Genomic DNA, 56729 nt, shown 5'->3' with positions numbered 1-56729 from the left:
ACCCCACGCCGTTTGCGGGAAGATCACCTGCGGCGCATTAATCCACACCAAACCCACCTGCAAAGCATTGGCCACTCGCTCAGCCGCTTCCACGTTGCTGCTCAGCACGCTCGCGACCAGGCCAAACTCACTGTCATTGGCCAGCGCCACCGCCTCGGCCTCATTGGCAAAACTGCGCACGCACAGCACCGGGCCGAAGATCTCCTCGTTCCACAACGCGCTGTCCAACGGCACTTCAGTGAAGACCGTCGGGCGAATGAAATACCCATGAGGCAAATCCGCCGGGCGCCCGCCGCCACACAGCAGCTTCGCGCCGGCTTGCAGGCCACGTTCGATATGCCCCAGCACCCGCTGGTACTGCGCACGGTTGACCAATGCGCCCATTTCCACGTCTTCGGCAAACGGGTCCGCCACGCGAATGCTCTCGGCCCTGGCCTGCAAGCGGGTGAGAAACTCGTCCGCCAGTTCGTCGGCCACCAACACCCGGCTGGTGGCGGAACACATCTGCCCGGCGTTGAAGAAACCACCGCCGCAGGCCAGTTCCACGGCCAGGTCGAGGTCGGCGTTCGCCAGCACCAGCAACGCGGATTTGCCGCCCAGTTCCAGGCTCACACCCTTGACCGTTTCGGCGGCGCGCTGCATCACCTGCACGCCCACGGCATTGCTGCCGGTGAAGGAAATTTTCGCGATCCGTGGGTCAGCCGCCATCGGCGCGCCCACCGCCAGGCCAGTGCCGCAGACCAGGTTGAACACACCGGCAGGCAAGCCCACCGAGGCGATGATCCGGGCCAGTTCCAGCTCTGCCAGCGGCGTCACTTCCGAAGGCTTGAGCACCACGCAGCAACCGGCCGCCAGCGCGGGGGCGAGTTTCCAGGCGGTGGTCACCATCGGGAAATTCCACGGCACGATCAGGCCGACCACGCCGCAGGGTTCACGGCGTACACGGGCGCTGAAAACCTCAGTGGGCAGTACCACCGGACGATCCTGGGTGGCGTCCATTTCGTCGGCCAGGTTCGCGTAATAGGCAAAGGTGGCGATCACGTCATCCACATCGATGCCGGCTTCAAACAGCGGCTTGCCGTTGTTGCTCGATTGCAGTTGCATCAGGTGTTCACGCTCTGCGCTCACACCCTCGGCGATCTTGCGCAACAGCGCGGCGCGGTCGCGGCCGGTGCTTTTCGACCAGTCCGGGAAGGCCGCGCTGGCGGCGCCGATGGCCTCAGTCACCGCGCCTGCATCACCCACGCTCACTTGGGCCAGGGTGGCCTCGGTGGCCGGGTTGATCACGTCCAGCACGTCATGGCCGGCACGCCACGCGCCATTGATAAACAGCCCATTCAATACCGCGCTCATACCGCCACCTCCTTCATCCAAAGGCCCTGGTCGATTTCAATCAGCGTCGGGCCCTGGCGATCAGTCGCGGCACGCAAGGCGCTGCGTAATTCCTCAACACCCTGGACGCGCTGGGCAGCAGCGCCGAGGGCCTTGGCCACGCCGATAAAGTCCGGGGTGTAGATGTCCACGCCCACCGGTTCGATGGCGCGGTTGACCATGTATTTCTTGATCTCCTCATAGCCCTGGTTATTCCACAGCAGCACGATCACCGGCGTGCGCGCTTCCACGGCGCTGGCCAGTTCCGGCAGGGTGAATTGCAGGCCGCCGTCGCCGATCAGGCACACCACCGGCGCACCGTTGCCGCGCCCCAGCCACGCACCGATGGCCGCCGGCAAGGCGTAGCCGAGGGTGCCGTAGCCGGTGGAGGAGTTGAACCAGCGGCGCGGCTGGTCGAGGTTCAGGGTCAGGTTGCCGGTGTACACCGGTTGGGTGGAGTCGCCCACCAGTACGGCGTCGGGCAGTTCGTCCAGGACGGTGTTGAGGAACAGGGTTTGCGCGCGGGTGGCGGCGTCCCAGGTGGGTTCCAGTTCGCTCCACAGGCGGGCGACGCGGCGGGCGCCCCAGTTGCTGTCCCGGGCGGCCAGGGGTTTGTTGCCCAGCTCGGCAAGCAGTGCCTGCGCAGCGATTTGCGCGTCGGCTACCAGCGCGACTTGCGGCGGGTAATTGCGCACGGTCTGGTCGGAATCGATGTCGATGCGCAGCAGGGCGCCGGGAATGTCGAAGCCGCCGGCGAAGGTCACGTCGTAGTCGGTTTCCGCCAGCTCGGTGCCGATCGCCAGCACCACGTCTGCCTCGGCCACCAGCGCGCGGGTGGCGACCAGGGTTTGGGTCGAGCCGATCAGCAGCGGGTGGTTGGCGGCCAGCATGCCCTTGGCATTGATGGTCAGCGCCACCGGCGCGCCGAGGGTTTCGGCCAGTTGCGTCAACTCGGGTGCTGCGTCGATGGCGCCACCACCGGCGAGAATCAGCGGGCGTTTTGCCGCCGCCAGCAACTGGCTCATCTGCTTTACCGCCGACGGCGCAGCGCCAGCGCGGGAAACGCTGACCGGTTCACTGCCGAGCAACGCGTCGGCGTTTTCCACCAGCACGTCCAGCGGGATTTCGATGTGCACCGGGCGCGGTCGTCCGGCCTGGAACAGCGCAAATGCCCGGGCCAGTACACCGGGCAATTCGGCTGCCGACATCAAGGTATGGGAGAACGCCGCCACGCCCGCGATCATCGCGTTCTGGTTCGGCAGTTCGTGCAGCTTGCCGCGCCCGCCGCCCAGCTGGCTGCGGGACTGCACGCTGGAGATCACCAGCATCGGGATCGAGTCGGCGTAGGCCTGGCCCATGGCGGTGGTGATGTTGGTCATGCCGGGGCCGGTGATGATGAAGCACACGCCGGGCTTGCCGCTGGTGCGCGCATAGCCGTCGGCCATGAAACCGGCGCCCTGTTCGTGGCGCGGGGTGACGTGGCGGATGCTCGAGCGCGCCAGGCCCCGGTAGAGTTCCACGGTGTGCACGCCGGGGATGCCAAACACCTGGTCCACGCCGTAGCCTTCCAGCAGGTTGACCAATACTTCGCCGCAGGTCGCCATTGTCGTCGCTCTTATTGTTGATAAAGGCCCGTATTGGAACGGCTGGCCCGTAGCGGCAACAATCGATAAAAAGTCATACTAGCCATGTCCTCACGTCATGGCTGCGCCCTTATGAAACGTCTTCCGCCGCTGCCGGCCCTGCACACCTTTTGGGTCACGGCCCAGTGCTGCAACTTCACCCGAGCCGCCGAGCAATTGCACATCACCCAGGGCGCGGTGAGCCGGCAGATCGCCGGGCTGGAAAGTCATCTGGGCTATGCGCTGTTCCAGCGCCAGGCTCGTGGCTTGAGCCTCACCGAAGAGGGCCGCGAATGGTCACTGCGGGCGCAGCAGGTGTTCGGCCTGATCGGCGAGGCGGTGGAGCAGATCGGCACCCGCCGCGAGACCTTGCAGCTCAAGGCCTCCACCTGCGTGATGCGCTGGCTTCTTCCACGGCTGATGCAGTGGCAGCAGGAACGCCCGGATGTGCCGGTGGAGTTGACCACCACCGTGGCCTACACCGTCGACTTTCGCCGCGAGCAGTTCGATGCCGCGGTGATCTACGCGCCGATTGCCGAGCAGTCGGCCCAGGCCCGGCATCTGTTCGATGAGCGCCTGACACCGGTGTGCGCGCCGGCCTTGCTCGGTGGCTTGCACACGCCCGCCGATTTGCAGCAACAGGTGTTGTTGCACCCTACGCGGGATGAGCGCGATTGGGCGTTGTGGTTGAAAGCGGCGAATACACGCTTGAGCAATCTGGCCCAGGGGCATCATTTTGAAACCCTGGACCTGGCGATGACGGTGGCGTCCCAAGGCTCGGGCGTGGCAATTGGCGACAGCGCGCTGATTGGCGAGGACCTGAAGGCGGGGCGGTTGGCCACGCCGTTTGAACTACGGGTGCCGACGGGGATGGGGTATTACCTGGTGTACCCGCCGGGCCCTGAGCCCTCGGCGGGGTTGGAGCAGCTTATGGACTGGCTGGTGAGCCAGGCACAGTCGCCGTCACAATGAAGATCAAAATGTGGGAGCGGGCTTGCTCGCGAAGGCGCCGGGTCAGCCAATACATCTGTTGACTGACACACCGCATTCGCGAGCAAGCCCGCTCCCACATTTTTAGTGCGCGTCAGCCTTAGTAGCCGACGGTGAACCGCTGGCGCGAATGCTTCGGTGTTTCCACTTCATCAATCAGCGCAATCGCAAAGTCGGCAAAGCTGATCCAGCTGCGGCCTTCACTGCTCACCAGCAATTCATCCTGGCCCAGGCGGAATGTGCCGGTGCGTGCGGTCTCGACGAACTCCGCCGAAGGCGACAGGAAGGTCCAGTCCAGGTCTTTTTCCTGGCGCAGGGTATCGAGGAAAACACTGCCGGCGCTGGCTTCGGCTTTGTATTCCTCGGGGAAGCCCGGGCTGTCGATCACTCGGCTGCCGCCCGGCAACAACAGCGAACCGGCACCGCCGACCACCAGCAGGCGCTTCACGCCGGCTTTTTTCACCGGGTTGATCACCGCTTCCGGCGGCAGGGTGGCGAAGTGCGCCGCGCTGATCACCACGTCGTTGCCGCGGATGGCCTGTTCCAGCGCCTGGGCATCCAGCGCATCGACTTGCTTGGCGGTGACGCCAGGGCGCGCGCCGATCTTGTCGGTATTACGTGCGATGGCCGTGACGGTGTGCCCGCGACGCAACGCTTCTTCCAGCAGTTGGCTACCGGCACGACCGGTGGCACCAATGATTGCGATCTTGCTCATGACGTTCTCCAGTACGGTTAAGGGTTGAATCAACTCACCACTGCATTTCGCCCTTGGCGACTTTGGCGCCCAGTTCCAGGGTGCTCTCGTCACCCAGGTTCGGGTAACGCTTTTGCATCGCCGCAATCAGGGCGGCGGAGTCCTTGGCCTTGGCGGTTTCTTCGTCAAAGGCCTTGATGTAGTCGGCGGTGAACGCCACGGATTTGAGCGACGGCGTGCCCAGGTAGTGACCCGGAATCACCGTGCGCGGTTTCAAGTCCTGGATACGTTGCAGGGTTGCCAGCCAATCGGTGTGGGACTTCGCGGTCTGCGTATCGGCCATCCACACATGAATGTTTTCCGCGACGACTACACCACCGACCACCGCCTTGATCGACGGGATCCACACAAAGGTGCGGTCCGGTTGTGCGCCGTCGAGGCCGATCACCTCCAACTGCTTGCCTTCGAGGGTCAGGCTGTGGCCCTCAAGCACCTGGGGAATGACGGCTTTGCCAGGCTTGTCCGCGCCCAGTTTCGGGCCCCAGAACGCCAGTTTGTGTTCAACGGTGGCCTTGATATGGTCCACCACCGGCTGCGGTGCCAGGACTTTGGCCTGGGGGAAGGCGGCGGTCAGGGTATCGAGGCCGAAGTAGTAGTCCGGGTCGCCGTGGCTGATGTAGATGGTCGTCAGGCGCTTGCCGCTGGCGCGGATTTTTTGCACCAGTTGCTCGGCCTGGGTCTTGCCGAATTGGGCGTCCACCAGGATCGCATCTTTGTCGCCGCTGACCAGTACCGAGGTGACCGGCATCATCGCGGTTTCGCCCGGGTTGTAGGCGTCCAGAGTCAAGTCGGCCGCCATGGCGTGCGCGGCGAAGGCCAGGGAGGCGGCGGCCAGGGCCACGCGCTTGAGCGGGGAGAATCCAAACATGTGCAGCTCCAGTCATCGGTAAGGTGTGGACAGAGCTTAGTTGCACCAAACGCTACAAAAAATGCGATGCTTGGACATAGTTTGTTTCTAAAAGCGGGCAAATCATGGATCGTCTTCAAGCAATGCGGGTGTTTGTCGCGGTGGTGGACTTGGGCAGCCAGTCGGCGGCAGCCGACCATCTGGACCTGTCGCGCCCGGTGGTGTCGCGCTACCTGGCGGAGCTGGAAGACTGGGTCGGCGCGCGCCTGATGCACCGCACCACCCGCAAGCTCAGCCTGACCGCCGCCGGCAGCGAAACCCTGCCCCGTTGCCGACAGATGCTGGAGTTGTGCAGCGACATGCAGGCCGCCGTCAGCGAACCCGACGAAGCGCCTCGAGGCCTGCTGCGCCTGAGTGTCAGCACCTCGTTCGGCCAGGCACAGCTGGCCGATGCCATGGCCGAATACGTCAAGCGCTATCCGCTGGTCAACATCGATATGCAGATGCTTGATCGCACGGTGAACCTGGTGGATGAGCGCATCGACCTGGCGATCCGCACCAGCTTCGAACTGGACCCCAACCTGATCGCCCGCCGACTCACGCTGTGCCGCTCGGTGATCTGCGCATCGCCCGCTTACCTGCTGGAGCATCCGCAACCGCGGCAGGTACAGGACCTGGCCCGGCACAATTGCCTGACCCACTCCTACTTCGGCAAAAGCCTGTGGCACTTCATGGAGAACGGCGAGCCGGTGTCGGTGCCGGTGCAGGGCAATATCAGCGCCAACGAGGCCAGTACCTTATTGCGGGTGACGCTGGCGGGGGCAGGGGTGTCGCGGCTGCCGAGTTATCAGGCGGGCGACTACATCCGCAGCGGCGAGTTGATCCGCTTGTTGCCCGAGGCCGAGCCGCAGCAGATGAACATCTACGCGGTGTACGCCTCGCGCAAGCATATGCCGGCGGCGCTGCGCAGCCTGCTGGATTTCCTGGTATTGAGGTTTCCGGAAGAGCCGGTGTGGGACGTCGGTCTCTAAGTCGACATAAACAGGTTGAATGTCGCCCGATAATGGCGACTTGCCCCAGCTGACCTATGCTTATCAAAGCACCTTCTTGATCGGATCAGAGGTCAGCATCATGTCGATCAAAACAAGAAAGTACCTGATGATTTTCACCCTGTGCGCCGCCGCCACCGCGCTCTATGGCACTGCCGCCTACCGCGTCGAACAGACCCGCATGCAGCCGGGGTTCGCCTCCAGCTGCAATCACGGTCAATGCGTTGGCCACATGGCTGCCTTCAGTTCGCTTCGCTAGCGTCCTGGTCGGCTTTCAACTGCTCCCGAAACGCCTTCGGGGAGAACCCGACGCGTCGGCGAAACAGCCGTGAGAAGTTGGTCGGGTCGGAAAAGCCCAACACCTCCGACATTTCATTGATGGTCATGCTGGTGTAGGTCAGCAGGCGCTTGGCTTCCAGCAACTGGCGGTCGTGCATGATCTGCAACGCAGGCTGCCCGCCCAACTCCCGACACGTACCGTTCAGGTGTGAGACCGAGATCCCGAGCTTGTGGGCCAGGTCTTCGATTTTTGGGTGCTCGCGATAATGTTGCTCTACCAGCTGGGTGAACCGGCGGAAGTATTCGCGGCCCCGCGGTGCCCGTGGATGCCGGCGCTGGATGGCCTGGCGGCTGATCCACACCAGCAGTACGCTGACCAGGGCGTGCATCATCATGTCCCGCGCCGGTTGGTCGCTGGCGTACTCCTCCTGCAGGCGCGCAAACAGGCTGTTGAGGTAGTCACTGTCGTTACCGGCAGGGTAGCTGCCCAAGGCGTTCAGGCCATCCAGCGCCGCGCCCAGCTGCCCCTGCAAATGCGCCATCAGCGGCGCGGCCAGGGTGACCACAAACCCCTCGACGTCTTCGGAAAAGCGAAAGCCATGCACGCATAACGGCGGCAGCACCTGCAGCGTCGATTCATTCAGGGTGCTGCGCTGCCCCTCGATCTCCAGTTGTGCCTGGCCTTTGTGCACGTAAAGCAACTGGCACAGGTCCGCATGCCGGTGGGGCTGGATTTCCCACTGGTACTCACGGCTGCGCCGGGAGATGGTTTCACAGTGCAACAAATCCGGGGTCGGCCATTGCTGGCTCTCACCGTAGAGTTTGAACACTGGAATCGCGGCACTGGCAGTTTTGGTCATGGCTTCATCCGATACTTCGGGATAGTTGTGCGGTAATCGCCCCAATTGGCGAAAAGCGCAGCTTTGGGCTCAGTTTTCACCTTCTTATGCCGGGCACTCAAGTGAAAAATGCCAGCAACACCTTCAATGACAACTCTTTCACCGGATACGTTCGGATGAAGCTTGCGGGCCATAAAAATAATGAAAACGCTGAAAACCCAAGTCGCCATCATCGGCGCCGGTCCCTCGGGGCTGCTGCTCGGTCAACTGTTGCACAACGCCGGCATCGAAACCCTGATTCTTGAGCGCCAGACGCCGGATTACGTGCAAGGGCGCATCCGTGCCGGGGTGCTGGAACAAGGCATGGTCGACCTGCTGCGCCAGGCCGGCGTGAGTGCGCGGATGGATGCCGAAGGCTTGGTGCATGAGGGCTTTGAGCTGGCGCTGAATGGGCAACTGACCCATATCGACCTCAAGACGCTGACCGGCGGCAAGACGGTGATGATCTACGGGCAAACCGAAGTCACCCGCGACCTGATGGCCGCGCGCCAGGCCAGCGGCGCGACAACGTTGTATGAAGCCGGCAACGTGCAGCCCCATGATCTGAAGAGCCGGGAGCCGTGGCTGAGCTTCGAACATAAAGGCGAGCAGTACCGGCTGGACTGCGACTACATCGCTGGCTGCGATGGATTTCACGGTGTGGCGCGCCAGTCGATTCCCACCGAGGCATTGAAAGTCTTTGAACGGGTCTATCCGTTTGGCTGGCTGGGCATCCTCGCCGACACCCCACCGATCCACGATGAACTGGTGTACGCCAAGCACGAACGCGGTTTTGCCCTGTGCAGCATGCGTTCACCGACCCGCAGCCGTTATTACTTGCAGGTGCCGGCCGATGAGTCGGTGGACGACTGGTCCGATGCACGCTTTTGGGATGAACTGAAAACCCGCTTGCCCAGCTCACTCACCGAGCAACTGGTGACCGGCCCGTCCATCGAAAAGAGCATCGCGCCACTGCGCAGTTTTGTGGTGGAGCCGATGCAATACGGTCGCCTGTTCCTGCTCGGCGACGCCGCCCACATTGTGCCGCCCACCGGCGCCAAGGGTTTGAACCTGGCGGCCAGCGATGTCAGTACCTTGTTCAATATCCTGCTCAAGGTGTACCGCGAGGGCCGAGTGGAATTGCTGGAGAAGTACTCGCAGATTTGCCTGCGGCGGATCTGGAAGGCCGAACGGTTTTCCTGGTGGATGACCTCGATGTTGCATCAGTTTCCTGAGGCAGACGGCTTCAGCCAGCGCATTGCACAGAGCGAATTGGAGTATTTCGTGGACTCAGAGGCGGGGCGTAAAACCATTGCAGAAAATTACGTCGGACTTCCTTACGAGGCTATCGAATAGTCAGCTATCTAGTACACTGACGAGCATTCCCGTGGGCCTCCTTTTCCCGCGGGCCCTTGCTCGCAGGTTCTGCCGTGACCAACCTCAATCAGCCCGCCACACCCGCCGTGCGCAGTGTCCTTGTCGCCTTGATGATGGCGATCTTTCTCGGGGCCCTGGACCAGACCATCGTCGCCGTCTCCATGCCGGCGATTTCCGCCCAGTTCCATGACGTCAACCTGCTGGCCTGGGTGATCTCCGGCTACATGGTGGCGATGACTGTGGCGGTGCCGATCTACGGCAAGCTCGGCGACCTGTACGGGCGCCGGCCGATGATGCTGATCGGCATGGGCCTGTTCACCCTTGCTTCGCTGTTCTGCGGCATGGCCCAGAGCATGGAGCAGTTGGTGCTGGCGCGGATCCTCCAGGGCATCGGTGCCGGCGGGATGATTTCGGTCAGCCAGGCGATTATCGGCGACATTATTCCGCCCCGTGAGCGCGGGCGCTACCAGGGGTACTTCAGCAGCATGTACGCGGTGGCGAGCGTGGCCGGCCCGGTGTTGGGCGGCTACATGACCGAGTACCTGTCGTGGCGCTGGGTGTTCCTGATCAACCTGCCGCTGGGCGCGGGCGCCTGGTGGGTGGCCCATCGCACGCTGGTGGGGCTGCCGGTGCCGCAACGCAAGCCGGTGATCGACTACCTCGGCACTGTGCTGATGATCGTCGGTTTGACGGCGCTGTTACTGGGTATCACCGAAATCGGCCAGGGCCATCATTGGCGCGACGATGAAGTGCTGGGGCTGTTGGTCTGTGCCGTGGTGGCGTTGACGGTGTTTGTGTGGCACGAGCGTCGGGCGCGGGAGCCCTTGTTGCCGATGCACCTGTTTGCCAACCGCAGCGCGGTGTTGTGCTGGTGCACGATTTTCTTTACCAGTTTCCAGGCGATTTCCCTGACGGTGTTGATGCCGCTGCGCTACCAGACCGTCACCGGTTCCGGTGCCGACAGTGCCGCCTTGCATTTGCTGCCGCTGGCGATGGGTTTGCCGATGGGGGCGTATTTTGCCGGGCGCATGACCTCGGTGACCGGGCGTTATAAACCGATGATCCTGATTGGCGCCTTCCTGAGCCCGATCGCGATTTTCGGCATGGCGTTGAGTGCGCCTCAGGCGGTGGCGGTCACCAGTCTGTTTATGTTGTTGTGCGGGATTGCCGCCGGGATGCAGTTTCCGACTTCCCTGGTGGGTACGCAGAACTCGGTGGAGCAGCGGGATATCGGGGTGGCGACCAGCACCACCAACCTGTTCCGTTCCCTGGGCGGTGCGGTTGGGGTGGCATGCATGTCGGCGCTGTTGCTGGCGTTGTTGCAGGACTCCAGTTTTGCGCACCTGGCCAGTGGGGCGCTGGTCGCGGAAGGGAGTTCGGGGAATGTGCTGCTGGATGGCTTGAATGCCGCGCCTGGGCCGGCGCAGGATGCCTTGCGGGGGGAGTTGTTGATTACCTTCAGGCATTTGCTGATGGTCAGTGCCGGGGTGTCGTTGTTGGGGTTGGCGGCGGCGATCGCCATGCCTGATCGCGTGTTGCGGGGTCGGGAAGACAAGGCCAAATAGTCGAAAAAATGAAGATTAAATGTGGGAGCGGGCTTGCTCGCGAATGCGGTCTGTCAGTTGATAAATAGGTTGGCTGATACACCGCATTCGCGAGCAAGCCCGCTCCCACATTCGATTGCGTTCCAGCATTTAAATAGGTGACCTTCACGGGCTGTAATACCCCACAGCCACCATGAAATGTCCGGTTTTGCGCAAATACGCATGCTTGTTCTCAACCTTTCCGGTCACCGGATTTTTCCAGCGGTACTTGTATTCCCCCTGATCCTGCTCGGCCATGACCGCCAGGATCGGCTCACCCACCGGCTTCCCGTCGGGATCCTTGATCTTGCTGAAATCCGTATTCACCAACCGCGGAGTCGTGCCATGGGCCACGTAGCGCTGGGTGTCGAGGTCAACCACAAACACATACAAATCGTCCTGTAGAAAACCACCCTGCATGGCGTTGATCGCCTTGAGCGTTCCAACCGGGTCTTTCTCCAGCGCCTTGACGGCTTTGTTTCGCAGCGCTCTGGCATGTTCCGGCGTCGCCCGCGGCAGGTAGTAGCCAACGGCCAAAATCCGCTGCCCGACGCGCTGGTAATACACATGCTTGCGTTCCACCTTGCCGTCATTCCAGTTCTGCCACCGGTAATCGGCCTGCTGGATGCCACTGCCTTCCGGCACCGCCAACGCCTCCTTGAACGACTTGTTCAAATCCGGCCCCAGTACCTCGGAAACATCGCGCCCGATCAACGCGGAAGAGGGCCCGCCACTCGCCAGCAGCACGCCCTTGGTGTTGACCACGAACACATAACGGTCCTGGTCGACGAATTCACCCTGGCGGCTGAACGCCGCAAAAGCCTTGTCACCGTTCGTCTGGTAATACGCCAAGGCCTTTTCCAGCAAGGCCTTGGCGGCTTGGGCATCCGCCTCCTCAGCGGTGGCGGCGTGCACCTGGCCAACACATAACAGCAGCAGCCAGGTGGCTCGGAGCATTGCCTTCATTACCCGTCCCTCGTTCTTGTTGGTGTGCCAAGAGCGTAGACGGTTTGCCGGCAAATCAGAACGGTTTGGTCGGCAGGTATTTGCCATCCAGGGTGATCACCGCGCGGGAGCCGCCGTCCGGGTCTTCGACCTTCTTGATGTCCAGCTTGAAGTTGATCGCGCTGATGATGCCGTCGCCAAATTGTTCGTGCACCAGAGCCTTGAGGGTCGAACCGTAGACCTGCAGCATTTCATAGAAACGGTACATGGTCGGGTCCGTCGGCACGCCGCCCGGGAAGCTGCCGCGCAGGGGCACGGTTTGCAGCAGGCGGCTGGCGTCCTGGTCGAGGCCAAGCTTGTCGCAGACCACATCGGCAGCGTCCTTGGGCAGCGGATGCTGGCCGAGCAGGGCGGCGGTGACGAACGCCAGGCTCAGGCCGGTGCCGTCAGTGAGGTCCTGCCATGACAGGTTCTTGCGCGCCTTGATGTCGATGACGGTGTCGGCCAGGGCCAGGCGTGGGGATTGGGCGAATTGGGATTGCAACATGGTGATGTCCTCTTGGGTTTGAATAAGGTTCAGGCGGCGTGGGCACGGGTGGCCGGGTGGTCGAGCAGCGACATGAAGCGCCCGCTGCGGCCATCCAGGGCGTCGATGGCGCCGCTTTCGATATCGTAGACCCAGCCGTGCAGGCTCAAACGGCCTTGTTCCAGGGCCAGGGCCACGGAAGGGTGGGTCTTGAGGTTGGCCAGTTGGGCGACCACGTTTTCCCGTACCAGCGAGTTCAGCCGGTCGGCATCCGATGCGTGAGTGCGGGCGGCATTGATCACCTTGGCCGACTCGGCGTGGCGCAGCCAGTTGGCCACGGCGGGTAAGTGATCCAGGCATTTGCAGGTGGAGATCGCGGTCATGGCGCCGCAGTCGGAGTGGCCGCAGATCACGATGTCGCTGACGCCGAGAACGGCCACTGCGTATTCGACGGTGGCCGACACGCCGCCAGGCTCCGGCCCGTAGGACGGGACGATGTTGCCGGCGTTACGGATCACAAACAGGTCACCGGGTTCCTGCTGGGTCAGCAGTTCCGGGACTACGCGGCTGTCGGAACAAGACACGAACAACGTGCCGGGGTTTTGCGTGGTAGCCAGGTGTTTGAACAGGTCGCTGCGTTGAGTGAAGGCTTCACCCTGGAACTTGCGGAAGCCGTCGATGAGATCTTGCATGGTGGTTCTCCTTGCGTCGCTGATGGGGCAAGGATGGAAGTTTTCAGCTATAGCGTCCAAGACCGGCTTATTATGTTTTCTATAAGTCATGCCTATAGTTGGAGCGCCTTCCATGTTGCTGCGTCATATCCGCTACCTGCTGGCCGTTGCCGAGCACCGTAATTTCACCCGGGCGGCGGAGGCGCTGCATGTGTCGCAGCCGACCTTGTCGCAGCAGATCCGGCAACTGGAAGACACTCTCGGTGCGCCACTGCTGGACCGTTCCGGCAGACGCGTCAGCCTGACCGATGCAGGCGAGGCCTATGTGCGGTTTGCGCGCCTGGCCTTGCAGGATCTGCAGGCCGGCACCCGCGCCATGCATGACGTGCAGGACCTGAGCCGTGGCAGCTTGCGCCTGGCGATGACGCCGACATTTACCGCTTACCTGATCGGGCCGCTGCTGGCGCGATTTAACGGGCTGTATCCGGGGATTACAGTGAGTGTCGAGGAGCTGACCCAGGACCGCATGGAGGCGGCACTGACGGAGGATTTGCTGGATATCGGCATCGGTTTTACCGGCGAGCATTTGCCGGATATCGAGTGTGAAGGGGTGTTTGTCGAGGCGTTGAGCGTAGTGGTGAGCGCCGGTCATCCCGGCATTGATCGACAGTCGTGGCTCCAGCAGCCGTTGGTGCTGCTGAATGCCGGCTTCGCCACGCGTCGCTATATCGATGAGTATTTTCGCAGCCAGGCGGTGAAACCGCTGATCACCATGGAGGCCAATTCCATCAGCGCGATTATCGAAATCGTACGAAATACGCAGTTGGCGACCATCCTGCCCAGCGCGATTGCCCTGGTGCAGCCGGGGTTGCAGGCGGTGCCGCTGAGCCCGCCGTTGCCGCAACGCACGGCGGCGTTGCTCAGCCGCAAGGGAGGCTATCGCAGTGCTGCGTGCAGGGCGTTTGTCGAGCTGGTCAGGGCGCAGCCAGCCACTGATTGATGATGCCGTCGTACACGCCGGTCACCGTGCTCAAGTGCAGCCACTGGTCCACATAACTCTTCCATGCGACATCATCGCGGGGCAGCAGGAACGCTTTCTCGCTGTACTGCATGTACCGCTCGGGATTCACCGCGCACAGTCCCGGCTTGAGCTTCTGCTGATACCGCGCCTCGCTGGCGTCGGTGATCATCACGTCCGCCTTGTTCGCCAGCAGTTCCTCGAAAATCGTCACGTTATCCGGGAACAGCGTCAGTTGTGCCTTGCCCAAATGCGCCCGCGCAAATACTTCATTGGTGCCGCCCGCAGGCTCGATCACCCGTACCTGCGGCTGGTTGATCTGCTCCACCGTCTGATAGCGCTGCACATCGGCGCAACGCACCAGCGGGATCTTGCCGTCGACGCCCAATGGTTGGCTGAAAAACGCCTTTTTCTGCCGCTCCAGGGACACTGAAATACCACCCACCGCAATATCACAGCGCTGGGCCAGGAAGTCCGGCATCAGGGTTTTCCAGGTGGTCGGCACCCACTTCACCTGCACCCCAAGGCTCTTGGCCAGCGACTGGGCCATCGAAATGTCGATGCCTTCGTAGCTGCCGTCCGGGCGTAAATAGCTGTAGGGCTTGTAGTCGCCGGTGGTACAGACGCTCATTTCGCCGCGCTGGAGCACTTCATCCAGGCGCGACGCGGGGCTGTCGGCCAGGGCCTGGGCAGACAGGCCGGCCAGCAGGGAAAGGGTCAGCAATGCTTTCATGCGGTCGGGTCCTTGGGCATGGGCAGGGCCGCCATTATTTGCAAATGTTTAGCCACGGCACAACCAAACTCCATCAAGACTGGATTTAACGGCTTAACCTCGCGTGTGAGGCTGCCCGGCATCTCTTTACTGTGAATCCCGCATGGACGGTTCCCCCGACACACACCCTGAGACATCGCCAGGCGCCACCGCGTCCAGCCGTCCGGATCGTCGTCGAGTCACCGCTGATGCCCTCCCTTCCGAACTCGCCTTCTGGGCGCTCTGGCACTGCCGCCACGCGCGCCCACCGGACACCTTTCTCCTACGTTGATTTGCCCGAATGGATGCCCCGCGCATCTGCCCGGCAGCGCCCGCGCGCCTGCCTGACGCGAACGTATGAGAATGCCCATGAGCACGCCCTTTGCCACCCTGCACGAAGCCCAGTCCTTTCTTGAGCAGAACCCGGATATCGAGATGTTCGAGCTGTTCATCCTCGACAACAACGGTGTGCCTCGCGGCAAACTGCTGCACCGCGATGAACTGCTGGCGGTCTATGAAAGTGGCCGGCCGCTGCCGAGTACCATCCTCGGCCTGACCATCAATGGCGACGACGTGGAGAACTCCGGGCTGGTCTGGGAAGTCGGTGATATCGACTGCCGCGCTTACCCGGTCAGCGGCAGTTTGCAGCGCATGCCGTGGCGCCTGATCCCGACGGCAGCAGTGCAAGTCAGCATGCACCCCACCGAAGGCATGCCCGCTACCGTGGCCGATCCCCGGCACCTGCTGGCCAGGGTGATTGACGACCTCAAGGCCGACGGCTATTACCCGGTGATGGCGGCGGAGCTGGAGTTCTATTTGCTCGACCAGAAACCCGACAGCAACGGCCGCCCGCAACCGGCGCGGGATGTCGACGGCGGGCGCCCGCGCTCGACCCAGGTCTACGGCCTGCGGGAGCTGGAGCAGATCGAACCGTTCCTCGCCGACCTCTACAGCGCCTGCAAACTCCAGGGTATCCCGGCGCGCACGGCGATTTCCGAATACGCCCCGGGCCAGGTGGAAATCACCCTGGAGCATCGCAGCGATGCCCTGCAAGCCATGGACGAGGCGGTGCGTTACAAGCGCCTGGTCAAGGGCGTAGCCCACAAGCACGGGATGACCGCGTGTTTCATGGCCAAGCCGTTCGACGATCTGGCCGGCACCGGCATGCACATGCACGTCAGCCTGGCGGACCGCGACGGCAATAACCTGTTTGCCAGCGAAGCACCCGACGGCACGCCGCTGTTGCGCCACGCGGTGGGCGGCATGCTCAGCACCTTGCTCGACTCGTTGCTGATGTTCTGCCCCAACGCCAACTCCTATCGACGCTTCCAGACCAACAGCTACGCGCCGCTGGCCGCGACCTGGGGCGTGGACAACCGCACCGTCACACTGCGGGTGCCCGGCGGACCGGCGTTTTCCCGGCATATCGAACACCGTATCTGCGGCGCCGACGCCAACCCGTACCTCGCGGCGGCCGCGATTCTGGCCGGTATCCACCGGGGCATCCGCGAACAGCGCGACCCCGGCGCGCCGGTGGAGGGCAACGGTTATGCCCAGGCCAAGGAGTTGCTGCCCACCGATTGGCTGACCACCTTGCGTGCGCTTGAAGGCTCGGTTTGGGCGCGTGAGGCGTTCGGCGGCGAATTCCTCGGCGTGTACCTGGCGGTCAAGCGGGCCGAATACCGTCAGTTCATGGGCGAGGTGGGCGAGCAGGATTGGCGCTGGTATCTGCACCAGGCCTGAAGATGAAGGCGCTGATCACAGACAGTTAACAGACAGGCAGCGGGCTGGATACTGGATCTGCATTAACGGCGAACAATCCTTCGACCTTTTTTTCACGAGACGGTGGTTAAGCTGCGAATGTCTGATCCATTAACAGAGTCGTGTGATGCCGTCGCAACCGCCGTCTTCCATCGAGATTGAATTTGCCGAACGCGCTGGCCAGCAGCATGCCCTGGTCTGCGCCGACACGCGTCCGCCGGGGCTGTTGCGGCGCCTGGGGTTGTGGCGCGATGAGCAATTGGTGCGCCGTGCACTGAAGATCGCCGGCGAGCCAGGGCTGATTCTCGACCTGGCGTGCGGCTCCGGGCGCTTTTGGCCGGTGCTGGCCGAGCACAGCAACCGGGTGATCCTGGCGTCGGACAATTCCCAGGACATGCTCGACCACGCACGTACCCACCACGCGCCGGGCTTGCTCAAGCGGATCAAGACCTTCCAGGGCTCGGCATTTTCCATCGGCCTTTCGGCCAACGCGGTGGACTGCATTTTTTGCCTGGAGTTGTTTCGCCATGTGCCAACGGCAGAAGGGCGCCTGGCCCTGCTCGGTGAGTTTCATCGGGTAAGCCGCGACACGGTAATCGTCTCGGTCAACAGCGACAGCGGGTACCGGGCGTTGCAGCCTGGCCCGGCGGCAGTTGCCAGCCACCGGGCGCAAGTGGAGGCGGAGTTTCGCCTGGCGGGTTTCAAGGTCCTCGGTCAACAGGAGTTCATGCCCGGCTCAGCCATGTGGCGGGTGTATGTCCTGCGTAAGAGAGGATAAGTACCGACTGTCGGACTATTCTTCAGCTCCTATAAGAGTTTTCATGGCGGATGCTGTACTGCGAATGCTCGCAACTCCCTTTCGCGATATATACTGCGCGCCATTCTTCAAGGGAGAGCCGTGTGGCCATCGATATTCACTGGATCTGCGACAACGATAGCCTCGGCCAGCACTGCGCCGAATGGCAGCAGTTGCCATTCGTCGCCCTCGACACCGAATTCATGCGGGTCGACACTTTTTATCCCATTGCCGGGCTGATCCAGATCGGTGATGGCGTGCGCGCTTACCTGATCGACCCCCTGACCATCGACAACTGGCAACCCCTGGCCGCCTTGCTGGAGAACCCGGCGGTGATCAAGGTGGTACACGCGTGCAGCGAAGACCTGGAAGTGTTGCTGCGCCTGACCGGCAGCCTGCCGGTGCCGTTGTTCGACACGCAACTGGCGGCGGCCTACCTGAACCTCGGTTTCTCCATGGGCTATTCGCGGTTGGTGCAAGCCGTCCTCGATATCGAGTTGCCCAAGGGCGAGACCCGCTCCGACTGGTTGCAGCGGCCATTGTCCGAGACGCAAATCAGCTACGCCGCCGAAGACGCGGTGCACCTGGCAGAAGTCTACACACGCCTGCGCCCGAAGCTTTCCGACGACAAATACGCCTGGGTCCTGGAAGACGGTGCCGAACTGGTGGCCAACCTGCGCCGCGAAGTCGACCCGTACGAGGTTTACCGCGACGCCAAGCTCGCCTGGAAACTCTCCCGTGCCCAGCTCGCCGTATTGCGCGAACTGTGCGCCTGGCGCGAACAGCAAGCCCGTGCCCGTGACCTGCCGCGCAACCGGATCATCCGTGAGCACTCGTTATGGCCCCTGGCCAAATCCCAGCCGGATAACCTCGCCGCGCTGGGCAAGATCGAAGACATGCACCCGCGCACCGTGCGCCAGGACGGCGAGTTCCTGCTGGGCCTGATCAAGCGCGCCGGCAGCGTGCCCATGGACCAGTGGCCACCGGCGGTTGCCGAGCCATTGCCGGTGGACGCGGCCACGCTGATCAAGCAACTGCGCGCCCTGGGCCAGGCCGAGGCCGAACGCCTGGACATGGCGCCGGAACTGATGCTGCGCAAGAAAACCCTTGAAGCCCTGGTCAAGAGCGGCTACCCCGAGGGGCCTTACCAATTGCCAGATTCGCTGCGTGGCTGGCGCCGCGAACTGATGGGCCAGGCGCTGCTGGACAGCCTGGCCACTGCCGGAGAACAGCCTTGAAACGTATTTGCTCTATCTATCGCAGCCTCAAACGAAACGAGATGTACCTCTACGTGCTGAAAAGCGATGCACTGGAGCGCGTGCCGGAAAGTCTGCTGGCCGCCTTCGGCAAGCCGCACCACGCCTTCGACCTGGTGCTGAGCCCGGAGCGCAAGCTGTCCCGCGAGGACATCACCGTGGTTCTGGAGAACCTCGAAAAGCAGGGTTACCACCTGCAAATGCCGCCGGCCGAGGACGAGTACATCGAACACTTGCCCGAAGAGCTGCTGCGACGCAATGACCCGATGTGATCGGTCAGTGCCCCGTCCGGGGCACATCATCTATGGAATTCAATTTTTGGCGGCGGCCGCACGGTACAGTGAACTGGACCGGCGGCCGCCTGCAGTGTTTTTGAAAGGTTTGAACCATGCGCGTTCTGATTGCTGAACACGATCACCCGCTGTACGCCCGGCTGCTGCGCGAAGCGGCGCCGGACCTTGAGGTCATGACCAGCGGCGACTCCGCCGAATTGTCGCGCCTGGCGGCCGATTGCCCGGTGTGGCTGGGCCAGCCGGATCTTCTGGCCACCTTGCTGCGCCAGGGGCACCAGCCACAATGGCTGCAATCCACCTGGGCCGGCATCACGCCGCTGCTGGCCGACGGCCTGCCGCGGGATTACCGCCTGACCCGCGCCGTGGGCATTTTTGGCCAGGTGATGGCCGAATACGTGCTGACTTACATGCTTGGCCATGAGCGTGAAGTGCTGGCGCGGCTGGTCAGCCAGGTCGAGCGCAAGTGGGATAACCGCATGGGCCAGAGCCTGGCGGGGCGCAAAGTGCTGATCGTCGGTACCGGTGATATCGGCCGCAGCGTTGCGCAATTCCTGCAGCCGTTTGGCGTTGAGCTGTACGGCATTGCCAGTGAGGCCCGTGAGCAGGCGCCGTTTGTCGAAGTTGCCGGGCTCGACGCGTTGCCGCGCCTGGTGGGTGAGGTGGACTACGTGGTCAACCTGCTGCCCAACACGCCGAACACCCACGATTTGTACAATGCGGCGCTGTTCAAGCAGTTCAAGCCGACCGGGTTGTTCATCAACGTCGGGCGCGGTGTGGCGGTGGTCGATGCGGACCTGGTGGAAGCGTTGAAGGAAGGCCATCTGGCCGGCGCGGTGATTGACGTTTGCCGTCAGGAACCATTGCCCCAGCGCCATCCGTTCTGGACCGCCTGGGGCTTGCTGTTGACCGGCCACAGCTCGGCGCCGACTTCGCCGGGGATGATGGTGCAATTATTTGTCGAGAATTTGCGCGCGTACCAGGCGCAGGAAACGTTGCGCGGCGAAGTGAGTTTCGAGCGCGGTTACTGACAGCGCGAAGGCTCGGCAACGCGTGTTGCCGGGCGCTTACAAATTTCTGCAAACACTAATCAGATGTTCGTTTCGCAGGCCGTATGTGAGGCTCGTACCCCTCTCCAGATGGGTACATTCTCATGTTGAATGCTGGCACTGTGTCTCTCCCTCCACGGGTAACTCCGCAACTTTCCCTGCTTTCTACCGAGCCGGCGGCGCTCCCTCTATTGCCCTCTGCTCTGGGTGCTACGGCCGATCGCGATACGCTGGCCCTCGCCCCAGTCCCCCGGCAATCCGGTCTCACCGCGGCGTTGGGCGACCGCGAGAATCTGCGGACACTGGGCCAGAAGCTCAACGAAATCGCCAGCCGTCTTGGCGTGAATGCCAGCCCTCAAGCGGTGCTGGCCGCGCTGCAAACGACACCGATGCAAATACACCCCGACTCGTCCTACCCGACCCAGGCGGGTAAAGCGGCGACGGTAGAGACCTTTCTCGGAAGTATCGGCTTGGGGTTGCCCACCAATCATTTTCAGCTGACCGGTCATGCCCATGCGGTGATTGACAGGGCACTGGAGCATCCGCTCGGCAATTTTGGCGGCGGGTTGTCCTGGCCTGTTCCCATGAGCGCCGCTGAACAGCGCAGGGTACTGGCGGCGGCTACCGACCATGGCAGCCAGAACCCCAATGCACCACACATCGGCGCAAGCGTGGGTGTACTGGAATATCTGAACGCGAACCAGCCGTTGTCGGGCGAGGCATTGGCTGATCCTGCCAAGGCACTCGAAACCCTCGTCAGCTCCACCCGCGGGCAGGCACTGGGGCAAGCCATCCGGGATCAGCTCGGGGGCGTCGCCACCGATGCCAGCGTGAACGAATACGCACTGAGCGCAATCCACCTGCTGCTGGATCCCGAGTCCATTACGGCGCCGCACCGAAACCGTGTGGCAGGTTTCGACCTCGCGCAACAGGCCCATTGGGGCAAGCCGGCTTCGACAGTACTCGAGCGCCTGAGCACTTACCTGCACGAAAATCACAAGACCAGTCCCGAGATGGCCAAGGCCGGCGCCTATTTGTTACTGGCACGAAAGGCGCCCGAGTTTTTGATCAAGGACATCCCCGACCGCGTGACCTACGGCAGCCCTGCCTGGGTAAGCCTCGCGGTCGCAGCGGCGGCCATAGAGGCGCAGTTCCCCGGAAAGGTGGCGCACATGACCTTTGCCCAAGTCATGTCCAGCGCGGAAAACGCGATCCTGACGAATCGAGCCGCCGCCGAACATGCACAAAAGGCGGCATTGGTGGACTGGGCCGTGGTCAACGGGATCGTCACATGCCAGCCAGGTGATCATTACAGCGACGATGAGATAGACCGTGCAAGGACGGCATTCAACGCACAACTGAAGTCGACGCTTGCGGCTACCGGTTTGTTGGAAGCCGAGATTCCAAGCCGTAAAGACATTGCGTTGGCTCATTTGAAGGAGCGGTTTGGCGAACACGTACCTTTTGAAGAGAAACGACTGAAGGTCGTTGACTCGAAACAACCGTCAGCCCAACCACTTTATGATCCGAACCGGGCGCCCGGCGGGCTTTTCTCGTTGTTGGACATCGCCATGAGCGGACTTGGCCAATACCCATGGGAAACCAGGGACCCGAGCATTGCCGAGGCAATCAAAGGCAAGAGCCTGGATTTCAGCGTGAACAAAATCTTCAACGAAGAATTTGAACAAGCAATCACTTCTCGCCAGCAAGGGGTTCGCAGCGTCATCAAGCACCTTGTCGCAACACTGCCCTTGGTTGACCGGGAAAACCTGGAGTTTGCAAAGCTCGAGTTTTTTCAGAAAAACACTTATGAACTGGGCCTCGACTTCACCTCTAAAAAACGGCAGGGCGCGGAAAACAAACTGTGGGTCAAGGCCACCGGAAGGAATGGCAACACTGTTTATGAAATTGATTTGAACGCAGGTGCAATCAAGTCGGTGCCGGCCTCGGAGTTAACAACAAAACGCGAGCGGCAGGCCAACAAGGAGTTCAAGACGGAGCCCTTCAAGCCCAAGACCGTGAGCGAGGCTGCCCTTGGCCAAAAGAGCCAGGACGGCTTGTCAACGCCGCCCCTCAGTTTTTCCAGTGCGCGAACCCAGCACATTGCCGATGCCTTTGTTGAGCATCTTGATCTCGACAGTGATGACATAAAAACCTATGCCCGGGGGGTCACCTCGTTCGATAAACAAATGGCAACCGAGTGGAACGTCACCCACTTTTTTCTTGACCTGATTCCGCTCAGGTCAGCCATCGTGAATTTTTCCAGGGGCAACCACCTGGAAGGGGCCAGTGACCTGGCGCTGGATGTCTTTGGTTTTGTCACGGCGGGCGCGGGTGTGGCGGCGAAAGTCACGAAGGCGGGGGCCAAGGTCGCGAGCGCCGCCGCCAAGGCCATTCAAGTGGCAAAAGTCATCGGTGTGGCTGCCATTCAAGCATTCAACCCATTGGATGGCTTCAGCGAACTGGTCGCGGGCGGTGCCCGGTTGCTGGGCAAAGGCGCCAACTTTGTACGCGCCACGGGTGCAGAGGTGGTCAACAAGCTCAGGGGCGCGAGCGGCAGCTATGACCTGTTGAAGGCTGCCAGTAAACACTATGACGCAGCAGCGACGGGTACCTTCAAGGTCGCCGGGCAAAGCGTTGATGGAGGCGCGGTACTCCAGAACGGTCGATGGTATGCGTTTGATGTGGACAGGATGCGGCCTTACGGCAGCCCTCTTGAAGGCTTCACCGCAAAAACGAGTGCGATGGATGGGGCGATCATCACCACGCCTGCCGAGCCGGGCAGCGCCCTGAACAACCGGTTGCTTGGCGACTACAGCGTGGCCGAATCGAAAATAGCCGGGCTTGCGCGCAACAGTCAGGGGATCTATGTGGCGGCGGACGGTCACTTGTCCCACATCCGCCATACCGATACTGCCGGCAACACTGCGGTCTACGAAGTGCGGCAAGTGACTCGCACCGCCGACGGTGCCGTACAGGCGCAGATTTATCACAACAACCGGCAAACGCCGCTGCTGGTGCAGCACCTTCAGGGGGACCAATGGCAGCGCCTGGGGGCACGCGGCGGTAACCCGCCTTCTGTGGCATCAGACCTGGGGCCGGAAATTGGCGGGGGCGGTGAGGGGACGATCTACGACAGTCTCGACGGGAAAAGTGTCTATAAGGACTATGGCCCTTCATCCATGACTTCTGCCGACGACTTTGTCGATAACGAGACCCTGTGCCTGAACAGCTATTACGGTGACGGCTTTGCAACCACGATATTTGAAAATGGTCGCCGTTATTTGAAAATGGGCAAGCTGGACGGGGTGGATGTAAATACCCTGGCAAGGGGAAGTTTGCCCCCAGAGGCCAGGCTTTTACTGGATGACACATTTCGGCGCATGGAACAGAAAAATCTCTACCACAACGATCTGCAGTTAAGTAATTTCCTGTATTCAGCGAGGGATAATAAAATCTATCCAGTGGACTTGAACGCAAACGGTCTTGAAGACATGACACCGTTTCTCGCCAATATGTACAAGCGTGATCGAGACGAGCTGCGCAGGGCCTATTACGCGCTGATCGCCAAGGCGTAGCTGCACTTGTGGCGGGTGTACCCTGCTGTGATCGCAGCAGCAGGGTTTTGACGTGACCGTCAACGACTGCCAGAGCGTGTTCAGTCCTGGTGGTTGAAGTCGCCTTCGGACACCAGCTCGTTCAATGGACGACGCGGGCTCGGGGTTTCCCGGGCTTGCAGGTAGTCGGCCAGGGTCGATTTGTCGCCGAGCTTGCCAATCGCCACCGCAGCGTGCAGGGCGTAACCTTCAGGAATCTTCAGTTCCTTGCGGGTCAGTTCCTGGTCGAAACCGGCCATGCCGTGGGTGTGCCAGCCGCTGAGGCTGGCTTGCAGCGCCAGGTGGCCCCAGGCCGAGCCGGTGTCAAAGGTGTGCCACAGGGCCGGGGTTTCTTCGGTGGCACCAGGCACGGCAAAGGTCGTCTTCGACGCGACGATCACCAGGGCCGAGGCATGCTGCGCCCAGCCACGGTTGAATTCGTTCAGCAGGCCCAGGAAACGTTCCCAGTTCGGCGTGTCGCGGCGCGCATAGAGAAAACGCCATGGCTGCGAGTTGTAGGCCGAAGGTGACCAGCGCGCGGCTTCGAAGAAGCTCAACAGGGTGTCCACCGGGATGCTTTCGCCGGTGAAGGCGCGCGGCGACCAGCGGTCGGTGAATTGTGGGTGGATCGGATAGTCGGCGACGCGTGGGTTGCTGCTCATTGGGCTGATCCTGATGAAAAACCGGGGTTCAAAACTACTTCGCCGCCGGGTGGCTGACAAGTCTTGTTCTACCGACAGTCGTAAGCGCTTGGCCCCGGGGGCCATGGGCACTAGACTGGCGGCCTTTTAACATACCGATATTGATGTAGAGCCATGGCCGCCAAAGTCGAACCTTTCTGGATCCGCAAAACCCTCGAACAACTCGACCAGGATGAGTGGGAGTCGTTGTGCGACGGCTGCGGCCTGTGCTGCCTGCAAAAGCTCGAGGATGAAGACGACAACAGCGTCTACTACACGCGCATCGCCTGCAAACTGCTGGACCTGAAAACCTGCCAGTGCACCGATTACCCCAACCGTCGCGCCTCGGTGCCCGATTGCATCCAGCTCACTCCGGGCCAGGCCGACCAGTTCAAATGGCTGCCGCCCACCTGCGGTTACCGGCTGGTCAGCGAGCGCAAGGACTTGCCGCTGTGGCACCACCTGGTCTGCGGCGATCGCGACGCTGTGCACCAGGAACGCATTTCCCAGTCCGGGCGCATGCTCAGCGAAGGCAGCGTGCCCGAGGATGACTGGGAGGATTACCTGATTTTTCGTGCAGGCTGAGAAGGAGTGTGTATGACGGTTGGAGCCAGGCTGGCGGCGAGCCTGCTGTTGTTGGTATTGAGTGCGCCGGCGTGGGCGGCGAAGAAAGTTGACCTGGACTATCACGTCAAGCTGTTGCCCCAAAGTGATCAGGCAGAAGTGCGCCTGAGCCTGTCCCAAGGCTCGGCGGTGCGCAGCCTCAACTTCGACCTGGGCCGCGACGGCGACTACAGCGACTTCAAGGCCGATGGCCAGTGGCAAGTGTTGCCGGGCAATACCCCGGGTGACAGCCGCGGCCTGTGGCAACCGAGTGCCGACAAGGCCAGCCTGACCTACCGTGTACGCCTCACCCACGCGCGCAAGAAAGGCGTCTATGAAGCGCGGATGACCCCGAGTTGGGCGCTGTTTCGCGGCGAGGACCTGGTGCCCACTGCACGTCTGGATCAACAGGACGGCATTGAACTGGAGTCGCGTCTGGTGTTTGAACTGCCAGCCGGCTGGAAAAGCGTCGAGACGTCCTGGCCGCGCATCGGCAAGAACAAATTCCGCATCGATAACGTTTCCCGCCTGTTTGACCGGCCCACCGGCTGGATGCTCGCGGGTACGCTGGGCAGTCGCAGGATGCGCCTGGGGGAAACCGAAATCACCGTGGCGTCGCCCAAAGGGCAAGGCATGCATCGCATGGATGTGCTGACCTTGCTGACGTTTGTCTGGCCGCAAGTGCAAGCGGCATTCCCACGGCACCCGGCGAAATTGCTGGTGGTGGGCGCCAGTGACCCGATGAGGCGCGGTGCGTATTCGGCGCGGGACTCGATTTACCTCAACAGCCGTACGCCGTTGGTCAGCGAGAACGGCAGCAGCCCGTTGATCCGTGAAGTGGTGCAGGCTATCGGCCGCTTCAACGACCACCAGGGCAGCGATTGGATCAGCGAGGGCTTGGCGCAGTACTACGCCATTGAGCTGATGCGCCGCGCAGGGGGGATCAGCGACGATCGTTATGCCGCCCTGCAGGCCCGGCTGGCCAATGACGGCAAGGACGTGACCACCTTGCGGGTCGAGCACGCCAATAGCGCGACCGTCTCACGAGCGGTGGTGTTGTTGCAGGAGCTGGACCGCGAGATTCGTGTGAAAACCCACAACAAGCGTTCGCTGGATGATTTGACCCAGGCGGTGATGCGTCTGAACAGCATCAGCACCAAGGAATTTGTGCAGCTGGGGGAGAGCATTATTGGCGAGTCGTCGGTAGTACTCGATACCAAACTGCTGCACTGAAACCAAGGTGGGAGCGGGCTTGCTCGCGAAAGCGGTGTATCAGAAACACAGTCAGTGACTGACACTCCGCTTTCGCGAGCAAGCCCGCTCCCACATTTGATCGGTGTTAACCCACAGTTTTGCTGGCGTTTTCAGCCGCCACTTCAGCCTTGGTCTTGAGGTTTTTCAGTTCCTCACCGGCGCGTTCGATCTTGGTTCGCACGCTGTTCATTTCCTGGCGGCTGCGCTCCAGCAACTCTTTCGCCGAGCTATGCCCGCTGATCCCGCGTGCCAGCGCTACGCCGCCAATCGCCACCTGGATCAAACCGAAAAAGCCGCCACGGCGCAGGCCTTTGCCCATCATCACCACACCGCCAGCCAGGGAGCCGATGCGTTCCCAGCCCTGGACGTTTTGCGTGGGTTGGGGCTCGAACGGGGTGGACCGGATAACGGGTCGCAGGGTTTTGCTGTCGCTCATGATCTGTCTCCAACAAGGGCTGATTGATATGCAGCTGACTGCACACAGGCCGCGGATGTTCCCAAAAAATCAGTATTTGGGGCCCGAACGGGTGTTGTTGCCCTTGGCCAGACGGTCGTAAAGCACCACGTTGACGGTGGCGGCGAGGTTCATGCAACCGGTGGTCGGGATGTAGATCACGTCTTCACACCAGTCGCGAATCTCTTTGTCGAGGGAGCCGTCTTCCGGGCCGAAGATATACAGCGCACGGTCCGGATGGGTGTATTCGGGGAGAGGGCGGGCGCCTTCCACCAGCTCGACGGCGACGGGGATGCAGCCCAGGGGCAGGATCTTTTTCAGGTCGTCGATACCGATCAGCGGAATGTCGTGGTGGACCTTCTTGGTGTCGGTAATGAAGTCCCGGGCCCGCTCATAGCGCTTGCCGGTGTAGAACACCGAGGCCACGCCGTAGCAGCCGGCGGCGCGCATCACCGAGCCGACGTTTTCGGGGGATTTGGGGTTGTACAGACCGATGCAGCTGTAGCGTTTATTGCCCACGGGAGAGGGTGCCTTCGAGAAAAACCGCGATTATACGGCCTCGGGCTAATGCATTGCTTGGGCGATCGCTATCGCGGGCAAGCCCGGCTCCCACATTTGGAATGCAATCCCTTGTGGGAGCCGGGCTTGCCCGCGATGAGGCCGTCACATTCAGCGAAGATACTCAGTCGTCTTTCTTCATCAACCCGGCCAACGCCGCAAACGGGTTGTGCGTCGCCTTGGCGATCGTCGGGCTGCTGGTGGAGCCTTCGCCGAAATACTGCTGGTCGGTATAACGCGAGTGTTCGTTGTCGTGGCAATACAGGCACAGCAACTCCCAGTTGGAGCCGTCCTGGGGGTTGTCGTCATGGTTGTGGTTGCGGTGGTGCACGGTCAGTTCGCTCAGGCGCTTGCCGGCGAATTCACGGGCGCAGCGGCCACACACGTGGGGGTACATCTTCAGGGCTTTGTCGCGGTAGCCCATTTCCCGGTCGCGCTGGGCATCGGCGAGGATGCGGTCCAGCTTGGCGGTGTGGGAGGGCGGGTTGGTCGAGCTCATCATGGCTCCTGTCTTTTAGTGGATCACGGATAGCGTTGATTCTAGCTGCTTGCGGGCTAATAAACCTCCGGCTTTTTCAGGCGCGGTCATACCGGTGAGGGGGATTGTTTGTAGTATCGACGATACTGAATCATAAGGAGCGGTACTCATGCGGATGCATTCATGGTTGTGGGCGCTGCTGTTGTGCGCCGTCAGTGTTCAGGTCCAGGCGTTTTCCACGCCCCAGCCAGGCCAGGTGATCAATGTGGCGCTGGAGCAGCTCCACCCGACCCAGGCCGTCATCGGTTTTGATCAGATTCATTACAAGCTGGGGGTATTTGCCGAGTCGCCCAAAAAAGTGTTCGACGAATATTGTGAAACCAACGGCCAGGGCGGTGTCGACAAGGTGCCTGAAGATGCCGATCTGCATAAGCCAGGCAGCTTCACCTGCAAAGACCCGGTGGGCGCTCACGTGGCGGACATGAAAACCGTGGTGGTCGGCCCCGCTGGCCAGTTGTACCTCACTGACGGCCACCACTCGTTCAGTACCTTGTGGGAGCAGCCAGGTGCCGGCGCCAAACTGAAGATGTGGGTGCGGGTCACCGATAACTTCAGCGACAGTCCCGACCTGGCGACTTTCTGGAAACGCATGGAGCAGGGCCGCAAGGTCTGGCTCAAGGACGGCCAGGGCAAGACCATCACGCCTGAGCAAATTCCGGCACACCTGGGCTTCAAGGACCTCGGCGACGATATGTTCCGCAGCCTGGTTTACTTCTCCCGCAAGGCGTCCTACGGCAAGCCGACCTCTGGTGAGGTGGTGCCGGAATTCCTGGAGTTTTACTGGGGAGGATGGTTGCGCACGCAGATTGACCTCGGCGCGTTCAACCTGAACAAGCAAGGCGGGTATGAAAAGGCAATCGAGGCGGTAGCCAAGCGCATGGTCAGCCTGGCGCCCGAGGCACCGGTAGGGGACAGCGGCTTCAGCGCCCGGCAGTTGGGCGGCTTCACGTCACTTGACCGCAAAGAACTGAACGATACGTTCAAGAAGAAAGTGCCCTACGTTATCGACAGTAGAAGTAACTAAGTGACGAACCGGCAGGGGCGGCCTTGTACTGTTTCTGTCGGGCGTATAACGGCTTAATATACAGTAAAGATCCGGCAAATATCGATTTAAATGCCGTGGGGCATTTAATTGGCTTCAGGGTGATAAAGTGTTGGACTAACTTTGCCATTTTGTTTAATGTGGCGCCTCTTGGCCTACTGCCGTTAGTGTGTTCTGTGGTGGCGTCAGGTAGTCAATACGTCAGGTCTTTCCTGGCGACTGTCAGTTTCCCGCAAGCCGGGCTTTCCTTTCACGATATCAACCCCTGTGGTTGACGTTGTGGCGTTTCAAATCAGAAGCGCTCATCCAGAGCGTACTGCTTCCAATAACCGAAGTCGGGTGGTTGAAGTGTCTGATGATCGTCGTGCAAATAATAAAAGATCGACGCGTTACCCTGTTGTTATAACTTGAAGATTCGGGATAGGTGTCCTGTGCAAGTTGTAAGTTTATGGTGCCCGTTAATAAACTTCTGATGTTCATCTCACTGACATTCACACTGCGTGAATGCAACGGCCTGCTTCAATTGAATACATGCAATTTTTTGTAGAGGCTGTTGTGTCTAAAGGCGTTGTTCTGGCGGTTTCCGCTTCCTTCCTGTTTGGTGTGCTGTATTTCTTTACCTCCCTTCTTGAACCCTTGAATGGCCAGCAGATATTTGGCTGGCGAATGCTCATCTCCTTGCCCTTCATGACGTTGCTGCTGTGCCTGTCCGGGGATTGGAAGTGGGTGCCGTTGATCTACAAGCGTCTGCGGGAGAAACCCGCGTTGCTGCCCTGTGTCGTGCTCACCAGTGCCCTGGTGGGTGTGCAGTTGTGGATCTTCATGTGGGCGCCCCTCAATGGCCACGGCCTGGATGTGTCGCTGGGCTATTTCCTGTTACCGCTGACCATGGTCATCACCGGGCGCATCGTTTACGGCGAACGCCTTTCCCATCTGCAAAAAATTGCCGCTGCGCTGGCGGCGGTGGGCGTGGCCAACGAGCTGTATCGCACGGGCGGGTTCTCCTGGACCACCCTGGTGGTGTGCGTCGGTTATCCGCTGTATTTCGTAGTGCGCAGGCGTTGTGGCACCGACAACCTCGGCGGGCTGTGGCTGGACATGATGCTGATGATTCCGGTCGCGCTGTGGTTCGTCCTCGGTAGTGAGCCCATCAACGAGACCCTGGCGCAGCGCCCGGCGCTCTATTGGCTGGTGCCACTCATGGGGTTGGTCAGCGCGGCGGCGGGTTATTCCTACATCCTGGCCAGCCGGCTGTTGCCGTTCAGCCTGTTCGGTTTGCTCAGTTACGCGGAACCGGTGCTGCTGGTGGCCGTGTCGCTGATGCTGGGAGACGCTCTCAAACCGGGCCAATGGATGACCTACCTGCCGATCTGGCTGGCGGTGGTGGTGTTGGTGCTGGAAGGCTTGAGGCATTTGAATCGACTGCGCCGGTCGATCTGACCTACGACCCGCGCAGTGAATTCAGGCGGCTGTTTCAGCCCTTGAGTTTCTCGGCAATCCAGATGGTATGCCGCGTGCCCTTGTTGCCATGGGCAAACACTTGCACTTCCTCGGCCTTGAAGCCGGCCTTGCGCAGTTTGTCGCTGAACTGCTTGTCGGCGCTGGCCGACCACACCGCCAGCACGCCCTTGGGCCGTAGCGCCTTGGCGCAGGCGCTTAGGCCACCGGCGGAATACAGCCAGCTGTTGGCTTTTTGCGTCAGGCCTTCGGGGCCGTTGTCGACGTCCAGCATGATTGCGTCAAACCCCTGGGGCTCGGCCTGCAGCACCTTGGCCACGTCTTCCAGACGGATCACGGTGCGCGGGTCCAGCAGCGGGCGGCCGGACTTTTCCCCCAGAGGGCCACGATTCCACTCGACCACGCCGGGCACCAGCTCGGCAACCACCACTTCGGCAGTCTTGCCCAAATGCTTGAGCGCTGCCGCCAGGGTGAAGCCCATGCCCAGGCCGCCAATCAACACCCTGGAGCCGGGCCGACCGGCGACTTTGCGGCACGGAATCTCCGCCAGCGCATCCTCGGAACCGTGCATGCGCGTGTTCATCAACTGGCCACCGTCACCGCCCTGAATCTTGATGACAAAATCCTCACCGTACTCGAACAGGCACAAGGCACCGCCGTTGTCGGGGATCGGAGTGGTGTCCAGCAGAACGAAACGTTTCATGGAAATCTCATTGGGAAGGGCATTCTTGCGCGGTTGGGAGTAGCCTTACGACTTTACGGTCAGGCCATGGAGCCATCGATGAAGTGCAGCATTCTAACGGTCATTGTGTGGAGCGCGCTCGCCCTTGGCGGTGTGGCCCAGGCTCAGGAGTCGCAAACCGTGCCGATTACCCCCGCGCCCACGGCGGGTTCACCGGGTACTGCAACGCCCACGCCTTACCCGCAAGTCACGCCACCGGCAACGCCAAAGGCGGCCGGCAGCGGTGAGCCATTGTTGGCGCCGATCGTGCTGCCCGCGCCGCCGAAGGACCAGACGATCCCCGGCTTGCAGCAAAACGACATCAAGCCCAAGACCCCAGGCGGCTAAAACTGCTGGGACAGCAATTGCCCGTCCGCCATGCGCAGGCGCCTGGACAGGGCGATAGCAATCGCACGAATGATCTTGGCCGCGATTTTCGGTGCATCGTTGAGCATCTTTTCCAGGGAATCCTTGCCCAGGTTCAACAGCACGCAATCGCTGGCCGCCACACAGCTGGCGGAGCGGCGCTCGCCGTCCAGCACAGCCATCTCGCCAAAGGTCCGCCCGCTGCGCAAGGTGGCGATAGTCAGGCGCTGGCCTGCATGGTTGGTCTTCTGCACCGCCACCTGGCCTGAGTGAATGATGCACATGAAGGTGCCCGCGTCGCCCTCGAGGAAAATCACCTCATCGCGGGCGATGCTGCTGATGTTGAAATAGCCCGCCGCTACGTGGAAGTCTTCCGGCAGCAACGGGTCGAACAGGCCGCAATCCATCAGCATGTCGCGGATTTCGTTATTGAGTAAGGTCGGTTCTGGCATGAGGCTTACAGTCTTTGTCCATAAATCGTGCAGGGCGCGCCCGGCGGTCAAGTGTTCAGACCGGCCCGCCAGGCGGAGTTCCTTAAATCAGCCCCAGCGCCTTGAAAACAAATGCATATTCGAGTGCTACGTCACGTAATCCCTGGTAACGCCCACTCATGCCGCCGTGGCCGGCGCCCAGCTCGGTCTTGAGCAGCAACAGGTTGTCGTCGGTCCTGGTGTCGCGCAGCTTGGCCACCCACTTCGCCGCTTCCCAATACTGTACGCGGCTGTCGTTGTAGCCGGCGATCACCAGCGTGGCCGGATAGGCCTGGGCGCTGACGTTTTCGTACGGTGCGTACGCCTTGATCCGCTCATACACCTCGGGCTCCTGCGGGTTGCCCCATTCGTCGTACTCGGTGATGGTCAGCGGCAACTCGGGGTCGAGCATGGTGTTGAGCACATCGACGAACGGCACTTCGGCAATCGCCGCCTGGAACAGCTCCGGGCGTTGATTGAGCACCGCGCCGATCAACAGGCCGCCGGCGCTGCCGCCGCTGATGGCCAGTTGCTTGGAGGTGGTCAGGCCCTGGGCGATCAAGTGTTCGGCGCAGGCGATAAAGTCGCTGAAGGTGTTTTGCTTGTGCTCCTGCTTGCCGCCGCGATACCAGGCCTCACCCAGTTCGCCGCCGCCGCGTACATGGGCAATGGCGAAGGCCACGCCACGGTCCAGCAGGCTCAGGCGGGCGTGGGAGAACCACGGGTCGAGGCTGTGGCCGTAGGCGCCGTAGCCGTACAGATACAGGGGCGTCGGCTTACCCAACTGGTCGCGTCGGACGACAAGACTGATCGGCACCTGAGTGCCATCGGCCGACGTTGCCCACAGGCGTTGGCTGACGTAGTCGTCGGCGTTGAACACGCCCAGCACCGGGGTTTCCTTGAGCACTTGTTGTGCGCCGCCGGCCAGTTCCAGCTGACGAACCTGGGCCGGGCGGTTCAGCGCCTCATAGCGCAGACGGATCTTGTCGCTGGCAAATTCCAGGCTGTTTTGCACATAGAGGCTGTAGGCCGCGTCCGGTAACTCCACGCGATAAGCGGCTTGCCCCTGTGGGTGCACTTCGATGATCGGCAGGCCGCCGATCCGCAGGCTCAGGGTCATGGCCCGGGCATTGAGGCTTACGCCATCGAGCATTACCGCGTCGTCGTGGGGGATCAGGTTCAGCCAGTCGTCCTGGGTCGGCACACTGCCGGTGTCGGCCGCCTGGAACAGCGCAAAGTTGATGCCGTCGCGGTTGCTGCGGATAAACCAGGTCCACTGGTCGTCCAGCTTGCCGTGGTCGACGTCATATTCATGGCCTTCGACCCGTGGCGCCATGCAGGTAAACGCCTGCTGCGGCTTTTCGGCGTCCAGGGCCCAGATCTCGCTGGTGGTCTTGCTGCCCAGGGCCAGCAGCAACTGACGCTCGGAGCTGGAGCGGTAGCAGTGCAGGAAGAAACGTCCGTCAGGCTCGTGGAACACTTCTTCGGCGGCAGTGCCGTCCAGGCGATAGCGGTACAGCTTGTGCGGGCGATGGGTGTCGTCCAGTTCGGTGAAGAACAGGGTCAGGCTGTCGTTGGCCCAGGTCATGCTGCCATCGCAGTCTTCAAACTCCAGTTCGCTGACCTTGCCGGTGGCCAATTCCTTCACGTAGAGGGTGTAGATCTCTTCGCCGCTGGTATCCAGGCTGTAGGCCAGGCGCTGGTGGTCCGGGCTGATGCTGAAGGCGCCGAGGGAGAAAAAGCCGCCATTGGCCAGTACGTTCGGATCCAGCAGCAGCTCTTCCGCGCTTTCGTCGACCTGTTGGCTGTCGTCCGCCGGGCGCGGGCAGCGGTAGTGGCGGGCGTATTCGTCGCCGGCGGTGGTGCGGGTGTAATACAGGTACGGGCCCCAGGGCGAGGGCAGGGACAGGTCGGTTTCGAGAATGCGGCCCTTGATCTCCTCGAACAGGGTCTCGCGCAGCGCCTGCTGGTCGGACAATTGTGCTTCTTGCCAGGCATTTTCCGCCTTGAGGTAATCGAGCACCTCGGCGCTGTCACGCGCTTGCAGCCAGGCATACGGGTCGGTGCCTGGGGCCTTGCGGGCGATCGGGGCGGCAGTGATGTGGGTCGATGGGGGCATGGATCACTCTCTGTCTGGCGGTTGGCCGACGGCATTGCAGCCTCGGCACTGAAAAGCCGTTATCATAGCGGCCTGTTTGCCTACCTTGCCATGGACACCATGACCGAGAACGACTATCTGATCGCTTGGGGCCTCTACGCCTTCGCAGCCCTGGGTTGCCTGTTGGTGTGGTTTGCCATGACCCGCTGGATGTGGCGCTGGCTGCGCGAGCCGCTGCGGTTGCTGGTGGCGGTGCTGCTGTTCAGCCCGACCATCGTCGACCCGGTGAAGACCCAGTTCGCCCCGGCCGTGGCCATCACCGCCCTGGACCTGGTGCTCAAGGTCGGCAACAACGCCTGGCGGGCGATTTCCGATCTGTTCATGTATTGCATGATCGCGTTCGGCGTGTACCTGGTGTTCGTGCTGATCCGCTGGCCCATCGAGCGTGCCGCCAGGGTTCGTCGTGAGCAGAAGGCCGCCGCTGCGGCAGCCGCTGCCGCCGAGCCGGAGGATGACGACGAACCCTTCGCCGATGAGCGTTACGGTCGCCCGGCACCTGTCAGCGGTATGCGGGTCGAACCGCGCCTTTAACGTTGTACGCCCTGTATCGAGAAGCCTGGCATGTGTGAATTATTGGGCATGAGTGCCAACGTACCGACCGATATCGTCTTCAGCTTCACCGGGCTGATGCAGCGCGGCGGACGTACCGGGCCCCACCGCGACGGTTGGGGCATCGCCTTCTACGAGGGCCGTGGCCTGCGGTTGTTCCAGGACCCGGCGGCCAGCAGCGAATCGGAAGTCGCGCTGCTGGTGCAGCGTTATCCCATCAAGAGTGAAGTGGTGATTGGCCATATCCGCCAGGCCAATGTGGGCAAGGTGTGCCTGTCCAATACCCATCCGTTCGTCCGTGAACTGTGGGGCCGCAACTGGTGCTTTGCCCATAACGGTCAACTGGCGGACTTCAACCCCCGCGCCACGTTCTACCGCCCGGTGGGCGATACCGACAGCGAAGCGGCGTTCTGCGATTTGCTCAACCGAGTCCGTGAAGCGTTCCCGGAACCGGTGGACATCGAACAGGTGCTGCCGGACCTGATCGCCGCCTGCAGCGAATACCGCAGCAAGGGCGTGTTCAACTGCCTGCTCAGCGACGGTGACTGGCTGTTCTGCTATTGCTCGACCAAACTGGCACAGATCACCCGGCGTGCGCCATTTGGCCCTGCACGGTTGAAAGATGTCGACGTGATCGTCGATTTTCAGGCCGAAACCACTCCCAATGACGTGGTGACGGTAATTGCCACCGAACCCCTGACCGAAAACGAGACCTGGACCCGCTACGAACCGGGCCAGTGGAGCCTGTGGCGACGCGGCGAATGTGTCAGCCAAGGTAAAACGGAATAAGGACGTCGAATATGTTGCTCAGCTATTTGCGACTGGTGTTGTTTGCCGTGGGTCTGTTGGTCGGTGTGCAGGTGCCGGGGTTTATCAGCGACTACGCCAAGCGCGTCGAAGCCCACTTGATCGAAGCCCAGACCGGCTTGCGCGGCTTCGATGCCACGGCGCAACAGTTCTTCAACGGTGACTTGCAGGCGCTGGTGGCCCATTACCGTGCCAGTGACGACCCGGTGTTTCGCAGCGATGCCAACAGCCTGGGCACCTTGCTCGACCGCCAGGTAGCGCTGGATAAGCAGTTCCAGGCGATGCAGGGCCCGTGGTACATCCGCGCGCTGCAAGTGGCGGTGGCCGCCGACCCGGCGATTCGCCAGGAAACCTGGAACGGCTACAGCTACATGCTGTTGCTGACCCCGGAAGCCATGGGCTGGGGCCTGGGCGGGGCGATGTTGTTGTCGTTCGGCATCGAGTGCCTGTTCCGCCTGATCGACTGGGTGGTGTTGGGCGGCAAGCGCCTGCGCCAGAGCCGACCGATTGAAGAGCGGGACCTCAAGGGGCTTTAAAGGCTGACGCGGTCAAATTGTGGGAGCGGGCTTGCTCGCGAATGCGGTGCGTCAGTGACATATTGGGTGGCTGGCACACCGCATTCGCGAGCAAGCCCGCTCCCACAGTTTTAAATCGGTTCCTTCAGTGGCATGGGTTTGCTCAACACCATCAAGTCCTCGCCCACCTTCTGCGCATACTGCTGCACCACGCTCTGGCACAGCGCCACAATCTCCTCCACCAACTCCACGCCCACTCGCCACGACACCACCACCTGCAGGTTCGGTGGCCGTTGTTCCATGGGCAGCATGGTCAATTCACCTCGTGCCAGCTCTTCACTGACCAATACGGGCGGGAACGCACCAACCCCGAACCCGTCCCGCAGCAGGCGGGTGATCGCTGACACCGAGTTCACACAGTTCATCCGTGGGGCGGATACGCCGTTAGCCTGCATCAGGCTGAGCACGTCCTGGTGCGGACAGGAGTTTTTCGAGTAGGTGATGATGCGCTCCTGGGCCAGTTCGGCGAGGGACGCGTAGTCGCGGTTGTAGATCGAGTGGCTGGCGACGATCCAGCCCATGGGGTGGCTGGCCAGTTCCAGGCTGCGCAAGGTTTCCTGGCGCAGCAGGTCGGTTTGCAGGATCAGGTCGAGAAAGCCTTTTTGCAACTGATCGCTGAGGTTCAGCGCGGTATCGGCGACCAACTCGATTTCTACCCGCGGAAAGTTGTCCGTCAGTTCTGCCACCAGCGCGCTCAGCCAGGTGTGGATCACCGTGTCCATCACTCCGATGCGGATACGCCCGACCTTGCTGCTGGTGGTTTCCAGGGACTGCTTGAGCCCTTGCATGGTCGCCATCATCTGCTCGGCATAATCGAGCACCTTCAAGCCTTCCGGCGTCAGGCTCACACCTCGGGAATCGCGCAGGAACAGCTTCACCCCCAACTCGCTTTCCAGCACGGCGATGCGGCTGGAGATCGAGGCCTGGGTGGTGAACAGCTTCTCTGCCGTGAGGCGAAAGCTCTTGAGCTTGGCCACCCAGACGAAGGTTTCGAGGAACTTCAAATTCATGGGATCAACTTTTCTTATGCATGGATTGTTTTTTATTAGTTGGACGCAGCGTGCCGCAACCGCCAAAAATCGAGCTGTCTCACGATAAGCGTCGTTGGGGCTCGGGACAACATCGTTGCGAGATCTTGGTAAAAGATCCCACACTACAAAAAAATAAAGCCTACAGGAGCCCTACCGTGAGCCGCCTGCTATTGAACTGCGACATCGGCGAAAGCTTTGGCAACTGGACCTTGGGTCTGGACGCCGAAGTCATGCCGTTCATTGATTGCGCCAACGTAGCCTGCGGTTTCCACGCCGGCGACCCGAGCATCATGCGCAAGACCGTCAGCCTGGCCTTCGAGCATGGCGTTCAGGTGGGCGCGCACCCGGCGTACCAGGACCTGCAGGGTTTCGGCCGCCGCTCCATGGCCTACACCCCGCAGGAAATCCAGGACCTGTTGCACTACCAGGTCGGCGCCCTCGACGGTATTTGCCGGGCCCAGGGCGGGCGGGTCAGCTACGTCAAACCCCATGGCGCGATGTACAACGACATGATGGCCAAGCCTGCGCAATTGCGTGCGGTGATCCAGGCCGTGGCGGCCTACGACGCCAGCCTGCCATTGATGCTGATGGCCACCCGCGACAACAGCGCCGCCCAGGCCCTGGGTGACGAATATGGCGTGACCCTGTGGTTCGAAGCCTTTGCCGACCGTGCCTACGACAGCGCCGGCCATCTGGTCTCCCGCCAGTTGCCGGGCGCGGTGCATCATGACCCGGAAAAGATCATCCAGCAGGCCTTGATCATCGCCCGGGGAGAACAGTTGGTCGCCAGTGATGGCAGTCCGTTGCACCTGCAAGCCAATACCTTGTGCGTGCATGGCGATAACACCAGCTCAGTGGCTGCCGTGCAGCGCATCCGCGAGGCGTTGACCCCAGCATGAAGCCACGGATTGAAGTGGTGGCCATCGACTGCCTGATGGTGCGCCTGTTTGAGGTGATCGCCGAAGACAACATGCCCTGGATGCTCGCCGCCACCCGCCGTTTGCGCGAAGGTTTTGGCCCGGCGCTGGTGGACCTGGTGCCGTCCTACACGACCCTGATGGTGCACTACGACCTGCTGGCGCTGGACCCTGGCCAGGCACGGGCGTTGATCGACCAGGCGCTCAAGGAATTGCAGCCCGAACCCAAGGGCAGCGGGCGATGCCATGTGTTGCCGGTCTGGTATGACCTGAGTGTCGGCCCGGAGTTGGCGTTGCTGGCGCAGCGCAGTGGCCTGGCAGTGGAGGAGGTGATTCGCCGTCACAGCCAGCATGAGTACCAGGTATTCGCCTTGGGCTTCGCCCCGGGGTTTGCCTTTATGGGGCTGGTGGATGAACAGCTCGCGACACCGCGGCTCAACACCCCGCGCAAGCGGGTGGCGGCGGGCAGCGTGGGCATCGCCGAGCGGCAGACGGCGGCTTATCCGGTGGTCTCGCCAGGTGGCTGGAACCTGATCGGCCGCACACCGGCCAAGTTGTTTGACCGCGAACGCGACGGCTACAGTCTGATGCAGCCGGGGGACACCGTGCGTTACGAAGCGGTCAGCCATCGCGAATTCATCAACCTGGGTGGCGATGACACACCGTTGGAGGCCCAGGCATGAGCCGCTTGTTGATCGAGGCCAGCACCCCGCTGTGCCTGTTGCAGGACGCTGGACGTTTTGGCGTAAGGCACTTGGGCGTGACCCAGGGCGGCGCGCTGGATTGGGTGTCGATGTCGTGGGCCAATTGGTTGCTGGGCAATGCCCTGGATGCGCCGGTGGTGGAAATCACCTTGGGTGGCTTCACCGTGCAGGCCGAGGCCTATTGCCTGCTGGCGCTGGCCGGGGCGGACTTGGGCGCGTATGTCGACGAGCGCGCGATCAGCCCGGGGCGCAGCTTTATTCTGCAAAAGGGCCAGCGCTTGCGTTTTACCCAGCCTTTCAGCGGTGCGCGGGCTTACCTGGCAGCGCCGGGCGGGTTTGATGCGCCGCAGGTGCTGGGCAGCTGCGCCACGGTGGGACGTGAAGAACTGGGCGGGCTGGATGGCTTTGGCCGGTCACTGGCCGAAGGTGCGCAATTGACCTATTCGGGCGTGGGCGGTGCGATGCAGGTGTTGTCCGCCGGGCAATTGTCGAAGCTGGATTCCAAGGCGCCACTGGAGGTGATCCTCGGGGCGCAGATCGGCCAGTTTGGCGGGCAGAGTCTGTTTGATGTGTTCAACAGCGAGTGGACCCTCGACAGCCGTGCCGACCGCATGGGCATGCGCTTGCTTGGCACGCCGCTGGAGTATCAGGGGCCGTCGCTGATCTCGGAAGGCATCCCGCTGGGGGCGATCCAGGTGCCGCCGGACGGGCAGCCGATTGTGTTGCTCAATGACCGGCAGACCATTGGCGGCTACCCACGATTGGGCGCGTTGACGCCATTGGCGTTGGCGCGGCTGGCGCAGTGCTTGCCGGGGGAGAAGGTGAGGTTGGCGCCGGTGGTGCAGGAAACGGCGCATCGCCAGCAAGTGGAGTATTTGCAGTACCTTGCCAGAAACTAAAGATCGCCGCAGGACAAAATGTGGGAGCGGGCTTGCTCGCGAAGGCGGTGTATCAGCCAATATATTCGGTGACTGACACTGCGCTTTCGCGAGCAAGCCCGCTCCCACATTTGATGGTGGTTGTCTGGGGAACAGGTTACTTCGACAAAAAGCGCATCCCTTCCTCAAGCCCACGCAACGTCAACGGAAACATCTGGTCTTCGATCAAATCCCGGACAATCCCGGTGGACGCCGTATAGCCCCAGGTATCTTTCGGGTACGGATTAATCCAGATCAGCTTCTTGTACTTCTCCATGAACCGCTGCATCCACACATACCCGGGCTCTTCATTCCAGTGCTCGACGCTGCCGCCGGCCTGGGTGATTTCATACGGCGCCATGGCCGCATCGCCGATAAAGATCACTTTGTAGTCGGCACCGTACTTGTGCAGCAAATCCTGGGTCGAGGTGCGTTCCGAGCCCCGGCGCATGTTGTTCTTCCACACCGATTCATAAATGAAGTTGTGGAAGTAGAAATACTCCAGGTGCTTGAACTCGGTCTTGCACGCCGAGAACAACTCTTCGCAAGTCTTCACATGGGCATCCATCGAGCCGCCGATGTCGAACAGCAGCAACAGCTTGATGGTGTTGCGCCGCTCCGGGCGCATCTGGATATTCAGCAGCCCGGCATCGCGGGCCGTATGGTCGATGGTGCCGTCGATGTCGAGCTCTTCCGCCGCACCCTGGCGTGCGAACTTGCGCAGGCGGCGCAGGGCGATCTTGATGTTGCGCGTGCCCAGTTCCACCGAATCATCGAGGTTCTTGTACTCGCGCTGGTCCCAGACCTTGACCGCCTTGCCCTGGCGCTTGCCGGCATCCCCCACGCGAATGCCTTCGGGGTTGAAGCCGCCGGAGCCGAAGGGGCTGGTACCGCCGGTGCCGATCCACTTGTTGCCGCCGGCGTGGCGTTCCTTCTGTTCTTCCAGACGTTTCTTGAATTCTTCGATCAGCTTGTCGAGGCCGCCGAGGGACTGGATCTGTGCGCGCTCTTCGTCGGTCAGCGAGCGTTCGAATTCCTTGCGCAGCCAGTCTTCGGGGATCAGCGCCTGCAGGTGATCATCGAGTTTTTCCAGGCCATTGAAGTAGGCGCCGAAGGCCCGGTCGAACTTGTCGAAATGCCGTTCGTCCTTCACCAGGATCGCCCGGGCCAGGTAGTAGAACTCGTCCATGTCGGCGAAGGTCACGCGCTGTTTCAGCGCGTTGATCAGGTCCAGCAGCTCACGCACCGACACCGGCACCTTGGCTGCACGCATTTCATTGAACAGGTTGAGCAGCATGGCAATCGCCCTTATCGGTTACCGCGACGGCTCATGAACGCCAGGCGTTCCAGCAACTGCACGTCCTGCTCGTTCTTCACCAGGGCACCGGCCAGGGGCGGGATGGCCTTGGTGGGGTCGCGCTCGCGCAGTACCGCTTCGCCGATGTTGTCGGCCATCAGCAGTTTCAGCCAGTCCACCAGTTCGGAGGTGGACGGTTTTTTCTTCAGGCCCGGTACTTTGCGCACGTCAAAGAATACGTCGAGGGCTTCGCTGACCAGGTCTTTCTTGATGTCCGGGTAGTGTACGTCGACGATCTTTTGCAGGGTGGTGCGGTCCGGGAAGGCGATGTAGTGGAAGAAGCAGCGGCGCAGGAACGCGTCCGGCAGCTCTTTTTCGTTGTTGGAGGTAATGATGATGATCGGGCGCTTCTTGGCCTTGATGGTCTCGTCGATTTCGTAGACGTAGAACTCCATCTTGTCGAGTTCTTGCAGCAGGTCGTTGGGGAACTCGATGTCGGCCTTGTCGATTTCGTCGATCAGCAGGATGACCCGCTCCTCGGACTCGAAGGCTTCCCAGAGCTTGCCCTTTTTCAGGTAGTTGCGTACGTCGTGCACCTTGTCCACGCCCAGCTGCGAGTCCCGCAGGCGGCTCACCGCGTCGTACTCGTACAGGCCCTGGTGCGCCTTGGTGGTGGACTTGATGTGCCAGGTGATCAGCTTGGCGCCAAAGGATTCGGCCAGTTGCTCGGCGAGCATGGTCTTGCCGGTGCCCGGTTCGCCCTTGACCAGCAGTGGCCGCTCCAATGTGATGGCGGCGTTGACGGCCAGTTTCAGGTCATCGGTGGCAACGTAGGCCTGGGTGCCTTCGAACTTCATCTATCAATCCTCGAACGTGACGCCGAACGGTGCAGGACCGAAGCGGGCGAGTAATCAGCTTGGCCCGACTATACCGCGCAGCCCCGGCGACTGTGAACGCAGACGGGCTATTCAGTCTCTGAATGGGCAGTCACGTTGAAGATCAATCTGTCGAGGGCTTGGGTTGTTCATAGCGGGCGTTGAAGGCCTGGACAAAACCATTGCGCAAAATCTGCAAAAACGCCTGGAACGCGCTGATATCTTGCTGGTGCACGTTGCCGCTGAGCTCCACGCGGGTGGCGAACTGGTTTTTCTGCTGGTTCTTCAGCACGGTTTCGCTGACGCCAACCACCGCCTCCCAGATCGACCGAAAGATGCCCTTGTCCTTGTTCTCGACATCCTGCTGCCAGTTGAACACTTCGACATTGCGCAGCAAAGGCTTGATGTAGCCGGTCAACTGGCCTTTTTCGGCCTGGGCTTCAACCACCAGGTCGCCGTTGCCGGCATTGAAGTCGAACTTGCCGTAGGCCGAGGCGAAGTCATTCATGCGCTTGAGTTCGATATCCCGGGCCCGGAAGCGGAATTCGAAGTTTTCGAAATTGCTCAAGGGGTCGAACGTGGCGGTGGCTTCCAGCGGTGCCTGGCCCAGGAACAGCGCCTTGCCGTCGAAGCGCGCGTCGCGCTGGCCTTTGACATCCACCACGTTGGTCAGGTTGTAGAAGCTGGCGTTGACCTGGGTCGCGTACATATTGACCGGCGGTTTCGAACTGAAGTTATGGAACGCGATCTTGCCGTCGTTGATGCGCACCTCATTGAGGGTGATCGGCAACAGTTTGCTCAGTTGGGCCCGCCAGTCGGTGCCCTGACCGGTCTGGGACGCCTGTTTGTTGGTGCCGCCGTCGACGAAGTTCAGCTCCGGCTTGATGAACTGTGCCTCGGCCACCACCGCGTGGTCGTACCACAGCGAATGCCAGCTGACCGACAGGTCGATCACCGGCGCCTTGACGAACGGTACCGGCACCTTGCCGTCGACCTTGACGATCTGCAGGCCGTTGATCCGATAGGCGCCGCGCCACAGTGCGAGGTCGACATCGGTGACCTGGCCGCGGTAATCGCCCATGTCGGCGAGTTTGTCATTCAGGTAATTGCGCACCAGATAGGGCAGGGCGATATCCAGGACGACCAGCAGTACCACGACCCCGACGAGGGTCCAGAGCGGCCAACTGTAGCGACGTTTCATAGGAAAATTCTCCATCCGTGTAGGCGATTGACTGCTGGCGCCGCCGGACGTTCGCTTGACTGGACGCCTTGCAGCACGAGGCATACCCTTGGGGCCTTCCTGAAATTGCCTTAAGGACCCGTCATGAGCCGCATTTTTGCAGACAACGCGCACTCCATCGGTAACACGCCCCTGGTTCAGATCAACCGTATCGCGCCGCGTGGCGTGACTATCCTGGCCAAGATCGAAGGGCGTAACCCGGGGTATTCGGTGAAGTGCCGGATTGGCGCAAACATGATCTGGGATGCCGAAGGCAGCGGCAAACTCAAGCCGGGCATGACCATTGTCGAGCCGACTTCCGGCAACACCGGGATCGGCCTGGCATTTGTCGCCGCCGCCCGTGGTTACAAGCTGTTGCTGACCATGCCCGCCTCCATGAGCATCGAGCGCCGCAAGGTGCTCAAGGCCCTCGGCGCAGAACTGGTGTTGACCGAGCCGGCCAAGGGCATGAAGGGCGCGATTGAAAAAGCCGGCGAAATCCTTGCCAGCGACCCGGCCAAGTACTTTATGCCGGCCCAGTTCGAAAACCCGGCCAACCCGGCGATCCACGAGAAAACCACCGGTCCGGAAATCTGGAATGACACTGATGGCGCGGTGGACGTGCTGGTAGCGGGCGTGGGCACTGGCGGCACCATCACCGGGGTGTCGCGCTATATCAAGAACATCCAGGGCAAGCCGATCCTGTCGGTGGCGGTGGAGCCGATCAGTTCGCCGGTGATTACCCAGGCGCTGGCCGGTGAAGAGATCAAGCCCAGCCCCCACAAGATCCAGGGTATCGGCGCCGGTTTTGTGCCGAAGAACCTCGACCTGTCGATGGTCGACCGGGTCGAACTGGTCAGCGACGAAGAATCCAAGGCCATGGCGTTGCGCCTGATGCAGGAGGAGGGGATTCTGTGTGGTATCTCCTGCGGCGCGGCGATGGCCGTGGCGGTGCGCCTGGCGCAGAAGCCGGAAATGCAGGGCAAGACCATCGTCGTGGTGCTGCCGGACTCCGGTGAACGCTACCTGTCGAGCATGCTGTTCGCCGATTTGTTCACCGATCAGGAAAACCAGGCTTGATTCAAATCAGCGCGATGGTGTGGCCCTTATGCATAATTGGCCCGTTATCGCGCACCGCTAGATGCTGATTGTTGGAGTGCGCGGGTTTTTCCCGAGGCCCGGAGTGTTTATCATGGCCGGCTGCTACGTCTGGTTTCCCCGTAACGGGAGGCTAATGGCCAGACGCCTATTTCCAGGAGTTGCTGCATGACCTTTTCTTTGGCCGCCAAACTGTCGGTGTTGCTGCTGTTTATCGGCAGCACGCTGTATGTGCATTTGCGTGGCAAGGCCCGTTTGCCGATGTTGCGTCAGTTCGTCAACCATTCAGCGCTGTTCGCCCCGTACAACGCCTTGATGTACATCTTCTCCGCCGTGCCGTCCAAGCCGTACCTGGACCGCAGCAAGTTCCCGGAGCTGGACGTGCTCAAGGACAACTGGGAAGTGATTCGCGAAGAGGCCATGCACCTGTTCGACGAGGGCTACATCCGCGCCGCGGAGAAGAACAACGACGCCGGTTTCGGCTCGTTCTTCAAGAAGGGCTGGAAGCGTTTCTACCTCAAGTGGTACGACAAACCGTTGCCGTCGGCTGAACTGCTGTGCCCGAAAACCGTGGCCCTGGTCAGCAGCATTCCCAACGTCAAGGGCGCGATGTTCGCCCTGTTGCCAGGTGGCAGCCACCTCAACCCGCATCGCGACCCGTTTGCCGGTTCGCTGCGTTATCACCTGGGGCTGTCCACGCCGAACTCCGACGACTGCCGTATTTTCGTCGACGGCCAGGTGTACGCCTGGCGCGACGGTGAAGATGTAATGTTCGACGAGACCTACGTGCACTGGGTGAAGAACGAAACCGAGCACACCCGGGTGATCCTGTTCTGCGACATCGAACGCCCGCTGAGCAACCGCCTGATGACCCGCATCAACCGTTGGGTCAGCGCGCAACTGGGGCGCGCCACCGCGCCGCAGAACCTGGATGACGAACGCGTTGGCGGGATCAACCAGGCGTATGCCTGGAGCAAGCGCTTCAGCGACAGCTTCAGTGGCGTGGTCAAGCAGTGGAAGCGCAAGCATCCGAAGGCTTATCGCATCCTGCGGCCAGTGCTGGCGGTGGTGGTGCTGACGGCGCTGGGGTATTGGTTGTTTGGTTAAGGCTTTTGCTGGCACGAAAAAACCGCTCCGATGAGCGGTTTTTTTATGCGCTGGATTTGTGCGGGCGAAGTTATTGCAAAGCATGTCCCCAGCTGGTTATAGTCGGCCGCAGGTGTTTCCAGACACCTTGTTCATCCCTTCATAAAAGATCAGCACATGCCAGCTTCCCTGCGCATAGCGGTAGTCGATTCAGCGGTCAACGCTGCGGTCGTGCCGTGCGGGAGCCAGCAGCCTGCGCAGATCAGTCACTACCCCCCACCTGTCAGTAGCACGCCGGTGTACGCAGTCGTATCACCGCCGGGTGTTGGCATTTCGGGCTGATCAGCTGATGGCTGTTCCCCTGTGCCCGCCTGAAAAAACCTACTGAATTTCAGCTGTTGCTGAGTTGGCTTTTTGCCTGATCACAGGTGGTATCCATGTCTGTTCTTTCGAAACAATCCGTGGCCGCGGCGGCCTCGACGAGCCTGTTTGTCTTGCTGTGGAGCAGCGGGGCGATTTTCTCCAAATGGGGCCTGGCCCACGCTTCACCCTTTGCGTTTCTGCTGATCCGTTTCGCCATCGCCCTGGCGGGGTTGGTGATACTGGTACCGATCCTCAAGCTGAAGTTGCCGCGTCCCGGCAAGCCGATGCTTTACGCGGCGGCTACCGGGCTGGTGCTGTTGGGGGCCTACCAGATTTTCTATCTGCTGGCCCTGGACCTCAAAGTCACGCCCGGCATGATGGCAACCATCATGGGCGTGCAGCCGATCCTGACCGTGGTGTTGATGGAGCGCCGGCGCTCCTGGAGCCGGATGTTCGGCCTCGGGCTGGGATTGGCGGGGTTGATCATGGTGGTGTACCAGGGCATCGGGATGTCCGGCATGTCCCTGGCAGGCATGCTTTTTGGCCTGTTGGCCCTGGCCAGCATGACCTTTGGTTCGATCATGCAGAAGCGCATCACCGATAACCCGTTGGGCACGCTGCCTGTGCAATACCTGGCCGGCTTGCTGTTGTGCTCGGTGTTTGTGCCGTTCCAGCCGTTCCACTTTGAACACAACACCGGCTTTTTCGTGCCGGTGCTGTGGATGGGGCTGGTGGTGTCATTGCTGGCGACGCTGTTGCTGTACCGGCTGATTGCCCGGGGCAACCTGGTGAATGTCACCAGCTTGTTCTACCTGGTGCCCGCGGTGACGGCGGTGATGGACTACCTGATCTTCGGCAACAAGCTGGCAATGTTGAGCTTGCTGGGGATGGGCTTGATCATCGTCGGATTGGCTTTTGTGTTCCGTAAGAGCTGATAAAACCAACGCTGTAGGAGCCAAAAAGCTCCTACAGCTTGCGGGCCAATTTCCCCGGCCGAAGCACCAGCCACAACGCCCCCGCAATCAACAACCCGCCATACAGATGCGCCATGGACAACGGCTCATCCAGCAGCAACGCGCCCCACAACACCCCGAATGGCGGAATCATGAAGGTCACGGTCATCGACTTCACCGGGCCGATGGACGTCAGCAAGCGGAAGTACAGGATGTAGGCAAACGCCGTGCATACCAGCCCCAACCCCAGCAGCGACAACCATACAGGCCAGCCACCCCAACTGACCGGTGGATGGCTGATGGCACTCCAGGCAAACAGCGGCAGCAGGAACAGCGTGGCCCCGAGCATGCTGCCCAGGGCCGCCAGGCGACTGTCCAGCCCGCCCTGTTGATCGAGCCAGCGGCGTGCCAAAAAGCCGGCAAAGCCATAGCAGGTGGTCGCCAACAGGCATGCCAGCGCACCCATCAACAATTCCATGTCGAAGGCCACCGGCCCGGCGCGGGTCAGGATGCCAACGCCGAACAGGCCCAGGCATACCCCGGCGATTTTCGACGGCGTGAGGCGCTCACTGAAGAACAACCCGCCAATCAGCACGCCCATCAGTGGCGTCGTGGCATTGAAGATCGCCGAGTAACCGGCCGGCAGCACTTGGGCCGCCACTGAATACATGGTCGCGGGAATGCCCGAGTTGATCACCCCGAGCAACAGGACTGTCTTGAACTTGCCCTGGAAATCCCAACTCACCCTCATCATGGCGAGGATCACCAGCAGGCCGGTGGCGGCAATCGACACCCGGAAAAACGCGGTAGGAAGGGTGCCGATTTCCGGCGCGATAATTCGCATGAACAAAAAACTCGCGCCCCAGATAGCGGCCAGCACCAACAGGTGCAGGGTGTCGACAGGTCTCACGGAGGAACTCCAGTTTGATAAGGGCGGAAGTGTTGCCCACCGACCTGTCTGACACAATCGCTAATACATGTTTTACAGCACGAAACGCGTCACCAAGCCATTGAGGTCCACCGCCAGCCGCGACAGTTCCTGGCTGGCCGCCGAGGTCTGGGTGGCACCGGCGGCGGTTTGCGTCGACAGGTCCCGGATGTTCACCAGGCTGCGGTCCACCTCACGAGCCACCAACGCTTGCTGCTCGGCGGCGCTGGCGATCACCAGGTTGCGCTGGCTGATCTGTGAGATTGCCGCCGTGATTTTCTCCAGTGCACTGCCGGCGCTGTTGGCTCGCTGCAAGGTCTGGCCGGCGTGTTCGGCGCTGCTGTTCAGGGCGCCGACGGTGTCCTGGGTACCTTGCTGGATACCGTTGATCATCTGCTCGATTTCTTCGGTGGAGTCCTGGGTGCGTTGTGCCAGGGAGCGCACTTCGTCAGCCACCACGGCAAAACCACGACCGGCCTCGCCCGCGCGGGCCGCCTCAATCGCCGCGTTGAGTGCCAGCAGGTTGGTCTGCCCGGCAATCCCGCGAATCACTTCAAGCACCTTGCTGATGTCCTGGGCCTGCGCCGCCAGGCCCTCGGCCTTGGTCGAGGCACCGAGGACTTCGTCCACCAGGTTCTGGATCGAGCTGATGGTTTCGCTGATCTGGTAGTGACCGTGCTTGCTGTCTTCGTCGGAGGCCTTGGAGGCTTCGGCGCTGGAAACCGCATTGCCCGCCACTTCATCGACTGCCGCGCTCATCTGCGTCACGGCGGTGGCAGCCTGTTCGATCTCGTCGTTCTGCGCTTGCAGGCCGCGGGTGCTCTGCTCCATTACCGAACTCATCTCTTCCGCCGCCGAGGCCAACTGCTGCGACGATTCGCTGATGCCACGGATGGTTTCCTGCAGGTTGGCCTGCATGGTGGCCAGCGCGGTGAGCAGTTGCGCCGGCTCATCCTTGCCCTCCACGACGATCGGCCGGCTCAGATCGCCGGAGGCGATGGTGCGGGCCACTGTCAGTGCCTGGCCAATGGGCGCGGTGATACTGCGGGTCAGCAGCCAGGCCAGCAGCAAAGTTGCCATCAGGGCGGTGACGATGATGGTGCCGACCACCCATTGGGCGCTGGTGTACATCTGCGCCGCCGATGTTGCGGCGTCTTCCACACCTTTTTGGTTGAAGGTGATCATGTCTTCCAGGCTTTTGTTGAGGACCATGCCTTGGGGGGCGAGGCGGCTGTTGAGCAGGTCCATGGCGTTTTGCTGCTGGTCCTGGTCGACCAGTTGAATCATCTGGCCGACGATCGTCATATAGCTCGCAACGTTGGCTTTCAACTGTTTGAGCAGGTCGCGTTCCTGCTCGTTGCTCAGCAGGGTTTCGTGACGGTTCAGCAGTTCTTCAAGGTCGCCACGCTGGCGGGTGATCAGATTTTTGCTGTTGTCACGCACCCGGGACTCATCGGTGGTGAGCAAGCGCAACGCTTCCAGACGGATGCTGGCGACGCAGGCGGCGCTGTCGTGAATGTTTTCAATACTCGGCATCCACGACTCTTCGATGATCAGTGCGCTTTCCCGCAGCTTGGCCATCTGGCCTAAACCAAACAGGCCGACCACGATCAACAGGCTGGCCAAAACCCCAAAACTCAGACTGGCGCGCAGGCCGATCCCCATATTCCTCAATGACATCTCAATGCTCCTTTGGCGGTTAGAACCTGTTCCCGGATCGGTCTTCTGACCTTGTTAGGTGGGAGAGGGCGCGCTATATAGCAAAGTGCCACTAGCTAGGGTAGTCAGGGTTTCCCTTACGTTGGATCCAATGGTCGAGAAGCCACCAGTACCGGAGCAGTAGAGCAAAGACTCTTATTTACCCCGGCTCGCACAGGCAGGCCACGTCACACAAGGCCTGTAGATGAAACGTTTAATGCGGGGAGGGTGACGCGCGGGTTTTTTGTTGACCGATTAGTCGAATTAAATAAAGAGTAAATAAATGTACGAAATGAACAATCTTGTACAAGTCTGAATGAAAAATGATCCTTCTCCTGTTCCCGCACACTGGCTAAGCTCAGCTCACTCCAAATGCCCGCAGAGGTTTCCCGAATGCCGCAGCCAACGCCCGCCCTCGACATTGCGCAGATGATCCTCGACGGCTTCGACGACTACCGCGAGCACTTCCGCCAGATCACCGACGGCGCCCGGGAGCGCTTTGAAAAGGCGCAGTGGCAGCAAGGGCAGGCGGCATCGGCTGCGCGCATCAATCTTTACGAAGAGAAGGTCAGCGAAGTCACGGCGCGGCTGCGGGCGGCTTTCGATGAAGCCGTGTTGCTCGACATTGCCGACTGGCCGCTGGTGAAAAGTGCCTACATCAGCCTGATCGACCTGCGGTTTGACGATGAGCTGTCCGAGACCTGGTACAACTCGACGTTTTGCGGCCTGTTCAGCCATGACCTGATCAGCGATGGCTGCATGTTCATCCACACCACCCGGCCCAGCCTGCGCCGCGCCCGGGCGGCGCAAACCCGCACCTACAAGCCGGGCGGCAAGCTGGCGGGCATGCTGGAGCAGATTTTCGCCGACTACAGTTTCAGCGAACCCTACGCCGACTTGCCCGCCGACCTGCGCCGCCTGGAGGCGCAATTGCGCGAAAACCTGCCGGACTGGGTGTGCAAGGACCCGGACCTCAACGTCGAACTATTCTCCTCGGTGCTGTACCGCAACAAAGGCGCGTACCTCGTCGGGCGCATCTACACCCGCGACGAACAGTGGCCGCTGGTGATCCCGCTGCTGCATCGGGAAGGGCGCGGCATCCAGATCGACGCGCTGATCACCGACGAGGCCGATGTGTCGATCATCTTCTCGTTCACCCGCTCCTATTTCATGGTGGACGTGCCGGTGCCGGCGGAGTTTATCGGCTTCCTCAAGCGCATCCTGCCGGGCAAGCACATCGCCGAGTTGTACACCTCCATCGGCTTCTACAAACACGGCAAATCCGAATTCTACCGGGCGCTGATCAACCACCTTGCCACCACCGATGACCAGTTCATCATGGCGCCGGGCGTGCGCGGCATGGTCATGAGCGTGTTTACCCTGCCGGGCTTCAATACCGTGTTCAAGATCATCAAGGACCGGTTTTCACCGTCGAAAAACGTCAACCGCGCCACCGTGATCGAGAAGTACCGGTTGGTGAAAAGTGTCGACCGGGTAGGGCGTATGGCCGACACCCAGGAGTTCGCCGACTTCCGTTTTCCGTTGAGCAAATTCGAGCCTGAATGCCTGGCCGAACTGCTTGAAGTCGCCGCCGGTACCGTCGAAGTCGAAGGCGATACGGTACTGATCCGCCACTGCTGGACCGAGCGGCGCATGACCCCGCTCAACCTCTACCTGGAAAACGCCAACGAAGCCCAGGTGCGCGAAGCCCTGGAAGACTACGGCCTGGCGATCAAGCAACTGGCGGCGGCGAATATTTTCCCGGGCGACATGCTGCTGAAGAATTTTGGCGTCACCCGCCACGGTCGCGTGGTGTTCTACGACTATGACGAAATCTGTTTCCTGACCGAGGCCAACTTCCGCCACATTCCGGCGCCGCGTACCCCGGAAGATGAAATGGCCTCCGAGCCCTGGTATTCCATCGGTCCGCTGGACGTGTTCCCCGAGGAGTTTCCGCCATTCCTGTTTGCTGATTCCGGCCAGCGCCGCCTGTTCGACGAACTGCACGGCGAGTTGTACAACGCCGACTACTGGAAAGGCCTGCAAGAGGCGATTCGCGCCGGCAAGGTAATCGATGTGTTTCCTTACCGGCGCAAGGGCCTGGACAATGAATGAGGGGAGCGCGCGGCGGCGCTTTTCTGCGACAATCCGCCCCCTGCCTATATAGACGACCTTTGCTTACCTGATGACTGACCAAGCGCCCGCTATCGACCAACTGCTGAAAAACCTCGATCACGCCATGCTCGCCGACCGCCACCGCCTGCGGCGGCAGCTGCTTGAGCTGCGCAAGAAACCCGATGAGGAAAAACTTGCGCAGTGGGTGACGCGGATGCAGGCCTCCTGCGCCCAGGTGACGGCGCGGCGCGCCAGCCTGCCGGTGATTCGCTATGACGACAGCCTGCCGATCGCCGCCAAGCGTGACGAGATCAAGGAAGCGTTGCTCAAGCATCAGGTGCTGATCATTGCCGGTGAGACCGGTTCGGGTAAAACCACCCAGTTGCCGAAAATCTGCCTGGAAATCGGCCGCGGCCAATACGGCCTGATCGGCCACACCCAGCCGCGGCGGATTGCGGCGCGCAGCGTGGCGAGCCGGGTCGCGGAAGAGTTGGCGACGCCGCTGGGTTCCCTGGTGGGTTATCAGGTGCGGTTTGAAGACCAGAGTGATTCCAACACCCTGATCAAGCTGATGACCGACGGTATCCTGCTGGCCGAAACCCAGAACGACCGCTACCTCGAACGCTACGACACGATCATCGTCGACGAAGCCCACGAACGCAGCCTGAACATCGACTTCCTGCTGGGTTATCTGAAAACCCTGCTGCCGCGTCGCCCGGACCTCAAGGTCATCATCACCTCGGCCACCATCGACCTGGAGCGCTTTTCCAAGCACTTCGACGATGCGCCGATTGTCGAGGTGTCGGGCCGCACCTTCCCGGTGGAGACCTGGTACCGCCCGCTGACCCTGGAGCAGGACGAGGAGGGCAACCGCGTCGAGGACGACCTGACCGTCGACCAGGCGATTCTCGCCACCCTCGATGAGATCGCCGCCTTCGAGCGCAGCGAGCGCAAGAGCCCCGGCGATGTGCTGGTGTTCCTGCCCGGCGAGCGCGAGATTCGCGACGCCGCCGACATGCTGCGCAAGGCCCAGCTCAAGCACACTGAAATCCTGCCGCTGTATGCGCGCCTGTCGCCGGCGGAGCAGCAGCGGATCTTCCTGTCGCACCCAGGCCGGCGTGTGGTGCTGGCGACCAACGTCGCGGAAACCTCGCTGACCGTGCCAGGCATTCGTTATGTGATCGACAGTGGCACCGCGCGCATCAGCCGCTACAGCTACCGGGCCAAGGTGCAGCGACTGCCGATCGAGGCGATTTCCCAGGCCAGTGCCAACCAGCGTAAAGGCCGGTGCGGTCGGGTCGAACCCGGTATCTGCGTGCGCTTGTACAGCGAAGAGGATTTTATCGGGCGCCCGGAATTTACCGACCCCGAGATTCTTCGCACAAACCTCGCGGCCGTAATCCTGCAGATGCTGCACCTGCGCCTGGGCGAGATCACCGATTTCCCGTTTATCGAGCCGCCGGACGGCAAGGCCATCAGCGACGGTTTCAACCTGCTGCAAGAGTTGTCCGCCGTTGACCGCAACAGCCAGCTGACACCGATGGGCCGCCAGTTGGCGCGTCTGCCGGTGGACCCACGCATGGGCCGCATGTTGCTGGAGGCGGCCAAGCTTGGCAGCTTGCAGGAAGTGCTGATCGTCGCCAGCGCCATGTCGATCCAGGACCCGCGCGAGCGTCCGCCGGAGCGCCAGCAAGCCGCCGACCAGGCTCACGCACAATGGAAGGACGCGGATTCGGACTTCGCCGGGTTGGTGAACCTGTGGCGTGGTTTTGAAGAGCAGCGCCAGGAATTGACCGCCAGCCCGCTGCGCAATTGGTGCCGCAAGAATTTCCTGAACTATCTGCGCCTGCGGGAGTGGCGTGACTCCCACCGCCAGTTGAGCCTGATCTGTCGCGACATGCAGTTGACCGTCAATAAAGAACCGGCCGACTTCCCCAAACTGCACAAGGCGGTGCTGTCCGGCCTGCTCAGCCAGATTGGCCAGAAGACCGAAGAGGGCGATTACCTCGGCGCGCGTCAGCGGCGTTTCTGGATTCACCCGTCGTCGGGTATTGGCAAGAAGCGTCCGCAATGGCTGATGACCGCCGAGCTGGTGGAAACCACCAAGCTGTACGCGCGGATGGTGGCCAAGATCGACGCCGACTGGATCGAGCCGTTGGCCGGGCACCTGATCAAGAAAAACCACTTCGAACCCCATTGGGAAAAGAAGCGCGGCCAGGTGGTGGCGTTTGAGCAGATCACCCTGTTCGGGTTGATCATCGTCGGGCGCCGGCCGGTGCATTACGGGCCGATTGATCCGGTGACGTCTCGCGAGCTGTTTATCCGCGAAGGCCTGGTGCGCGGCGAGATCCAGTCCCGGGCCCGCTGCCTGACGGCCAACCAGCAATTGCTGGAGCAGCTCGACGAACTGGAAGCCAAGGCTCGCCGGCGCGACATCCTGGCGGACGAAGAAACCCTGTACGCCTTCTACGACGCGCGCCTGCCGGCGGAGATTCACCAGACCGCGACCTTCGACAGTTGGTACAAGGTCAACAGCCAGAAAGACCCGCAACTGTTGATCATGCGCGAAGAAGACGTACTGGCCCGCGAGGCCAGCGAAGTCACCGCCGCCCATTACCCCGACACCTTGCACCTGGGCGACCTGGCGCTGGCCTTGAGTTATCACTTCGAACCCAACCATCCACGGGACGGTGTGACCCTGCGCGTACCGGCGCCGTTGTTGCCGGCGTTGCCGCCCGAGCGCCTGGAATGGCTGGTGCCGGGTGTGATCGAGGCCAAGTGCATTGCCCTGGTGCGCAACTTGCCCAAGGCCCTGCGCAAGAACTTCGTGCCGGTGCCGGATTTCGTCAAGGCGGCGTTGCAACGTATCGAGTTCGGCCAGGGCTCGTTGCCTCAGGCCTTGGGGCGCGAGCTGCTGCGCATGACCGGGGCACGGGTCAGCGATGAGGCCTGGGCCGAGGCTGCGCAGCAGGTGGAGAGCCACCTGAAGATGAACCTGGAAGTGGTCGACGGCCAGGGCAAGTTCCTCGGTGAGGGCCGCGACCTGGCCGAGTTGACCGCGCGTTTCGCCGAGGCCAGCCAAGCTGCGTTGGCGGTGCCGCAGACTGCGAAGAGCCAGCAGCCGGTGGAGGCCAAGGTGTTCGCGGCGGTGGCCGAGAAAACCCAGCAAAACATTGCCGGGCTGTCGATGACGGTGTATCCGGCCTTGGTCGAAGAAAACGGCACGGTCAAGGAAGGGCGTTTCTCTACCGCTGCCGAGGCTGAGTTCCAGCATCGTCGAGCCTTGCAGCGCCTGCTGCTGCAACAACTGGCCGAGCCGGCAAAGTTCCTGCGGGGCAAATTGCCGGGCCTGACCGAGTTGGGGTTGATGTACCGCGAGCTGGGGCGTATCGAAGCCCTGGTGGAAGACATTCTGTTGGCCAGCCTCGACAGTTGCGTGCTGGAAGGCGAAGCCAGCCTGCCGCGGGACGGCGCCGGCCTGGCCGCCCTGGCCGAGCGCAAGCGTGGCAGTTGGACCGAGCACGCCGAGCGCCAGGCGCGCCTGACCCTCGAAATTTTGAAACTGTGGCATGGCCTGCAAAAACGCTTCAAGGGCAAGATTGACCTGGCCCAGGCGGTGGCGCTGAATGATATCAAGCAGCAACTGAGCAATCTGGTGTATCCCGGTTTCGTACGGGAAACCCCGGCGCAATGGTTCAAGGAACTGCCGCGCTTCCTCAAGGCCATCGAGCTGCGCCTGGAGAAACTGCCAAGCCAGGTGCAGAAGGACCGGGTCTGGAGTACCGAGTTGGGCGGCTTGTGGAGCCAGTATCAGAACCGCCTGAACAAACACGCCCAGGAAGGCAAGCGCGACCCTCAGCTGGAGCTGTATCGCTGGTGGCTGGAGGAATACCGGGTATCGCTGTTTGCCCAGCAGTTGGGCACCAAGGTACCGATTTCCGACAAGCGCCTGAGCAAGCAATGGAGCCTGGTCGAAGCGTGACCGACGTGCGGCAAGCAACGGTGGCGAGCGAGCTTGCTCGCGCTGGGCTGCGAAGCAGCCCCATAAGGTCTCTCTGAAACACCCGGGTCACTTTATTGGGGCCGCTTCGCGACCCAGCGCGAGCAAGCTCGCTCGCCATAGGGAAGGTGTTTGCGCGGGATAGGCGCCAAGTGTCCGATGTTGTGGCAAACTTCGCGGTTATAAATGCCGGGATCGTCGAGTTGGGCTGGTGCAGCCGTGGCGCGATGGAATAAAGCGTTTCCAGTTTGAAGGCCGCTGGGCGGCATAAAACTACTTACGGTTTGGTACGACGGTACCAATACCCTTCTGCCTGAACAGATTTAGAGGAACGACCGTGCATAACGTCGTCATCAGCGGCACAGGCCTGTACACCCCGGCCAACAGCATCTCCAACGAAGAGCTGGTGCAGTCTTTCAATGCTTACGTGCAACAGTTCAACCTGGATAACGCCGCCGCCATTGAACGCGGTGACGTGGAGGCCCTGACCGAATCCAGCGCCGCCTTTATCGAGAAGGCCTCGGGCATCAAGAGCCGCTTTGTCATGGACAAGGCCGGCATTCTCGACCCGCAACGCATGGCGCCACGCCTGCCCGAGCGCTCCAACGACGAATGGTCGATCCTCTGCCAGATGGCCGTCAGTGCTGCCGAGCAAGCCTTGCAGCGCGCCGGCAAGACCGCCGCCGATATCGACGGTGTGATCGTCGCCTGTTCCAACCTGCAGCGGGCGTACCCGGCGATTGCCATCGAAGTCCAGGAAGCGCTGGGTATCCAGGGTTTTGGCTTTGACATGAACGTGGCGTGTTCCTCGGCGACCTTCGGTATCCAGAACGCCGCCAACAGCATCCAGCTGGGCCAGGCGCGGGCGATCCTGATGGTCAACCCGGAGATCTGCACCGGCCACCTGAATTTCCGCGACCGCGACAGCCATTTCATCTTTGGCGATGCGGCCACCGCCGTGATCCTGGAGCGGGCCGACCTGGCCACTTCCGAGCATCAGTTCGACGTGGTGAGCACCAAGCTGCTGACCAAGTTCTCCAACAACATTCGCAATAACTTCGGCTTCCTCAACCGCGCGGCGGAAGAGGGGATTGGTGCCCCGGACAAGCTGTTCGTGCAGGAAGGCCGCAAGGTCTTCCGTGATGTCTGCCCGATGGTCGCCGAGTTGATCGGCAAGCACCTGTCGGAAAACCAGCTGAATGTTGGCGATGTGAAGCGTTTCTGGCTGCACCAGGCCAACCTCAGCATGAATCATCTGATCGTGAAGAAACTGCTGGGCCGCGAGGCTTCTGTGGAAGAGGCGCCGGTGATCCTCGATACTTACGCCAACACCAGTTCGGCGGGTTCGGTGATTGCGTTCCACACCTACCAGGACGACTTGCCCAAGGGCGCTGTGGCTGTGCTTAGCTCGTTTGGCGCAGGGTATTCGATTGGTAGCGTGATCCTGCGCAAACGCTGATCATGTTTTGAAATCGAGGTCTTGAATGGCAGCAGCGGACGACGCGCACCTGCTTGAACGATTGCTCAAGGGTGAGCAGCGGGCCTACAAGGAGTTGGTCACCACTTACCAGAGCGCTATGCGCGCGGTGGCCTATGCCATTGTTGGCCAGCGCCATGCCGACGAGGTGGTGCAGGACGCCTGGCTCTCGGTGGTGCGCAACCTGGCGAAATTCGAGGGGCGTTCCAGCCTCAAGACCTGGCTGCTGACCATTACTGCCAACTCGGCAAAGGGCCGCTACAAGCAAAACCGCCGGGAAGTACTGCTCGATGACTTGCCGGCGCCCCATGGCACCATCGGTGATGATCGCTTTGTGCCCGACGATGGCCACTGGGCGGTCGCGCCGTTTGCCTGGCATCAGGACACTCCCGAAGCGCTGCTTACCGAA

Annotated in this window: 52 protein-coding genes (2 of these 52 running past the window's edge); 30 read left to right on the top strand and 22 right to left on the bottom strand. The window is 61.4% G+C overall.

Translation table 11 applies throughout. The features are described from left to right. On the bottom strand, positions 1 to 1353 hold the 5' portion of the coding sequence (locus HX818_RS06640; protein ID WP_177019682.1) for an aldehyde dehydrogenase family protein. Its footprint begins 90 nt before the window's first position; only the first 1353 of its 1443 coding nucleotides appear in the window; its start codon is at positions 1351 to 1353; its stop codon lies off the left edge, out of view. After that, positions 1350 to 2975: a 5-guanidino-2-oxopentanoate decarboxylase gene (locus HX818_RS06635; protein ID WP_177019681.1), complete on the bottom strand. Its 1626-nt coding sequence runs from the start codon at positions 2973 to 2975 to the stop codon at positions 1350 to 1352. The genes HX818_RS06640 and HX818_RS06635 overlap by 4 nt, the downstream gene beginning before the upstream one ends. 111 nt (positions 2976 to 3086) lie before the next feature. On the opposite strand from HX818_RS06635, the gene HX818_RS06630 reads away from it, so the two are divergent. Continuing rightward, complete coding sequence (locus HX818_RS06630) at positions 3087 to 3965, top strand: LysR substrate-binding domain-containing protein (RefSeq protein WP_177019680.1); 879 nt, start codon at positions 3087 to 3089, stop codon at positions 3963 to 3965. Positions 3966 to 4083: 118 nt separating this feature from the next. Here HX818_RS06630 and HX818_RS06625 read toward each other — a convergent pair whose 3' ends face one another. Both HX818_RS06625 and HX818_RS06620 read right to left on the bottom strand, forming a co-directional pair. Further along, the gene (locus HX818_RS06625) at positions 4084 to 4698 is read right to left on the bottom strand and encodes an NAD(P)-dependent oxidoreductase (protein WP_102368311.1); all 615 of its coding nucleotides are present in this window, start codon (positions 4696 to 4698) and stop codon (positions 4084 to 4086) included. A 34-nt stretch (positions 4699 to 4732) separates the two neighbouring features. Then, the gene (locus HX818_RS06620) at positions 4733 to 5605 is read right to left on the bottom strand and encodes an MBL fold metallo-hydrolase (RefSeq protein ID WP_102368312.1); all 873 of its coding nucleotides are present in this window, start codon (positions 5603 to 5605) and stop codon (positions 4733 to 4735) included. Positions 5606 to 5709: 104 nt separating this feature from the next. Here HX818_RS06620 and HX818_RS06615 point away from each other — a divergent pair, with 104 nt between their 5' ends. Beyond that, positions 5710 to 6615 carry a LysR family transcriptional regulator gene (locus HX818_RS06615; RefSeq protein WP_003210653.1) on the top strand — a complete coding sequence of 302 codons (906 nt, stop codon included), beginning with the start codon at positions 5710 to 5712 and terminating at the stop codon, positions 6613 to 6615. A 100-nt stretch (positions 6616 to 6715) separates the two neighbouring features. After that, entirely contained in the window at positions 6716 to 6892 is a 177-nt protein-coding gene (locus HX818_RS06610) for a hypothetical protein (RefSeq protein WP_162835184.1), read from the top strand. Here HX818_RS06610 and HX818_RS06605 read toward each other — a convergent pair. Continuing rightward, a complete protein-coding gene (locus HX818_RS06605; RefSeq protein ID WP_003210655.1) occupies positions 6876 to 7772 on the bottom strand; it encodes a helix-turn-helix domain-containing protein in 897 nt (298 codons plus the stop codon). The genes HX818_RS06610 and HX818_RS06605 overlap by 17 nt on opposite strands. Before the next feature lie 189 nt (positions 7773 to 7961). Here HX818_RS06605 and pobA point away from each other — a divergent pair, with 189 nt between their 5' ends. Then, positions 7962 to 9146 carry a 4-hydroxybenzoate 3-monooxygenase gene (gene pobA / locus HX818_RS06600; protein WP_177019714.1) on the top strand — a complete coding sequence of 395 codons (1185 nt, stop codon included), beginning with the start codon at positions 7962 to 7964 and terminating at the stop codon, positions 9144 to 9146. 74 nt (positions 9147 to 9220) lie between these two features. Continuing rightward, positions 9221 to 10732, top strand: coding sequence for an MDR family MFS transporter (locus HX818_RS06595; RefSeq protein ID WP_177019679.1), 1512 nt, complete (start codon positions 9221 to 9223; stop codon positions 10730 to 10732). Between the two features lie 144 nt (positions 10733 to 10876). On the opposite strand, the gene HX818_RS06590 is transcribed toward HX818_RS06595, so the two are convergent. Genes HX818_RS06590 through HX818_RS06580 form a run of 3 tightly spaced genes read right to left on the bottom strand, consistent with a single transcriptional unit; the run spans position 10877 to position 12913 of the window. Next, positions 10877 to 11716 (bottom strand): cache domain-containing protein, encoded by an 840-nt coding sequence (locus tag HX818_RS06590; protein ID WP_177019678.1) that lies wholly within the window; start codon positions 11714 to 11716, stop codon positions 10877 to 10879. 55 nt (positions 11717 to 11771) lie between these two features. Then, on the bottom strand, positions 11772 to 12242 hold the full coding sequence (gene cynS, locus HX818_RS06585; RefSeq protein ID WP_003210659.1) for a cyanase: 471 nt from the start codon (positions 12240 to 12242) through the stop codon (positions 11772 to 11774). A 29-nt stretch (positions 12243 to 12271) separates the two neighbouring features. After that, positions 12272 to 12913, bottom strand: coding sequence for a carbonic anhydrase (locus tag HX818_RS06580; RefSeq protein WP_177019677.1), 642 nt, complete (start codon positions 12911 to 12913; stop codon positions 12272 to 12274). 112 nt (positions 12914 to 13025) lie between these two features. Between HX818_RS06580 and cynR the strand changes: the two genes are divergently transcribed. Then, a complete protein-coding gene (gene cynR / locus HX818_RS06575) occupies positions 13026 to 13892 on the top strand; it encodes a transcriptional regulator CynR (protein ID WP_177019676.1) in 867 nt (288 codons plus the stop codon). Here the strand turns inward: cynR and HX818_RS06570 are convergent. Beyond that, positions 13867 to 14643 carry a transporter substrate-binding domain-containing protein gene (locus HX818_RS06570; RefSeq protein WP_008437921.1) on the bottom strand — a complete coding sequence of 259 codons (777 nt, stop codon included), beginning with the start codon at positions 14641 to 14643 and terminating at the stop codon, positions 13867 to 13869. The genes cynR and HX818_RS06570 overlap by 26 nt on opposite strands. A 387-nt stretch (positions 14644 to 15030) precedes the next feature. On the opposite strand from HX818_RS06570, the gene HX818_RS06565 reads away from it, so the two are divergent. The 6 genes from HX818_RS06565 to HX818_RS06540 all read left to right on the top strand — a co-directional run bounded on the left by HX818_RS06565 (position 15031) and on the right by HX818_RS06540 (position 23391). Further along, positions 15031 to 16404, top strand: a complete 1374-nt coding sequence (locus tag HX818_RS06565; protein WP_003210664.1) for a glutamine synthetase family protein — start codon at positions 15031 to 15033, stop codon at positions 16402 to 16404. A 145-nt stretch (positions 16405 to 16549) separates the two neighbouring features. Then, positions 16550 to 17200 carry a class I SAM-dependent methyltransferase gene (locus HX818_RS06560; protein ID WP_003210665.1) on the top strand — a complete coding sequence of 217 codons (651 nt, stop codon included), beginning with the start codon at positions 16550 to 16552 and terminating at the stop codon, positions 17198 to 17200. A 122-nt stretch (positions 17201 to 17322) separates the two neighbouring features. Then, on the top strand, positions 17323 to 18456 hold the full coding sequence (gene rnd / locus HX818_RS06555; RefSeq protein ID WP_003210666.1) for a ribonuclease D: 1134 nt from the start codon (positions 17323 to 17325) through the stop codon (positions 18454 to 18456). Beyond that, entirely contained in the window at positions 18453 to 18746 is a 294-nt protein-coding gene (locus HX818_RS06550) for a YcgL domain-containing protein (RefSeq protein ID WP_003210667.1), read from the top strand. The genes rnd and HX818_RS06550 overlap by 4 nt, the downstream gene beginning before the upstream one ends. Positions 18747 to 18862: 116 nt before the next feature. Beyond that, the gene (locus HX818_RS06545; protein WP_003210668.1) at positions 18863 to 19795 is read left to right on the top strand and encodes a D-2-hydroxyacid dehydrogenase; all 933 of its coding nucleotides are present in this window, start codon (positions 18863 to 18865) and stop codon (positions 19793 to 19795) included. 122 nt (positions 19796 to 19917) lie between these two features. Beyond that, positions 19918 to 23391 carry a hypothetical protein gene (locus tag HX818_RS06540; RefSeq protein ID WP_177019675.1) on the top strand — a complete coding sequence of 1158 codons (3474 nt, stop codon included), beginning with the start codon at positions 19918 to 19920 and terminating at the stop codon, positions 23389 to 23391. A gap of 80 nt (positions 23392 to 23471) precedes the next feature. Here the strand turns inward: HX818_RS06540 and HX818_RS06535 are convergent, their stop codons facing one another. Further along, a complete protein-coding gene (locus tag HX818_RS06535; RefSeq protein WP_008437924.1) occupies positions 23472 to 24071 on the bottom strand; it encodes a nitroreductase family protein in 600 nt (199 codons plus the stop codon). A gap of 153 nt (positions 24072 to 24224) precedes the next feature. On the opposite strand from HX818_RS06535, the gene HX818_RS06530 reads away from it, so the two are divergent. Together HX818_RS06530 and HX818_RS06525 are read left to right on the top strand one after the other, a co-directional pair. Next, the gene (locus tag HX818_RS06530) at positions 24225 to 24674 is read left to right on the top strand and encodes a YcgN family cysteine cluster protein (protein ID WP_003210671.1); all 450 of its coding nucleotides are present in this window, start codon (positions 24225 to 24227) and stop codon (positions 24672 to 24674) included. Between the two features lie 12 nt (positions 24675 to 24686). Further along, entirely contained in the window at positions 24687 to 25925 is a 1239-nt protein-coding gene (locus tag HX818_RS06525; RefSeq protein ID WP_177019674.1) for a hypothetical protein, read from the top strand. A 106-nt stretch (positions 25926 to 26031) separates the two neighbouring features. On the opposite strand, the gene HX818_RS06520 is transcribed toward HX818_RS06525, so the two are convergent. The 3 genes from HX818_RS06520 to HX818_RS06510 form a co-directional block, all read right to left on the bottom strand. Next, positions 26032 to 26382, bottom strand: coding sequence for a DUF2892 domain-containing protein (locus HX818_RS06520; RefSeq protein ID WP_003210673.1), 351 nt, complete (start codon positions 26380 to 26382; stop codon positions 26032 to 26034). 69 nt (positions 26383 to 26451) lie between these two features. Continuing rightward, the gene (locus tag HX818_RS06515; protein ID WP_003210674.1) at positions 26452 to 26919 is read right to left on the bottom strand and encodes an RNA methyltransferase; all 468 of its coding nucleotides are present in this window, start codon (positions 26917 to 26919) and stop codon (positions 26452 to 26454) included. Between the two features lie 163 nt (positions 26920 to 27082). Beyond that, positions 27083 to 27457, bottom strand: coding sequence for a YajD family HNH nuclease (locus tag HX818_RS06510; protein ID WP_003210675.1), 375 nt, complete (start codon positions 27455 to 27457; stop codon positions 27083 to 27085). Positions 27458 to 27605: 148 nt separating this feature from the next. Here HX818_RS06510 and HX818_RS06505 point away from each other — a divergent pair, with 148 nt between their 5' ends. Both HX818_RS06505 and rarD read left to right on the top strand, forming a co-directional pair. Then, positions 27606 to 28520, top strand: a complete 915-nt coding sequence (locus HX818_RS06505; protein WP_008437929.1) for a ParB/Srx family N-terminal domain-containing protein — start codon at positions 27606 to 27608, stop codon at positions 28518 to 28520. 573 nt (positions 28521 to 29093) lie between these two features. After that, the gene (gene rarD / locus HX818_RS06500; protein ID WP_032899734.1) at positions 29094 to 29978 is read left to right on the top strand and encodes an EamA family transporter RarD; all 885 of its coding nucleotides are present in this window, start codon (positions 29094 to 29096) and stop codon (positions 29976 to 29978) included. Positions 29979 to 30012: 34 nt separating this feature from the next. Here the strand turns inward: rarD and HX818_RS06495 are convergent, their stop codons facing one another. After that, positions 30013 to 30699 (bottom strand): spermidine synthase, encoded by a 687-nt coding sequence (locus tag HX818_RS06495; protein WP_003210678.1) that lies wholly within the window; start codon positions 30697 to 30699, stop codon positions 30013 to 30015. A 78-nt stretch (positions 30700 to 30777) separates the two neighbouring features. Between HX818_RS06495 and HX818_RS06490 the strand changes: the two genes are divergently transcribed. Continuing rightward, positions 30778 to 31065, top strand: a complete 288-nt coding sequence (locus HX818_RS06490) for a hypothetical protein (protein ID WP_003210679.1) — start codon at positions 30778 to 30780, stop codon at positions 31063 to 31065. Here HX818_RS06490 and HX818_RS06485 read toward each other — a convergent pair. Further along, entirely contained in the window at positions 31062 to 31535 is a 474-nt protein-coding gene (locus HX818_RS06485; RefSeq protein ID WP_003210680.1) for a cyclic nucleotide-binding domain-containing protein, read from the bottom strand. The genes HX818_RS06490 and HX818_RS06485 overlap by 4 nt on opposite strands. 82 nt (positions 31536 to 31617) lie before the next feature. After that, a complete protein-coding gene (locus HX818_RS06480) occupies positions 31618 to 33672 on the bottom strand; it encodes a S9 family peptidase (RefSeq protein WP_008437939.1) in 2055 nt (684 codons plus the stop codon). 21 nt (positions 33673 to 33693) lie between these two features. Here HX818_RS06480 and HX818_RS06475 point away from each other — a divergent pair, with 21 nt between their 5' ends. The 3 genes from HX818_RS06475 to HX818_RS06465 are packed head-to-tail and all read left to right on the top strand — an operon-like array spanning position 33694 to position 35603. Further along, positions 33694 to 34242, top strand: a complete 549-nt coding sequence (locus HX818_RS06475; RefSeq protein ID WP_003210682.1) for a hypothetical protein — start codon at positions 33694 to 33696, stop codon at positions 34240 to 34242. A 30-nt stretch (positions 34243 to 34272) separates the two neighbouring features. Then, positions 34273 to 35049 (top strand): class II glutamine amidotransferase, encoded by a 777-nt coding sequence (locus tag HX818_RS06470; protein ID WP_003210683.1) that lies wholly within the window; start codon positions 34273 to 34275, stop codon positions 35047 to 35049. Between the two features lie 11 nt (positions 35050 to 35060). After that, positions 35061 to 35603: a DUF2937 family protein gene (locus tag HX818_RS06465; RefSeq protein WP_003210684.1), complete on the top strand. Its 543-nt coding sequence runs from the start codon at positions 35061 to 35063 to the stop codon at positions 35601 to 35603. A 110-nt stretch (positions 35604 to 35713) separates the two neighbouring features. Here the strand turns inward: HX818_RS06465 and HX818_RS06460 are convergent, their stop codons facing one another. After that, positions 35714 to 36652 (bottom strand): LysR family transcriptional regulator, encoded by a 939-nt coding sequence (locus HX818_RS06460; protein WP_177019673.1) that lies wholly within the window; start codon positions 36650 to 36652, stop codon positions 35714 to 35716. A 176-nt stretch (positions 36653 to 36828) separates the two neighbouring features. On the opposite strand from HX818_RS06460, the gene HX818_RS06455 reads away from it, so the two are divergent. From HX818_RS06455 to HX818_RS06445, 3 genes are read left to right on the top strand one after another with little or no spacing between them, the layout of a single operon-like run. Beyond that, entirely contained in the window at positions 36829 to 37572 is a 744-nt protein-coding gene (locus HX818_RS06455; protein WP_102368327.1) for a 5-oxoprolinase subunit PxpA, read from the top strand. Then, positions 37569 to 38273 (top strand): 5-oxoprolinase subunit PxpB, encoded by a 705-nt coding sequence (gene pxpB / locus HX818_RS06450; RefSeq protein WP_003210687.1) that lies wholly within the window; start codon positions 37569 to 37571, stop codon positions 38271 to 38273. Before HX818_RS06455 ends, pxpB begins: the two co-directional genes overlap by 4 nt. Next, positions 38270 to 39193, top strand: a complete 924-nt coding sequence (locus tag HX818_RS06445; RefSeq protein ID WP_177019672.1) for a biotin-dependent carboxyltransferase family protein — start codon at positions 38270 to 38272, stop codon at positions 39191 to 39193. The genes pxpB and HX818_RS06445 overlap by 4 nt, the downstream gene beginning before the upstream one ends. Before the next feature lie 136 nt (positions 39194 to 39329). On the opposite strand, the gene HX818_RS06440 is transcribed toward HX818_RS06445, so the two are convergent. The 3 genes from HX818_RS06440 to HX818_RS06430 form a co-directional block, all read right to left on the bottom strand. Beyond that, positions 39330 to 40508 carry a VWA domain-containing protein gene (locus HX818_RS06440; protein ID WP_003210689.1) on the bottom strand — a complete coding sequence of 393 codons (1179 nt, stop codon included), beginning with the start codon at positions 40506 to 40508 and terminating at the stop codon, positions 39330 to 39332. Positions 40509 to 40519: 11 nt separating this feature from the next. Then, complete coding sequence (locus HX818_RS06435) at positions 40520 to 41365, bottom strand: MoxR family ATPase (protein WP_003210690.1); 846 nt, start codon at positions 41363 to 41365, stop codon at positions 40520 to 40522. Positions 41366 to 41507: 142 nt separating this feature from the next. Then, positions 41508 to 42584 carry a DUF748 domain-containing protein gene (locus HX818_RS06430; RefSeq protein WP_008437961.1) on the bottom strand — a complete coding sequence of 359 codons (1077 nt, stop codon included), beginning with the start codon at positions 42582 to 42584 and terminating at the stop codon, positions 41508 to 41510. Positions 42585 to 42707: 123 nt separating this feature from the next. Here HX818_RS06430 and cysK point away from each other — a divergent pair, with 123 nt between their 5' ends. From cysK to HX818_RS06415, 3 genes are all read left to right on the top strand, one after another. Next, positions 42708 to 43682 (top strand): cysteine synthase A, encoded by a 975-nt coding sequence (cysK, locus tag HX818_RS06425; protein ID WP_177019671.1) that lies wholly within the window; start codon positions 42708 to 42710, stop codon positions 43680 to 43682. A 186-nt stretch (positions 43683 to 43868) separates the two neighbouring features. Then, complete coding sequence (locus HX818_RS06420; RefSeq protein WP_003210693.1) at positions 43869 to 44807, top strand: aspartyl/asparaginyl beta-hydroxylase domain-containing protein; 939 nt, start codon at positions 43869 to 43871, stop codon at positions 44805 to 44807. 416 nt (positions 44808 to 45223) lie between these two features. Next, positions 45224 to 46084: a DMT family transporter gene (locus HX818_RS06415; RefSeq protein ID WP_177019670.1), complete on the top strand. Its 861-nt coding sequence runs from the start codon at positions 45224 to 45226 to the stop codon at positions 46082 to 46084. A gap of 31 nt (positions 46085 to 46115) precedes the next feature. On the opposite strand, the gene HX818_RS06410 is transcribed toward HX818_RS06415, so the two are convergent. Beyond that, complete coding sequence (locus HX818_RS06410) at positions 46116 to 47012, bottom strand: DMT family transporter (RefSeq protein WP_003210695.1); 897 nt, start codon at positions 47010 to 47012, stop codon at positions 46116 to 46118. Positions 47013 to 47084: 72 nt separating this feature from the next. Next, positions 47085 to 48695 (bottom strand): methyl-accepting chemotaxis protein, encoded by a 1611-nt coding sequence (locus HX818_RS06405; protein ID WP_371315697.1) that lies wholly within the window; start codon positions 48693 to 48695, stop codon positions 47085 to 47087. Between the two features lie 426 nt (positions 48696 to 49121). Here HX818_RS06405 and aceK point away from each other — a divergent pair, with 426 nt between their 5' ends. From aceK to HX818_RS06385, 4 genes are all read left to right on the top strand, one after another. Continuing rightward, positions 49122 to 50843, top strand: coding sequence for a bifunctional isocitrate dehydrogenase kinase/phosphatase (gene aceK / locus HX818_RS06400; RefSeq protein ID WP_102368332.1), 1722 nt, complete (start codon positions 49122 to 49124; stop codon positions 50841 to 50843). Between the two features lie 70 nt (positions 50844 to 50913). Then, positions 50914 to 54825: an ATP-dependent RNA helicase HrpA gene (gene hrpA, locus HX818_RS06395; RefSeq protein WP_177019668.1), complete on the top strand. Its 3912-nt coding sequence runs from the start codon at positions 50914 to 50916 to the stop codon at positions 54823 to 54825. Between the two features lie 355 nt (positions 54826 to 55180). Continuing rightward, positions 55181 to 56302: a beta-ketoacyl-ACP synthase III gene (locus tag HX818_RS06390; protein ID WP_003210699.1), complete on the top strand. Its 1122-nt coding sequence runs from the start codon at positions 55181 to 55183 to the stop codon at positions 56300 to 56302. Between the two features lie 25 nt (positions 56303 to 56327). Next, positions 56328 to 56729 carry the 5' portion of an RNA polymerase sigma factor gene (locus HX818_RS06385; protein ID WP_008437987.1) on the top strand. 213 nt of this gene lie beyond the right edge of the window, so only the first 402 of its 615 coding nucleotides appear in the window; it begins with the start codon at positions 56328 to 56330; its stop codon lies beyond the right edge, outside the window.

Source organism: Pseudomonas sp. F9001 (assembly GCF_013385435.1).
Lineage (GTDB): Bacteria > Pseudomonadota > Gammaproteobacteria > Pseudomonadales > Pseudomonadaceae > Aquipseudomonas.
This window is presented reverse-complemented; position numbering and strand designations above follow the sequence as displayed.

Excerpts from the sequence above, each read along its gene's own strand:
- HX818_RS06635 (WP_177019681.1), bottom strand. The coding sequence starts at position 2,975 with ATGGCGACCTGCGGCGAAGTATTGGTCAACCTGCTGGAAGGCTACGGC.
- HX818_RS06630 (WP_177019680.1), top strand. The coding sequence starts at position 3,087 with ATGAAACGTCTTCCGCCGCTGCCGGCCCTGCACACCTTTTGGGTCACG.
- HX818_RS06625 (WP_102368311.1), bottom strand. The coding sequence starts at position 4,698 with ATGAGCAAGATCGCAATCATTGGTGCCACCGGTCGTGCCGGTAGCCAA.
- HX818_RS06620 (WP_102368312.1), bottom strand. The coding sequence starts at position 5,605 with ATGTTTGGATTCTCCCCGCTCAAGCGCGTGGCCCTGGCCGCCGCCTCC.
- HX818_RS06615 (WP_003210653.1), top strand. The coding sequence starts at position 5,710 with ATGGATCGTCTTCAAGCAATGCGGGTGTTTGTCGCGGTGGTGGACTTG.
- HX818_RS06610 (WP_162835184.1), top strand. The coding sequence starts at position 6,716 with ATGTCGATCAAAACAAGAAAGTACCTGATGATTTTCACCCTGTGCGCC.
- HX818_RS06605 (WP_003210655.1), bottom strand. The coding sequence starts at position 7,772 with ATGACCAAAACTGCCAGTGCCGCGATTCCAGTGTTCAAACTCTACGGT.
- HX818_RS06590 (WP_177019678.1), bottom strand. The coding sequence starts at position 11,716 with ATGAAGGCAATGCTCCGAGCCACCTGGCTGCTGCTGTTATGTGTTGGC.
- cynS (WP_003210659.1), bottom strand. The coding sequence starts at position 12,242 with ATGTTGCAATCCCAATTCGCCCAATCCCCACGCCTGGCCCTGGCCGAC.
- HX818_RS06580 (WP_177019677.1), bottom strand. The coding sequence starts at position 12,913 with ATGCAAGATCTCATCGACGGCTTCCGCAAGTTCCAGGGTGAAGCCTTC.
- cynR (WP_177019676.1), top strand. The coding sequence starts at position 13,026 with ATGTTGCTGCGTCATATCCGCTACCTGCTGGCCGTTGCCGAGCACCGT.
- HX818_RS06570 (WP_008437921.1), bottom strand. The coding sequence starts at position 14,643 with ATGAAAGCATTGCTGACCCTTTCCCTGCTGGCCGGCCTGTCTGCCCAG.
- HX818_RS06565 (WP_003210664.1), top strand. The coding sequence starts at position 15,031 with ATGAGCACGCCCTTTGCCACCCTGCACGAAGCCCAGTCCTTTCTTGAG.
- HX818_RS06560 (WP_003210665.1), top strand. The coding sequence starts at position 16,550 with ATGCCGTCGCAACCGCCGTCTTCCATCGAGATTGAATTTGCCGAACGC.
- HX818_RS06545 (WP_003210668.1), top strand. The coding sequence starts at position 18,863 with ATGCGCGTTCTGATTGCTGAACACGATCACCCGCTGTACGCCCGGCTG.
- HX818_RS06540 (WP_177019675.1), top strand. The coding sequence starts at position 19,918 with ATGTTGAATGCTGGCACTGTGTCTCTCCCTCCACGGGTAACTCCGCAA.
- HX818_RS06535 (WP_008437924.1), bottom strand. The coding sequence starts at position 24,071 with ATGAGCAGCAACCCACGCGTCGCCGACTATCCGATCCACCCACAATTC.
- HX818_RS06530 (WP_003210671.1), top strand. The coding sequence starts at position 24,225 with ATGGCCGCCAAAGTCGAACCTTTCTGGATCCGCAAAACCCTCGAACAA.
- HX818_RS06525 (WP_177019674.1), top strand. The coding sequence starts at position 24,687 with ATGACGGTTGGAGCCAGGCTGGCGGCGAGCCTGCTGTTGTTGGTATTG.
- HX818_RS06520 (WP_003210673.1), bottom strand. The coding sequence starts at position 26,382 with ATGAGCGACAGCAAAACCCTGCGACCCGTTATCCGGTCCACCCCGTTC.
- HX818_RS06510 (WP_003210675.1), bottom strand. The coding sequence starts at position 27,457 with ATGAGCTCGACCAACCCGCCCTCCCACACCGCCAAGCTGGACCGCATC.
- HX818_RS06505 (WP_008437929.1), top strand. The coding sequence starts at position 27,606 with ATGCGGATGCATTCATGGTTGTGGGCGCTGCTGTTGTGCGCCGTCAGT.
- HX818_RS06495 (WP_003210678.1), bottom strand. The coding sequence starts at position 30,699 with ATGAAACGTTTCGTTCTGCTGGACACCACTCCGATCCCCGACAACGGC.
- HX818_RS06490 (WP_003210679.1), top strand. The coding sequence starts at position 30,778 with ATGAAGTGCAGCATTCTAACGGTCATTGTGTGGAGCGCGCTCGCCCTT.
- HX818_RS06485 (WP_003210680.1), bottom strand. The coding sequence starts at position 31,535 with ATGCCAGAACCGACCTTACTCAATAACGAAATCCGCGACATGCTGATG.
- HX818_RS06480 (WP_008437939.1), bottom strand. The coding sequence starts at position 33,672 with ATGCCCCCATCGACCCACATCACTGCCGCCCCGATCGCCCGCAAGGCC.
- HX818_RS06470 (WP_003210683.1), top strand. The coding sequence starts at position 34,273 with ATGTGTGAATTATTGGGCATGAGTGCCAACGTACCGACCGATATCGTC.
- HX818_RS06465 (WP_003210684.1), top strand. The coding sequence starts at position 35,061 with ATGTTGCTCAGCTATTTGCGACTGGTGTTGTTTGCCGTGGGTCTGTTG.
- HX818_RS06460 (WP_177019673.1), bottom strand. The coding sequence starts at position 36,652 with ATGAATTTGAAGTTCCTCGAAACCTTCGTCTGGGTGGCCAAGCTCAAG.
- pxpB (WP_003210687.1), top strand. The coding sequence starts at position 37,569 with ATGAAGCCACGGATTGAAGTGGTGGCCATCGACTGCCTGATGGTGCGC.
- HX818_RS06445 (WP_177019672.1), top strand. The coding sequence starts at position 38,270 with ATGAGCCGCTTGTTGATCGAGGCCAGCACCCCGCTGTGCCTGTTGCAG.
- HX818_RS06440 (WP_003210689.1), bottom strand. The coding sequence starts at position 40,508 with ATGCTGCTCAACCTGTTCAATGAAATGCGTGCAGCCAAGGTGCCGGTG.
- HX818_RS06435 (WP_003210690.1), bottom strand. The coding sequence starts at position 41,365 with ATGAAGTTCGAAGGCACCCAGGCCTACGTTGCCACCGATGACCTGAAA.
- HX818_RS06430 (WP_008437961.1), bottom strand. The coding sequence starts at position 42,584 with ATGAAACGTCGCTACAGTTGGCCGCTCTGGACCCTCGTCGGGGTCGTG.
- cysK (WP_177019671.1), top strand. The coding sequence starts at position 42,708 with ATGAGCCGCATTTTTGCAGACAACGCGCACTCCATCGGTAACACGCCC.
- HX818_RS06420 (WP_003210693.1), top strand. The coding sequence starts at position 43,869 with ATGACCTTTTCTTTGGCCGCCAAACTGTCGGTGTTGCTGCTGTTTATC.
- HX818_RS06415 (WP_177019670.1), top strand. The coding sequence starts at position 45,224 with ATGTCTGTTCTTTCGAAACAATCCGTGGCCGCGGCGGCCTCGACGAGC.
- HX818_RS06405 (WP_371315697.1), bottom strand. The coding sequence starts at position 48,695 with ATGGGGATCGGCCTGCGCGCCAGTCTGAGTTTTGGGGTTTTGGCCAGC.
- aceK (WP_102368332.1), top strand. The coding sequence starts at position 49,122 with ATGCCGCAGCCAACGCCCGCCCTCGACATTGCGCAGATGATCCTCGAC.
- hrpA (WP_177019668.1), top strand. The coding sequence starts at position 50,914 with ATGACTGACCAAGCGCCCGCTATCGACCAACTGCTGAAAAACCTCGAT.